This window comes from Paenarthrobacter histidinolovorans (assembly GCF_014647595.1).
In the GTDB taxonomy this organism is placed as follows: domain Bacteria; phylum Actinomycetota; class Actinomycetes; order Actinomycetales; family Micrococcaceae; genus Arthrobacter; species Arthrobacter histidinolovorans.
On the sequence record NZ_BMPM01000006.1, the window covers coordinates 1 to 57671 of the forward strand.

At 63.1% G+C, this 57671-nt stretch carries 47 protein-coding genes, 2 tRNA genes and 1 rRNA gene; 22 read left to right on the forward strand and 28 right to left on the reverse strand.

Annotation, left to right across the window (positions count from 1 at the left end; all coding sequences use genetic code 11):
- From IEY62_RS14395 to IEY62_RS14410, 4 genes are all read right to left on the reverse strand, one after another.
- A 16S ribosomal RNA gene (locus tag IEY62_RS14395) occupies nt 1-80 on the reverse strand; the annotation flags it as partial.
- 610 nt (nt 81-690) lie between these two features.
- Nucleotides 691-4344 carry a 1,4-alpha-glucan branching enzyme gene (locus IEY62_RS14400; protein WP_189019017.1) on the reverse strand — a complete coding sequence of 1218 codons (3654 nt, stop codon included), beginning with the start codon at nt 4342-4344 and terminating at the stop codon, nt 691-693.
- 1 nt (nt 4345) lies between these two features.
- Nucleotides 4346-6142: a maltose alpha-D-glucosyltransferase gene (treS, locus tag IEY62_RS14405; protein ID WP_189019019.1), complete on the reverse strand. Its 1797-nt coding sequence runs from the start codon at nt 6140-6142 to the stop codon at nt 4346-4348.
- A complete protein-coding gene (locus IEY62_RS14410; RefSeq protein ID WP_189019493.1) occupies nt 6142-8226 on the reverse strand; it encodes an alpha-1,4-glucan--maltose-1-phosphate maltosyltransferase in 2085 nt (694 codons plus the stop codon). Before IEY62_RS14410 ends, treS begins: the two co-directional genes overlap by 1 nt.
- Before the next feature lie 125 nt (nt 8227-8351).
- Here IEY62_RS14410 and glgP point away from each other — a divergent pair, with 125 nt between their 5' ends.
- On the forward strand, nt 8352-10976 hold the full coding sequence (gene glgP, locus IEY62_RS14415) for an alpha-glucan family phosphorylase (protein ID WP_189019021.1): 2625 nt from the start codon (nt 8352-8354) through the stop codon (nt 10974-10976).
- 481 nt (nt 10977-11457) lie between these two features.
- On the opposite strand, the gene IEY62_RS14420 is transcribed toward glgP, so the two are convergent.
- The 3 genes from IEY62_RS14420 to glgX are packed head-to-tail and all read right to left on the reverse strand — an operon-like array spanning nt 11458 to nt 14465.
- A complete protein-coding gene (locus IEY62_RS14420) occupies nt 11458-11817 on the reverse strand; it encodes a barstar family protein (protein ID WP_189019024.1) in 360 nt (119 codons plus the stop codon).
- A gap of 6 nt (nt 11818-11823) precedes the next feature.
- A complete protein-coding gene (locus IEY62_RS14425) occupies nt 11824-12324 on the reverse strand; it encodes a ribonuclease domain-containing protein (RefSeq protein ID WP_189019026.1) in 501 nt (166 codons plus the stop codon).
- Nucleotides 12325-12350: 26 nt separating this feature from the next.
- Nucleotides 12351-14465 carry a glycogen debranching protein GlgX gene (gene glgX / locus IEY62_RS14430; protein WP_189019028.1) on the reverse strand — a complete coding sequence of 705 codons (2115 nt, stop codon included), beginning with the start codon at nt 14463-14465 and terminating at the stop codon, nt 12351-12353.
- A 120-nt stretch (nt 14466-14585) separates the two neighbouring features.
- On the opposite strand from glgX, the gene IEY62_RS14435 reads away from it, so the two are divergent.
- Nucleotides 14586-15395, forward strand: a complete 810-nt coding sequence (locus IEY62_RS14435) for a carbon-nitrogen hydrolase family protein (RefSeq protein ID WP_189019030.1) — start codon at nt 14586-14588, stop codon at nt 15393-15395.
- 214 nt (nt 15396-15609) lie between these two features.
- Here IEY62_RS14435 and rlmB read toward each other — a convergent pair whose 3' ends face one another.
- The 6 genes from rlmB to IEY62_RS14465 form a co-directional block, all read right to left on the reverse strand.
- Nucleotides 15610-16599, reverse strand: a complete 990-nt coding sequence (gene rlmB, locus IEY62_RS14440) for a 23S rRNA (guanosine(2251)-2'-O)-methyltransferase RlmB (RefSeq protein ID WP_018777891.1) — start codon at nt 16597-16599, stop codon at nt 15610-15612.
- 80 nt (nt 16600-16679) lie between these two features.
- Nucleotides 16680-18146 carry a cysteine--tRNA ligase gene (gene cysS / locus IEY62_RS14445; RefSeq protein WP_189019032.1) on the reverse strand — a complete coding sequence of 489 codons (1467 nt, stop codon included), beginning with the start codon at nt 18144-18146 and terminating at the stop codon, nt 16680-16682.
- Between the two features lie 35 nt (nt 18147-18181).
- Nucleotides 18182-18538: a hypothetical protein gene (locus tag IEY62_RS14450; protein ID WP_189019034.1), complete on the reverse strand. Its 357-nt coding sequence runs from the start codon at nt 18536-18538 to the stop codon at nt 18182-18184.
- On the reverse strand, nt 18531-19058 hold the full coding sequence (gene ispF, locus IEY62_RS14455; protein ID WP_189019495.1) for a 2-C-methyl-D-erythritol 2,4-cyclodiphosphate synthase: 528 nt from the start codon (nt 19056-19058) through the stop codon (nt 18531-18533). The genes IEY62_RS14450 and ispF overlap by 8 nt, the downstream gene beginning before the upstream one ends.
- A 14-nt stretch (nt 19059-19072) precedes the next feature.
- The gene (ispD, locus tag IEY62_RS14460; protein WP_189019036.1) at nt 19073-19855 is read right to left on the reverse strand and encodes a 2-C-methyl-D-erythritol 4-phosphate cytidylyltransferase; all 783 of its coding nucleotides are present in this window, start codon (nt 19853-19855) and stop codon (nt 19073-19075) included.
- Between the two features lie 85 nt (nt 19856-19940).
- A complete protein-coding gene (locus IEY62_RS14465; RefSeq protein WP_011690592.1) occupies nt 19941-20423 on the reverse strand; it encodes a CarD family transcriptional regulator in 483 nt (160 codons plus the stop codon).
- Nucleotides 20424-20714: 291 nt separating this feature from the next.
- Here IEY62_RS14465 and IEY62_RS14470 point away from each other — a divergent pair, with 291 nt between their 5' ends.
- A complete protein-coding gene (locus IEY62_RS14470) occupies nt 20715-21293 on the forward strand; it encodes a hypothetical protein (RefSeq protein ID WP_189019497.1) in 579 nt (192 codons plus the stop codon).
- A gap of 97 nt (nt 21294-21390) precedes the next feature.
- On the opposite strand, the gene IEY62_RS14475 is transcribed toward IEY62_RS14470, so the two are convergent.
- Nucleotides 21391-22071 carry a response regulator transcription factor gene (locus IEY62_RS14475; RefSeq protein ID WP_020608526.1) on the reverse strand — a complete coding sequence of 227 codons (681 nt, stop codon included), beginning with the start codon at nt 22069-22071 and terminating at the stop codon, nt 21391-21393.
- Nucleotides 22068-23351 carry a sensor histidine kinase gene (locus IEY62_RS14480; protein WP_229785362.1) on the reverse strand — a complete coding sequence of 428 codons (1284 nt, stop codon included), beginning with the start codon at nt 23349-23351 and terminating at the stop codon, nt 22068-22070. The genes IEY62_RS14475 and IEY62_RS14480 overlap by 4 nt, the downstream gene beginning before the upstream one ends.
- Nucleotides 23352-23550: 199 nt before the next feature.
- Here IEY62_RS14480 and phoU point away from each other — a divergent pair, with 199 nt between their 5' ends.
- Nucleotides 23551-24204, forward strand: coding sequence for a phosphate signaling complex protein PhoU (gene phoU, locus IEY62_RS14485; protein WP_189019038.1), 654 nt, complete (start codon nt 23551-23553; stop codon nt 24202-24204).
- A 61-nt stretch (nt 24205-24265) separates the two neighbouring features.
- Here phoU and IEY62_RS14490 read toward each other — a convergent pair whose 3' ends face one another.
- Nucleotides 24266-25012 carry a phosphoglyceromutase gene (locus tag IEY62_RS14490; RefSeq protein WP_189019040.1) on the reverse strand — a complete coding sequence of 249 codons (747 nt, stop codon included), beginning with the start codon at nt 25010-25012 and terminating at the stop codon, nt 24266-24268.
- A 61-nt stretch (nt 25013-25073) separates the two neighbouring features.
- On the opposite strand from IEY62_RS14490, the gene IEY62_RS14495 reads away from it, so the two are divergent.
- Nucleotides 25074-25913 (forward strand): class I SAM-dependent methyltransferase, encoded by an 840-nt coding sequence (locus IEY62_RS14495; RefSeq protein ID WP_189019043.1) that lies wholly within the window; start codon nt 25074-25076, stop codon nt 25911-25913.
- A gap of 74 nt (nt 25914-25987) precedes the next feature.
- On the opposite strand, the gene IEY62_RS14500 is transcribed toward IEY62_RS14495, so the two are convergent.
- Together IEY62_RS14500 and IEY62_RS14505 are read right to left on the reverse strand one after the other, a co-directional pair.
- Nucleotides 25988-26329 (reverse strand): DUF2516 family protein, encoded by a 342-nt coding sequence (locus tag IEY62_RS14500; RefSeq protein ID WP_189019044.1) that lies wholly within the window; start codon nt 26327-26329, stop codon nt 25988-25990.
- Between the two features lie 10 nt (nt 26330-26339).
- Nucleotides 26340-27524, reverse strand: coding sequence for a trans-sulfuration enzyme family protein (locus IEY62_RS14505; protein ID WP_189019046.1), 1185 nt, complete (start codon nt 27522-27524; stop codon nt 26340-26342).
- An 83-nt stretch (nt 27525-27607) separates the two neighbouring features.
- On the opposite strand from IEY62_RS14505, the gene tmk reads away from it, so the two are divergent.
- The 3 genes from tmk to IEY62_RS14520 are packed head-to-tail and all read left to right on the forward strand — an operon-like array spanning nt 27608 to nt 31061.
- Nucleotides 27608-28267, forward strand: a complete 660-nt coding sequence (tmk, locus tag IEY62_RS14510; RefSeq protein ID WP_189019048.1) for a dTMP kinase — start codon at nt 27608-27610, stop codon at nt 28265-28267.
- On the forward strand, nt 28264-29415 hold the full coding sequence (locus tag IEY62_RS14515) for a DNA polymerase III subunit delta' (RefSeq protein WP_189019050.1): 1152 nt from the start codon (nt 28264-28266) through the stop codon (nt 29413-29415). Before tmk ends, IEY62_RS14515 begins: the two co-directional genes overlap by 4 nt.
- Nucleotides 29416-29423: 8 nt before the next feature.
- Nucleotides 29424-31061: an alpha/beta hydrolase gene (locus IEY62_RS14520; protein ID WP_189019052.1), complete on the forward strand. Its 1638-nt coding sequence runs from the start codon at nt 29424-29426 to the stop codon at nt 31059-31061.
- A gap of 15 nt (nt 31062-31076) precedes the next feature.
- Here the strand turns inward: IEY62_RS14520 and IEY62_RS14525 are convergent, their stop codons facing one another.
- Complete coding sequence (locus IEY62_RS14525) at nt 31077-31808, reverse strand: HAD family hydrolase (RefSeq protein WP_189019054.1); 732 nt, start codon at nt 31806-31808, stop codon at nt 31077-31079.
- 215 nt (nt 31809-32023) lie between these two features.
- Between IEY62_RS14525 and IEY62_RS14530 the strand changes: the two genes are divergently transcribed.
- The 4 genes from IEY62_RS14530 to IEY62_RS14545 all read left to right on the forward strand — a co-directional run bounded on the left by IEY62_RS14530 (nt 32024) and on the right by IEY62_RS14545 (nt 35438).
- Nucleotides 32024-32096: transfer RNA gene (locus IEY62_RS14530), tRNA-Thr, on the forward strand.
- 383 nt (nt 32097-32479) lie between these two features.
- Nucleotides 32480-33547, forward strand: coding sequence for a glutathione-independent formaldehyde dehydrogenase (locus IEY62_RS14535; protein WP_229785328.1), 1068 nt, complete (start codon nt 32480-32482; stop codon nt 33545-33547).
- 136 nt (nt 33548-33683) lie between these two features.
- The gene (locus IEY62_RS14540) at nt 33684-34832 is read left to right on the forward strand and encodes a zinc-dependent alcohol dehydrogenase (protein WP_189019055.1); all 1149 of its coding nucleotides are present in this window, start codon (nt 33684-33686) and stop codon (nt 34830-34832) included.
- A gap of 18 nt (nt 34833-34850) precedes the next feature.
- Nucleotides 34851-35438 carry a hypothetical protein gene (locus IEY62_RS14545; protein WP_189019057.1) on the forward strand — a complete coding sequence of 196 codons (588 nt, stop codon included), beginning with the start codon at nt 34851-34853 and terminating at the stop codon, nt 35436-35438.
- 22 nt (nt 35439-35460) lie between these two features.
- On the opposite strand, the gene IEY62_RS14550 is transcribed toward IEY62_RS14545, so the two are convergent.
- Nucleotides 35461-36537, reverse strand: a complete 1077-nt coding sequence (locus IEY62_RS14550; protein WP_189019060.1) for a LacI family DNA-binding transcriptional regulator — start codon at nt 36535-36537, stop codon at nt 35461-35463.
- A 345-nt stretch (nt 36538-36882) separates the two neighbouring features.
- Between IEY62_RS14550 and IEY62_RS14555 the strand changes: the two genes are divergently transcribed.
- The 6 genes from IEY62_RS14555 (at nt 36883) to IEY62_RS14580 (ending at nt 43069) form a co-directional block, all read left to right on the forward strand.
- The gene (locus IEY62_RS14555; RefSeq protein WP_189019062.1) at nt 36883-38043 is read left to right on the forward strand and encodes a substrate-binding domain-containing protein; all 1161 of its coding nucleotides are present in this window, start codon (nt 36883-36885) and stop codon (nt 38041-38043) included.
- A gap of 53 nt (nt 38044-38096) precedes the next feature.
- Complete coding sequence (locus IEY62_RS14560) at nt 38097-39605, forward strand: sugar ABC transporter ATP-binding protein (RefSeq protein WP_189019064.1); 1509 nt, start codon at nt 38097-38099, stop codon at nt 39603-39605.
- Nucleotides 39606-39608: 3 nt separating this feature from the next.
- On the forward strand, nt 39609-40595 hold the full coding sequence (locus IEY62_RS14565; RefSeq protein ID WP_189019066.1) for an ABC transporter permease: 987 nt from the start codon (nt 39609-39611) through the stop codon (nt 40593-40595).
- A gap of 72 nt (nt 40596-40667) precedes the next feature.
- On the forward strand, nt 40668-41483 hold the full coding sequence (locus IEY62_RS14570) for a sugar phosphate isomerase/epimerase family protein (protein ID WP_189019502.1): 816 nt from the start codon (nt 40668-40670) through the stop codon (nt 41481-41483).
- Nucleotides 41484-41513: 30 nt separating this feature from the next.
- On the forward strand, nt 41514-42686 hold the full coding sequence (locus IEY62_RS14575) for a levoglucosan dehydrogenase (protein WP_189019068.1): 1173 nt from the start codon (nt 41514-41516) through the stop codon (nt 42684-42686).
- Nucleotides 42687-42754: 68 nt separating this feature from the next.
- Nucleotides 42755-43069, forward strand: a complete 315-nt coding sequence (locus IEY62_RS14580) for a putative quinol monooxygenase (protein ID WP_229785332.1) — start codon at nt 42755-42757, stop codon at nt 43067-43069.
- A 115-nt stretch (nt 43070-43184) separates the two neighbouring features.
- Here IEY62_RS14580 and IEY62_RS14585 read toward each other — a convergent pair whose 3' ends face one another.
- The 7 genes from IEY62_RS14585 to IEY62_RS14615 all read right to left on the reverse strand — a co-directional run bounded on the left by IEY62_RS14585 (nt 43185) and on the right by IEY62_RS14615 (nt 49517).
- Entirely contained in the window at nt 43185-44024 is an 840-nt protein-coding gene (locus tag IEY62_RS14585; RefSeq protein ID WP_189019071.1) for an aldo/keto reductase, read from the reverse strand.
- Between the two features lie 134 nt (nt 44025-44158).
- Nucleotides 44159-44599: a hypothetical protein gene (locus IEY62_RS14590; RefSeq protein WP_189019073.1), complete on the reverse strand. Its 441-nt coding sequence runs from the start codon at nt 44597-44599 to the stop codon at nt 44159-44161.
- A gap of 8 nt (nt 44600-44607) precedes the next feature.
- The gene (locus IEY62_RS14595) at nt 44608-45258 is read right to left on the reverse strand and encodes a bacterial proteasome activator family protein (RefSeq protein ID WP_189019075.1); all 651 of its coding nucleotides are present in this window, start codon (nt 45256-45258) and stop codon (nt 44608-44610) included.
- A gap of 80 nt (nt 45259-45338) precedes the next feature.
- The gene (locus IEY62_RS14600) at nt 45339-45530 is read right to left on the reverse strand and encodes a YbdD/YjiX family protein (protein ID WP_189019077.1); all 192 of its coding nucleotides are present in this window, start codon (nt 45528-45530) and stop codon (nt 45339-45341) included.
- On the reverse strand, nt 45530-47800 hold the full coding sequence (locus tag IEY62_RS14605) for a carbon starvation CstA family protein (protein WP_189019080.1): 2271 nt from the start codon (nt 47798-47800) through the stop codon (nt 45530-45532). Before IEY62_RS14605 ends, IEY62_RS14600 begins: the two co-directional genes overlap by 1 nt.
- 146 nt (nt 47801-47946) lie before the next feature.
- On the reverse strand, nt 47947-48504 hold the full coding sequence (locus tag IEY62_RS14610) for a PadR family transcriptional regulator (RefSeq protein ID WP_189019082.1): 558 nt from the start codon (nt 48502-48504) through the stop codon (nt 47947-47949).
- 29 nt (nt 48505-48533) lie between these two features.
- Entirely contained in the window at nt 48534-49517 is a 984-nt protein-coding gene (locus IEY62_RS14615; RefSeq protein WP_189019084.1) for an NAD(P)H-quinone oxidoreductase, read from the reverse strand.
- 101 nt (nt 49518-49618) lie between these two features.
- On the opposite strand from IEY62_RS14615, the gene IEY62_RS14620 reads away from it, so the two are divergent.
- The 4 genes from IEY62_RS14620 to IEY62_RS14635 all read left to right on the forward strand — a co-directional run bounded on the left by IEY62_RS14620 (nt 49619) and on the right by IEY62_RS14635 (nt 56074).
- Nucleotides 49619-49709, forward strand: a tRNA-Ser gene (locus IEY62_RS14620).
- Nucleotides 49710-49899: 190 nt separating this feature from the next.
- Nucleotides 49900-50685 (forward strand): VOC family protein, encoded by a 786-nt coding sequence (locus IEY62_RS14625; RefSeq protein ID WP_189019086.1) that lies wholly within the window; start codon nt 49900-49902, stop codon nt 50683-50685.
- A 178-nt stretch (nt 50686-50863) separates the two neighbouring features.
- The gene (locus tag IEY62_RS14630) at nt 50864-51355 is read left to right on the forward strand and encodes a septum formation family protein (protein ID WP_189019088.1); all 492 of its coding nucleotides are present in this window, start codon (nt 50864-50866) and stop codon (nt 51353-51355) included.
- 183 nt (nt 51356-51538) lie between these two features.
- Nucleotides 51539-56074, forward strand: coding sequence for an ExeM/NucH family extracellular endonuclease (locus IEY62_RS14635; protein WP_189019091.1), 4536 nt, complete (start codon nt 51539-51541; stop codon nt 56072-56074).
- Between the two features lie 76 nt (nt 56075-56150).
- Here the strand turns inward: IEY62_RS14635 and cycA are convergent, their stop codons facing one another.
- The gene (gene cycA, locus IEY62_RS14640; RefSeq protein ID WP_189019093.1) at nt 56151-57611 is read right to left on the reverse strand and encodes a D-serine/D-alanine/glycine transporter; all 1461 of its coding nucleotides are present in this window, start codon (nt 57609-57611) and stop codon (nt 56151-56153) included.
- Nucleotides 57612-57671 lie beyond the last annotated feature (60 nt).

Genomic DNA, 57671 nt, shown 5'->3' on the forward strand with positions numbered 1-57671 from the left:
AGCTGGGATCATCGTTCGACTTGCATGTGTTAAGCACGCCGCCAGCGTTCATCCTGAGCCAGGATCAAACTCTCCGTTGAAAACAAAAAAATCAAACAGACACAACCACACCCACCGGAAATAACGGTAGAACGCGGCTGCACAAAATTCGAAACCAGCTGAAAACCAGACCACCACACACGGGGGTGCGCAATGATCCAGCCATAATTTCAACCAATCAAAAAACAATCGGTATCAACAAACTTGGCACACTATTGAGTTCTCAAACAACAGACACTAACCAGCACCACCCACACCCACAAGGGGTCCAGGATCGCTCCGGAGCAACTTTCCAAACTTACCGGCTGCTTCCCTCCGAGTCAAATCGGCAAGCTTGACTTGATTTTTCCTTGCGGTTTCTTGTCAGCTTGCGATCACAACTCGTGGAGCAGCGCGGGTATTAACTATACACACACTCTGCCGGGTTGGCAAAGCCCCCATCGCTTGGGCGCCTGCGCCCCGCGCCTGGCACCAGCAACCGGGCGGTGGCACCGCTGGGGCCGTCGGATGCCGCCGCCCGCGACCGGCGTCGAACATCTCCCAAGGAACGCAGCAACGCTCCCCCACCGCAGTGAAGGAGCGTTGCTTGGAAGCACCGCTTATGTGAGCGGGCGTCCAGGCCAACCAGACGGGACGTGAAGGAGCGTCCGACTACTCAGCCGGCGTGAACCAGGATGCTCCGAGCGGCGGAAGCGTGACAGACAACGCGGCCGGTTGACCGTCCGTGCCCGGTGTCGATGCCTTCAACGAACCGGCGTTCACCACACCTGAACCTCCGTACGACTCAGCATCGGTGTTCAGGACTTCGGTCCATTCCCCCGCCTGCGGGACGCCCAGGATGTAATCGTGGTGCGGACCGCCGGAGAAGTTCACCGCGCATACCAGTGGCTTGCCGTTATTGCCCCAACGGATGAAGGTGAGGACGTTGTGGTCCGCGTCGCCTCCGTTGATCCACTGGAAACCGCCGGCCTCGTTGTCCTTCTCGTAGAGGGCAGGCGTGGAGGCGTACACCTCGTTGAGGTCCTTGACCAGAAGCTGCAAGCCACGGTGCGCCGGAATGTCGGAGAGGAACCAGTCCAGCCCGTACTGCTCGGACCATTCCGCTTCCTGGCCGAATTCAGTGCCCATGAAGATGAGTTGCTTGCCGGGGTGCGACCACTGGTAGGCGAAGAAGGCGCGGAGGTTGGCCAGCTGCTGCCAGCGGTCGCCCGGCATCTTGCGCAGCATGGAGCCCTTCCCATGGACCACTTCGTCATGGCTGATGGGCAGCAGGAAGTTCTCCGTGAACGCATAAACCAGCGAGAAGGTGATGGTGCCGTGGTGCCACTTGCGGTTGATGGGGTCTTCGGAGATGTATTTCAGGGAGTCATGCATCCACCCCATGTTCCACTTCAGCCCAAAACCCAGGCCCCCGTGGTTGGTGGGCGCGGTAACGCCAGGGAATGCGGTGGACTCTTCAGCGATGACGATCGCGCCCGGGTGTGACTTGTAAACCGTCGCGTTGACTTCCTGCATGAAGGAGATGGCTTCCAGGTTCTCCCGGCCACCAAACTTGTTCGGGCGCCACTGGCCCTCTTCGCGCGAGTAGTCGAGGTAGATCATGGAGGCCACGGCGTCCACGCGCAGGCCGTCGATGTGGAACTCCTCCAACCAATAGAGCGCGTTGGCCACCAGGAAGTTCCGGACCTCGCTGCGGCCGAAGTCGAAAATCAGCGTGCCCCAATCGGGGTGCTCGCCCAGCGCCGGATCGGAGTGCTCGTACAGCGGCTGGCCGTCGAACTGCGCCAGCGCCCAGGAGTCCTTGGGGAAGTGGGCAGGTACCCAGTCCAGGAGGACTCCGATGCCGGCCTGGTGGAGCGAGTCCACCAGGAACCGGAACTCATCCGGGTGCCCGAAGCGCGAGGTCGGGGCAAAGTACGACGTCACCTGGTAACCCCATGAGCCACCGAAAGGGTGCTCGGCGACGGGCATGAATTCAACGTGGGTGAAGCCGAGCCACTTCACGTACTCCACAAGTTCCTTGGCGAGTTCCTTGTAGCCAAGGCCCAACCGCCACGAGCCCAGGTGGACTTCGTAGACGCTCATGGGCGAGTTGTGCGGATCCCGCCTGGCCCGGGCGGCCATCCAGTCCGCGTCCTTGAAGCGGTAACTGGCGTCCACTACCCGCGATGCCGTCAGCGGAGGAACCTCTGTCCCGAAAGCCAGGGGGTCGGCCTTTTCGATCCACTGGCCCGCCTTGGTCAGGATCTCGTATTTGTAGCACGCCCCTGCTACAACACCCGGAATGAAGATTTCCCAGACGCCCGAGGACCCCAGCGAGCGCATTCCGTGCGAGCGTCCGTCCCAACCATTGAAGTCACCCTTCACGCGGACTGCCTGCGCATTCGGCGCCCACACAGCAAAGGAAACGCCATCCACGTCGCTCAAAGCGGACCGGTAGTGCTGGACGTGCGCACCAAGGACATCCCAGAGACGTTCGTGGCGGCCCTCGCCGATCAGGTGCAGGTCAACCTCGCCCACAGTGGGCAGGTAGTGGTAGGGGTCATCGATGGTGACGGGTTCGACGTCGTACACCACTTCCAGGCGGTAGTCCGGCACATGCCCGGCCTGGAGCGGTTCCAGGACCGCTGTCCAGACTCCGTGCGACTCGTGTTCCATGGGGGTGCGGCCGGCCTCCGTCACCACGGTGACGGACTTGGCCAGGTGCTTCACTGTCCTGATGGTCACGTGGCCGTGGTCATCGAGGTGGGCACCAAGGACCGAATGCGGCGCGTGGTAAGCGCCGGCCGCCACGCGTTCCAAGGTCTCGGAGTCCACATGGAGGGGAACTCGGGGCCGTTCGGTACGTGCTGAGCCAGTCATGTCATTACCTTCCGCTGTTGCTGCCGCATGCTTGCCGCGGCTTGTGTTGTCGAGGATCCGTCGGGATGCGTTCACCGGTATCGACAACCAGTCGGGCCGGTTACGCAGCTCGTACACCACCTCGTATAAGGCCTTGTCCAGCCACAATGCCACAAAGAGCGGCGACTGGAGGTCAATGGTTCCCGGGGTGACTTCGCTGTACCCCTCAAGGAAGGCGGCAGCACAGTCATCTACCCAGGTCTCCGGCACCTGCGCCCCAGGATTCTCCCGGCTGGCAGCACCGGCGGCGTAGTCGAAAGAGCGCAGCATGCCGGTGACGTCGCGGAGGGGAAGATCAGGGGTGTTCCGTTCGTCGATCGTCCGCAGCGGCTCACCCTCGAAGTCCAGGATCGCCCAGCGGCCCGGTTGCGTCCCGGCGCCGGCAACGCGCAGGATCTGGCCCAGGTGGAGATCACCGTGGACCCGCTGCAACTGGCCCACGGCCCGGGGGTCCAAGGCCGCCAGCAGTTCGTCAAGGTTTGTGTCATAAGGCCCGACGGCGGACGCCGCCTCAGCCCACGACTGCCGGACCCGTCGGGCAACAGTGGCGATGATGTCCGGGCCCTGCTCCTGGCCGTCGTGGGTGCCGAAGGTTTCCGCCAGCCTGGCGTGAACCGTGGCGGTGGCTTTCCCGAGTCCCCGGGCCTCATCGGTGAAGTCCTTGCCGGCAGCGGCGGCATCAACAGCCAACCGCCAGGCGTCCAGGCCGCCGACCAGGAATTCGTGCGCGACCGTCAGCTCGCCGGTGGCCGCCGCCGCTTCTATCGAACCCGGAGCATTCCACGAGCCCGTGATCCATCCCAGCGTCGCGGGAACCTCGCTCGTCCCCGCAGCGGTCAATGCCGCACCCAGCTCAACCTCGGGATTCCTGCCGGCCGAAAGCACCCGGAAGATTTTTACGATCGCCGCCGAGTCGCCGTCGTCGATAATGACGGACGTATTGGACTGTTCGCCGGAAAGGACCCGCACGGACACGGGGTTTTCCGGCAGCGGGACACGGCCACGGGTGAGGTGGCCCCGGGCCGAATCAACAGCCCCTTCGCTGCGCATGAGCTGCAGCCAGGCCGTAACAAATTCGGTGTCGTAGACGGCGTCGTACACCAGCCGCAGGCCCAGCTCAGGATCCGTGTACTCGCCCAAGAGAGCCGAGGGCGCATCAACCAGCGGCTGGCTGTGGAAGCTCAACGGGACCTGGACCACGTCGGTCCGGGGACCGCCGTCGGCCGTCCGGTGCGTGACGGCCAGCAACAGGATCTCCAGCACCGCGTCACCGCTGCCGTGAAGCCTGAAACCGCCCACCTGCTCCAATGCGAAGTCGGGGCTCTTGACCGGGAACCAGCGTTTGCCGGGAAGCCAGGTCCGCAGAAGTCCTTCAATGGAGGGGTTCAAGTTTTCCTTGTTCATCTCATCCTCTGGAGGTCACCACTGGAATCGCCTGGGTAAAAGGCGACGAGGGATTCGAAAATGCCGAGCGGACCCGCAGCCAGTAGAAGCTGTGGCTGCCCAGCATCACGGTCAGGTGACCGTTGTCACCGACGGCCGGGAAAGGCTGGCCGCCAAAAATATCGCGCAGGCCGCGGCCCGCGAATTCGGGGATATCCAACGTTGCCGCGACCGGGTGCTGGGAGAGGTTGAAGACACAGAGAATGGTTTCCGCGTCTTCACCCTCCGGGTTCCCTGCCGGCAACTCCCGGACGTAGGCGAGCACCACCTCATGGTCGGCCTCAATATGCCGGAAGCCGCCCAGGCCAAACACCGGGTGGTTCTTCCGGACGCTGAGGATCTGCCGGGTCCACCGGAGCAGCGAGCCTGAGTGTGCGGCCTCGGCCTCCACGTTGGCCATGCTGTAGTTGTAAACAAGCGACTGGATCACCGGAAGATACAGCTTGCCGGGGTCCGCCGCGGAGAACCCCGCGTTGCGGTCCGGATTCCACTGCATGGGGGTGCGGACGGCGTCGCGGTCATCGAGCCAGATGTTGTCGCCCATGCCGATTTCATCCCCGTAGTACAGGAACGGGCTGCCCGGCAGGGACAGCAGCAGTGCGTTGATGAGCTCGATCTCGGAACGGGAATTGTCCAAAAGCGGCGCGAGGCGGCGGCGTATGCCAATGTTGGCGCGCATACGGGGATCCGGCGCATACCAACCGAGCATCGCCGCACGTTCCTCCGCGGGAACCATCTCCAGGGTCAGCTCATCGTGGTTCCGCAGGAAGGTCCCCCACTGGGCCCCCTTGGGAAGTTCCGGAGTGTCCCGGAACGTGTCGATGATGGGCGCGGCCTTCTGGTCACGGAGTGCGTAGTAGAGCCTGGGCATGATCGGGAAGTGGAAGGCCATGTGGCATTCGGGCGCTTCATCCGTCCCGAAATACTCCACGACCTCGTGCGGAGGTTGGTTCGCTTCCGCGATGATCACCCTGCCCGGATAGTTCGCATCAACCATCCGGCGCAGGTCCTGCAGGAACGTGTGGGTTGCAGGCAGGTTCTCGCAATTGGTGCCCTCCTCTTCGAAGAGGTAGGGGATGGCGTCGGCACGGAAACCGTCGATGCCCTGGTCCAGCCAAAACCGGATGACGTCGTAGAGAGCCTCGATGACCTTGGGGTTTTCGAAGTTCAGGTCCGGCTGGTGGCTGAAGAACCGGTGCCAAAAGAACTGCCGGCGGATCGGATCGAAGGTCCAGTTGGACTCCTCCGTGTCGACGAAGATGATGCGGGCGTCCTGGTACTTCTCGTCGGTGTCGCTCCACACATAGAAATCGCCATAGGGTCCGGTTGGATCCTTGCGGGACTCCTGGAACCAGGGGTGCTGGTCTGAGGTGTGGTTCAGCGGAAGGTCGATGATCACCCGGACTCCGCGGGCGTGGGCCTCGGCCACCAGCCGTTTGAAGTCGCTGATGGTACCGAATTCGTCCAGCACCGACGTGTAGTCCGCGATGTCGTAGCCGCCATCGCGCAACGGGGAATGGAAGAACGGCGGCAACCAAAGGCAGTCAACACCCAGCCACTGCAGGTAGTCCAGTTTGTCGATCAAGCCTTGGAAGTCGCCGGAACCATCCCCGTTGGCGTCCGCAAAAGCCCGCACCAGTACCTCGTAGAAGACTGCCTTGCGGTACCAGAGCGGATCATGCTGGAGGCCGGGGGCATTCAACTCGAAGGTGTTCTTCGGGGTGAAGTACTGGCTGGGATTCTGCGGAGAAAAACTCACTAAGGCTGCCTCCGGATGCTCAGGACGTGTGCCGGTTCCACGTGGGCATCGAGGCGGACATAATTGTGTTCGCCCCACCACCAGCTCTGGCCGCTGATGAGGTCATCAACACGGAACAGGCCATCTTCGTTGAGATCGGCCGGGTCCAGGTCCAGGGCCGCCAGGTCCAGGGAAACGGTGCTTTCGCGGGCACTGTGCGGATCCACATTGACCACCATGATCAAGGTGTCCTTGGTCCCGTCAGCCAAGGTCTTGTGCTTGGAGTACACGATCGTGGCGTCATCGGTGCTGCGGTGGATGGTCAGGTTCTGCAGGTCACCCAGCGCCAAGTGGTCCTTGCGGATCGTGTTCAGCCGTGTGATGTACGGGGCCAGGGTCCGGCCGGATTCGGCGGCGCCCTCCCAGTCCCTGGCTTTGTACTCGTACTTCTCGTTGTCGATGTACTCCTCCGCGCCGGGACGGGCCACATGCTCGTACAGCTCGTAGCCGGCGTAGACGCCCCACAGCGGACTTGCCGTGGCCGCAAGGACCGCCCGGATGCGGAAGGCTGCAGGACCGCCGTACTGCAGGTACTCAGTAAGGATGTCCGGGGTGTTGACGAAGAAGTTCGGACGGAAGTATGCCGGGCTTACGTGGCTGACTTCGTGGAAGTACTCCTCGAGCTCGGCTTTGGTGTTCCGCCAGGTGAAGTACGTGTAGGACTGCTGGAATCCGGCCCTGCCCAAGGCATGCATCATGGGCGGGCGTGTGAAGGCCTCCGCCAGGAACACGACCTCGGGGTTCTTCTTGTTGATCTTGCCGATCAGCCATTCCCAGAACCACACGGGCTTGGTGTGCGGGTTGTCCACGCGGAAAATCTTGACCCCGTGGCTGATCCACAACTGCACGATCCGCAGGATCTCCTTGGAAAGGCCCGCGGGATCGTTGTCGAAGTTCAGGGGGTAAATGTCCTGGTACTTTTTGGGCGGGTTCTCGGCATAGGCGATTGAACCGTCCACGCGGGTGGTAAACCATTCCGGGTTGGACGTGACCCAAGGGTGGTCCGGGGCTGCCTGCAATGCCAGGTCCAGGGCCACTTCAAGGCCAAGTTCATTGGCCCGGGCCACGAAAGCGTCAAAGTCCTCGAACGTACCCAGTTCAGGGTGGATGGCGTCGTGCCCGCCGTCCTTGGAACCAATGGCCCACGGCGAACCCGGATCCTGGGGCCCCGGAGTCAACGTGTTGTTGCGGCCCTTGCGGTGCTGGAAACCGATCGGGTGGATGGGCGGCAGGTAGATGACGTCGAAGCCCATGTCCGCGACGGCGTCGAGCCTCCTGGCCGCCGTGCGGAAGTTGCCGGACGTCCACACCCCGGTGGAGTGGTCCAGGACGGCGCCTTCGGAACGCGGGAAGAACTCGTACCAGGAACCACGGCCCGCCAGGTCGCGCTCCACCTGGAGCGGGAACCGCTCCGAAACGGTCACCAGCTCGCGGATGGGAAGACGCCCGACGGCGGCCAGCACCTCAGGGCTGAAACCGGCGCCAAGGCGCTCCTCGGCTGTCTTGGTGGTGTCGGAAAGCACAACGGACGCGGCACGCAAGGTGCGCTTTTCAGCGCCGGTGCGTCCGGCGTCGTCCGCTGCTCCCGCGAGGAGGGCCGCGCCTTCGGCGAGCATCAACTCGACGTCAATGCCTGCGGCGACCTTCACCTCGGCGTTGTGATGCCAGGTGCCGTAGCGGTCGTGCCATGCCTCGATGACGAAGGACCAGGCGCCGGTGCCGCTGGGGGTAATCAGGCCCTCCCAACGATCCAGGCCCTTCCACTGCTCGCCCTGGGCCGGGTGCAGTCGCACGCGCTGGCGCTCCCTGCCCCGCGGATCAAGCAGCACGGCGGACACGCCCAGCTGGTCATGCCCCTCGCGGAAGACGGTGGCGCCGACCACCAGATCCTCACCAGGCAACGCTTTCGCCGGGAAACGGCCACCCTCAACCACCGGCTGCACGGCAGTGATGGGGAACCGCCCGAAGCGAAGTCCGTTGGTGATGTCCGTGGTCGTCTTGGAATTCAGAACGGTGGTGGTTCGCGCAGTTTTCGTCACAACCACGACGTTAGCGACAAAAATCACAGAATGCTAAGCAAACGAGGTTTCTCCTTGACGCAAGATGACTTTTACCTAAAAGAAACCCAATGCAGTTCCGACTGCCATGGGAGTCCGTTAGTGTGGCGCTCGTGAAGGCTATTCGAAGGTTTACAGTCCGTACCGTCCTCCCCGAGCCCATCCGGCCACTGGCCCGATTGGCGACCAATTTGCGCTGGTCCTGGCACCGGCCAACACGGGAACTTTTCGCGAGCCTTAATCCGGCTCTCTGGGAGGCCTCGCAGCACGACCCCATCGCTCTTCTGGGTTCGATCAGCCGCGAACAGCTACAGGACCTGGCAAACAACGGCGAGGTAGTGGACCGCGTACAGCACGCCGCGGCAGATCTTGACCGCTACCTCAGCGAGCCGCGCTGGTACCAAGGCCTCGGCGAAGGCGCTCCGGCGTGCATCGCCTACTTCTCCCCCGAATTCGGCATCACCGAAGTCCTCCCGCAGTACTCCGGTGGCCTCGGCATCCTGGCAGGCGACCACCTCAAAGCCGCTTCGGACCTCGGTGTGCCGCTGATCGGCGTCGGGCTCCTGTACCAGGCCGGGTACTTCAAGCAATCACTGTCCCGCGATGCATGGCAGCAGGAAACCTACCCCGTGCTGGACCCCGACGGCCTTCCGCTGACCCTGCTCCGCCACCCCGCCAAGGATGGCGCCCAGGGCAAGCCGGTCCACATCTCCCTGCCGCTGCCCAACGGCCGCGAGCTTCACGCGCACGTGTGGCGAGCCGACGTCGGACGCGTTCCGTTGCTGCTGCTGGACTCCAATGTCCCCTCCAATGACGAAGCCGCCCGCGGCATCACCGACCGCCTCTACGGCGGCGGCGGGGACCACCGCCTCCAGCAGGAACTCCTGCTGGGCATGGGCGGGGTCAAGGCCCTGCGCGTCTACCAGGAGCTCACCGGCACACCTGCTCCCGAGGTCTTCCACACCAACGAGGGACACGCCGGTTTCCTGGGGATCGAACGCATCCAGGAGGCCATGTCCGATCCCAACGAGCCCCTCAGCTGGGACGAAGCCCTCGCCGCCGGCCGTGCGTCCACAGTTTTCACCACGCACACGCCCGTGCCGGCCGGGATCGACCGTTTTGAGTCGCTCCAGATCAAGCACTTCTTCGACGCCGGACTGGCACCTGCCGTCCCCACCGAACGGATCCTGGAACTCGGCCGCGAAAACTACGACGGCGGCAACCCTTCCGTTTTCAACATGGCCGTCATGGGCCTGCGTCTGGCGCAGCGCGCCAACGGTGTGGCGAAGCTGCACGGCGTGGTCTCCCGCGAAATGTTCTCCGGACTCTGGCCAGGATTCGACCATTCCGAAATTCCCATCACCTCCGTCACCAACGGCGTCCACGTCCCCACCTGGGTGGACCCGCGGATCTCGTCGCTGGCCCGGCACCAGTTCGGCGCCGAAGCTGAGGCGATGGGACGCTGGGACCTGGCGTACAACGTCAGCGACGAAGACGTCTGGGGCCTCCGGCGCGAATTGCGGGCACAGCTCATTGAGGACGTCCGACGCCGGCTCCGGGCTTCGTGGAAGAAGCGCGGGGCCGCCGATGCCGAGCTCGGTTGGACGGACTCTGTCCTGGACCCGGACGTGCTCACCATCGGCTTTGCACGCCGCGTCCCAACCTACAAGAGGCTCACCCTCATGCTGCGCGACCCCGCACGGTTGAAGGCCCTGCTGCTGGATCCGAAGCATCCCATCCAACTGGTCATCGCCGGCAAGTCACACCCGGCCGACGACGCCGGCAAGAAGATGATCCAGGACCTGGTCCGCTTCACCGACGACCCCGAGGTCCGCCACCGGATCGTGTTCCTGCCGAACTACGACATCGCCATGGCACGCACCCTGTTCCCCGGCTGCGACGTCTGGCTCAACAACCCGCTGCGCCCGCTGGAAGCCTGCGGCACATCCGGCATGAAGGCCGCCATCAACGGCTCCCTCAACCTTTCAGTCCTGGACGGCTGGTGGGACGAAATGTACGACGGCGAAAACGGCTGGGCGATCCCGACGGCCAATAACGGCGCATCCGCCGACGAACGGGATGACATCGAGGCCTCGGCCCTCTACGAGCTCCTGGAAACCCAGGTGGCACCGCGCTTCTACGGCACCACGGTCGCCCAGGGCGCAGGAGCAGCTGGCCCGTCCGAGTCCAGCCAGGAAAGCGTTCCGACGCACTGGGTCTCCATGATCAAGCACACGCTCGCAAATCTCGGCCCTGCCGTCTCGGCTGAACGGATGCTCCACGATTACGTCAACAACCTCTACTGCCCGGCCGCTGTTTCCGGCCGCAGGGCTGTTGCCGAATCGTTCAAGGAAGCCAAGGAACTCGCAGCCTGGACATCAAAGGTGCGCAGTGCATGGCCGCAGGTGGTGGTGGAACACGTTGACTCCGTCGGTGTGTCCGAGGAACCCCAGGTAGGCGACAGCCTCCAGGTCAACGCCTACATCGCCCTGAACAACCTGACTCCCGACGACGTCTCCGTGGAAGTCGCTTTTGGCCGCGCGGAGGAATCCGACGAACTCGAAGACATCGTGGTGGCGGAGCTGGACTCCGTGGAGGACCTCGGCAACGGCCGGCACCTCTTCAACGGCTCCTTGGTCATCAACCGCTCGGGCTCGTTCGGCTACACCGTGCGCGTATTCCCGAAGCACTCCGCGCTGGCTTCCAAGGCTGAGCTGGGGCTGATCGCGAACGCCTAAGCGCAATAACGTGGCTGACCCGCTTTTCCGTTGCTGGGTAACAACAACGGAAAAGCGGGTCAGCGACTACTCTTGCTGTTCCTCAAAGCTCCACGAATCTGATGATTAATTCCCCAGGGCTCCTCGCAGGAGTCCCGTATATACACTGCGCACAATTCCCGTCTGCCGGACTGGCATGCCCACCATGGAGTTCGCACGCCGGTGCGAATCGTTCACTGCATCTCTTTCAGCAACTTCTCAGCGGCGTCTACGTACTGCTGGCTCTTCTTCTTGAGTTCCGTAAGTACTGCCTCATCTTGCCGTCGATCGAAATATACAATCTTTCGCGTCACGATTAGCCGGCACGCGCCACTTACCTTTTTGTGGACGGTTTCAACAACGCGCGGGGCAACCGATGCCCGCTACGTCTCAGCTCGCCGCATGGTCATTCCGGGCGGTTCCCGTCCGGGCGTTGGCCCGCACGAACGGTACGTCGGCGCAGTTAGTGCTGGAACACTGCAATGACCGCCAGGTCGCGGCCGGCGTAGCGCTCTGCGTCCTGCAAGATCTCGCAGACAACGCCGAATGAGCGATCCGTGCGGTACGCCGCGGGGACCTGCCAGATCATGGTCACGGGGCTGCCATCATCCTCCGACAGGGCATCCGCGTAGTCATGCAGGGAATCGTTCAGGGCATCCAGGTTCACGCCGTAGTACTCCGGGAAGTCCAGAACCTGTCCGAAGACCTCGAGGACCGTCTGCTTGGTGGAAGCTGGGGGGACGAGCACTGTCCTGCGGCCGGCGTCGGACACCTGCTCCTGCAGTTCCTCCACGGTCCAGGTGTCTGCTGAGTAGATTTTCATGGGCTCCTACTTGCCTTCGACAATGAACTTGAACGACTCGTAATGATCCGGCGTGTAGTACTTCGCTGCGTCCTTGCCAACAATGATCCGCCGGGCGCCGCGATCCGACTCCCCCGGCGTGGGCACGGTGTATTCCTTGTAGAAACCACCGGATTTCTTGGGCAGCAGGCCCTCGAAATTGCCGAAGTTCACGCCGTCACGGTCGTAAGGATACGGACCCCCTTTGGCGATGAGGGCCAGGGTTTGGCGGGCTTCCGCCGGTAGTTGGGAGGCATTGATCGACAGCAGCCCGGACGGGTTGGCGACGCCGGTCGTCTCGGCCCTGCCGGGCCCAGCGGATGGCGACGACGGCACGGGCCCAGGCACCGGCGTCGTGGTTTGGACGTTGGAGCCGGGCGCCGAAGAGGGCGCCGTCAGCGTGCCTCCACCCACCATTGCGACCACCAGCACGACGACGGCGATCACCAGCCCCGCGAACGCCACCAGTTTGCTGCGGCTGCGGTTCATGCGAAGTTCTCCCTGTGGGTCGACGCCTACGTGCGGTAGATGTTGATGGTATTGGCTTGCAGGATATCCCGCTCACCGGAGGCCACCAACGCACCCTTCCGGCGGTCGTGCAGCACCGACGTGGTGAACCTGAGCTCGAACATGCGCTTGCCGATCCCCGTTTCGCTCAGGATCTCCGGCAGCACCATCTTCACGTCATGGTTGCTGCCGTTGACCACAATAAGGCCCCGGATTTCGCTGTCCTCGTGACCCATGAGCAGCTGGACGGCCCGAACGCCCGGATCGTTCCACCGTGCCGGTGTCATCCGCTTGCCCTTGTCATCAAACCACTGAAGGCTTGAATCGTTGGCCTGGCCCGGAAAGCTCTCGGGCTGGTGCCGAAGGAACCAGCGGCGGAGCCTGACAAGCTCCCGGGTGGTCCGGAACATGGCGTTGGCTTCCTGGGTCCGGCTCCAGTCAAGCCACGCCGTCGGGTTGTCCTGGCAGTAGGCATTGTTGTTGCCCTGCTGGGTGCGGCCCAGTTCGTCACCGGCAGTGATCATGGGCACGCCGATGGAGATCAGCAGCGTGGCCATCAGATTCCGGATGGACAGGGCGCGGGCGGCGACAATGGCTTCGTTCTCGCTGCGGCCTTCCACACCGTGGTTGTAGCTGCGATTGTCGCCGTGCCCATCACGGTTCTGCTCGCCGTTGGCCTCGTTGTGCTTGCGGTCGTAGCTGACAAGGTCCTTAAGGGTGAAGCCATCGTGGGCCGTAATGAAGTTCACCGACGCCAGCCGGGTGCGGCCCGAGGACGCAAACAGATTCGCCGAACCGGCCATCAGCTCAGCCAACGACGCCACCGAACCACCCTGGCCGCCGGCTTCGATGGCCGCGCGGTCGGAGAGCCAGAAGCTGCGGACGCCGTCGCGGAAGTGATCGTTCCAGTCCGACCATCCCTGCGGGAACCGGCCGGTCTGCCAGCCGCCGTAGCCTACGTCCCACGGCTCGGAAATAAGTTTGACTGCCGACAACACCGGATCCTCGGCGATGGCCTGCAGGAAGGGGTGCTGGGGATCGAAGGTGTTTCCGGCGTCGCGGCACAAGGTCACTGCGAGGTCGAAGCGGAATCCGTCCACATGGAATTCGTTGACCCAATAACGCAACGAGTCCAGGGCAAGGTCCACCACCACAGGATCGCTGAAATCCAGGGTGTTGCCGCAGCCGGTGGTGTCCAGGTAGCGGCCATGCGCGTCATGACGGTAGTAGCGTTGCTCCCCGAGTCCCCGGAAGCTCAGGGCCGGCCCGTCAGGACCCGCCTCCGCAGTGTGGTTGTAGACCACGTCCAGGATGACTTCGATGCCGGCGGCGTGAAGCAGCTTGATCATGCCCTTGAGTTCGTCCTGCACGGCGTGGGGACCTGCGTTGCGGGCAGCTTCAGTGGCGTAGTCGGAGTGCGGGGCGAAAAAGGCAGCAGTGTTGTAACCCCAGTAGTTGGTCATGCCGAGGTCCTGAAGATGGGATTCATCCAGGTGGAAGTGGATGGGCAGGAGCTGCACCGCGGTGATGCCAAGTTCGGTGAGGTGTTGGATCATCACCGGGTGGGCCATTCCGGCGTACGTCCCCCGGAGGTGCTCGGGAATCTCTGGGTGCAGCATCGTCTGGCCCCGGACGTGGGCCTCATAAATGACCGAAGTCCTCATGGGAGTCCGTGGCGGCTGGTCGTCGCCCCAGTCAAAGCCGGTATCGACGTGGACGCTCGTCAGGAGCTCACCGTGCTGGTCCACAGCGCGACCGTAGGGATCGAGCAGGAGCCGCTGTCCGCCGTCGTCATCCGGATCCAGCGCCGGAACCGACATGGGCAGCACGTCCTCCGAAGGCGCCGCGCGGAACCCATAGCGCGTGCCCGGAGGGAAGCCGCCAACCAGCCCGAAATGCACGTCGTCCTCGATGTTGGGAAGTATCCGGGCCCGCCACGGTTCACCCGGCGCTTGGAACACAATCTCCACCCGTTCCAGGTCCGGTGCGAAGACTGCAACGTTTACTTCCAGGTTTTGCGTTCTCTCCGCATCCGAAAGACCGGGCTGGGGCGTGCTCAGTCCGAGGGGTCGGGGCCGCGACGCGTCGACGGCAGCTGCTGTGTCAAAGATAGGCATAACCATTGAAGGCAAGTTTAGTTCCACGCCCGGTATGTGCAGTGCCCACGGCACATATGACGACGTTCAGGGCAGCGATTTTGTGTTCCTTGGCATACTGGGAGACAGAGAAGTGGAGGTTCTACTGTGCGCGTGGCACTTGCCCAAGTCATCTCAGGCCGCGACCTGGCCGAAAATCTGCGGCTCCTGGAGGAGTACGCCCACCGGGCCAAAGACGGTGGCGCCGAGCTGGTGGTCTTCCCCGAAGCGATGATGCGCGCGTTCGGCAATTCGCTGGTGGACATCGCCGAACCGTTGGACGGTCCATGGGCCAGCCGTGTACGTGCCCTCGCTGAGGAACTGCAGCTGGTCATCGTGGCGGGCATGTTCACGCCCGGTGCGGCTGCGGAGTCCGGGGCACCGCGTGTGCGCAACACCCTTCTCGCCACCGGGCCCGGCGTCGAAACCAGCTACGACAAGATCCACCTTTTTGATGCGTTCGGCTTCGCTGAATCGGACACCGTTGAGGCCGGTACAGAACCTGTCACGTTCGACGCCGGCGGACTCACCTTCGGTTTGGCCACCTGCTACGACATCCGCTTCCCCGCCCTGTTCACCGCCAACGCCCAGCGCGGTGCCGTGGTGAACATCGTTTCGGCGTCCTGGGGAGCCGGTCCGGGGAAGGCCGATCAATGGCAGCTCCTGGCCCGTGCCCGCGCCGTGGACACCACCACATTCGTCCTCGCCTGCGGACAAGGCGATCCGGCCACCCAGGGCGTTGAAGCGAAAGGTGCTGCACCCACGGGAGTCGGGTACTCCGCCGTCGTGTCCCCCTTCGGCCAGGTCCTGGAGGGCCTCGAAGGTGAGCCGGGCTTGATCTTCGCCGACCTCGACGCCGCAGTGGTGGCCGAAGCCCGGCAGAAACTCCCCGTGCTGGCCAACCGCCGCGACTTCTGACGGACGCCACTCAAATTCGCCGGCGCCACGCAAACGGATGGGCGCTACCCGAATATAGGTGGCGTCATCCGGTACACGTGGCCCCAAAGAAAACCGGCAGCGAAAGCATCCCGCCAAGCAAACGAAAGGCGGCGTGGCCGTCATCCGGAAGCGTGCGTCAAAGCGACGAAGGAGCAGCACGCGGAGGATGACGGCAACGCCGCCTCACCAGGGATTACTGGGCGGAGCGCTGCCTCGATACCTCGTAGAGCGAGATGCCGACGGCCATGGATGCGTTGAGCGACTCCATGGCAGAGTCAATCGGGATCGAGACGATCTGGTCGCAGTTTTCCCGCACAAGCCTGCTGAGGCCCTTGCCTTCGGAACCAACCACGATGCAGACCGGTTCCGTAGCCACGGTGAGGTCAGGCAAGGAAACGTCGCCGTCGCCGTCCAAGCCCAGGACGTAAATGCCCATGTTCTTGAACTGCTTGAGCGCGTTGTTGAGGTTCGACGCGCGGGCCACCGGCACGCGGACAGCGGCCCCGGCGCTGGTCTTCCATGCGGACGCGGTAACGCCCACGGAACGCCGCTCGGGTACGATCACGCCGTGCCCGCTGAACGCGGAGACGGAGCGGATAATGGCACCGAGGTTGCGGGGGTCGGTAATGCCGTCCAAAGCCACAAAGATGGGCGCATTGGAAATGTGCCCCTTCTTCCATTTGGCGAGGGTTTGCTCGGCGAGGTCGTAGGCGTCCTCGTATTCGTACGGCGGGATCTGCAGCACGAGTCCCTGGTGGACGGCGTCCTCGGTCATGCGGTCCAGCTCAGGCTTCCCGGTTTCCAGCAGCGGGATGCCGCGCTCGGCCGCGAGCTTGAGGGACTCTTTGACGCGGTCATCCATTTCGATCCGGATGGCTACGTGCAACGCCTTGGCAGGGATGCCGGCGCGCAGGGCCTCGACCACGGAGTTACGGCCGGTAACCAGTTCCTCGGTGGCGCGGCCCTTCGGGCCGGAGCGGGCGCCCGCACCGCCTGGACGTGCCGGTCCGCGCTTGGCGGCCGAGCGCTCAGCGAGCTGCTTGTTCTTGTACGCCTTGTGGTAGGTCCGGTCCTCCGCCTTGGGCGTGGGACCCTTGCCTTCCAGGGCCTTGCGGCCATGGCCACCGGTTCCGGTGGAGGGGCCCTTCTTGTTCTTGACCGACCGGCGACCATTGTTGGCCATGAGATTCCATCCTTGATTTTGTGAGTAAGTCTGGAATCAAGTCTACTGACCCGATGCAATTCGGCCGCAGCGCAGGTTTGTCAGTCGCGTTTGAGGCTCCAGGTGGCGCCGTCCGCACCATCTTCGACGACGACGCCGGCAGCGGCGAGTGTGTCGCGGATCGCGTCGGAGGCAGCCCAGTCCCTGGCGGCCCTTGCGGCAGCACGGGCTTCGAGCTGCGCGTCCACGAGGACCTTCAGCGCCGCATGCTCCCGGCCTTGCACGGCTTCGGGCTGCTTCACAGCATCGAGCCCCAGCACCTCGGTCATGGACAGCACGCTGTAGAGGGCTGCCTTGGCAGCGTCCAGATCACCGGATGCGAGGGCTGTGTTGCCCGCGCGGACGGTTTCGTGCAGCACGCCGAGGGCCTGCGGAACGTTGAGGTCGTCGTCCATGGCAGCAGTAAACGCCGCCGGCATGTTGGCCTGGGGCGCCACGTCCGCGCCGGACCTGCCGGGGACTTTGGCTGATGCTTTTGAAATGAACCCGTCAATACGTTCGACGGCGGCCGCGGCCTCCTGCAGCGACGTGGGACGGTAGTCGAGCACGGAGCGGTAGTGGGCCTGGCCGAGGTAATAGCGGACCACGCGGGGTGAGGCGAGGTCGAGCATCTCGGCGGGGCTCACGGTGTTTCCGATGGACTTGGACATTTTTTCGCCCTCGTACGTGACCATGCCGTTGTGCATCCAGAAGTTGGCGAATTCGTCGCCGGCGGCCTGCGATTGGGCCATCTCGTTCTCGTGGTGCGGGAATCGGAGGTCCAGTCCCCCGCCGTGGATGTCAAAGCGCGCGCCAAGGTATTTGGTGACCATAGCGGAGCACTCGAGGTGCCAGCCGGGACGACCTGCACCCCAGGGTGATGCCCAACTCGCGGACTCCGGTTCGCCTTCCTTGTAGCCCTTCCACAGCGCGAAGTCGCGGGGGTCGCGCTTCCTGCTGACGAACTGGGCTTCGACGTCGGGCGCACCCTGCATGTCGTCGATGTTCTGCCGTGTCAGGGAGCCGTATTTGCTCCACGAGCGCACGTCGAAGTAGACATCGCCCGAATTGTCCGGCGCGGGGTAGGCGTGGCCGCGGTCGATGAGACGCTGGATGAGGGCGTGCATTTCCGGGATGTGCCCGGTGGCACGCGGCTCGTAGGTGGGGCTCTGGACGCCAAGGGATTCGTAGGCGTTCTCAAATTCCTGCTCGTAGCGGTAGGCCAGGGCCCACCATTCTTCGTTCTGCCGCGCGGAGGGTTCGGCGTCCCAGTCGGGTCCGAACGATTGGGCGGACTTGGCCAGGATCTTGTCGTCAATGTCCGTGACGTTGCGCACCACAGTGACGCGGAGGCCGCGGAATTCGAGCCAGCGGGTCAGCTGATCGAAGGCAATCGCGGACCTCACGTGGCCCACGTGGGGCATTCCCTGAACGGTGGCCCCGCAGTAGTACACGCTGGCCTTGCCGTCTTCGAGGGGAACGAAGTCGCGGACTTCGGCGGAAGCGGTGTCATAAAAGCGCAGGGTCACCGCTCCAGATTAGCCGATGACGCGGCGTGACCTGCCTACTTGCAGTATTCGCCGATCTTATTGAACTGGACCTTGAGTTTTTCCTGCTGCTCCTGTGTGGCTGCACCCAGCGACGACGCAGCAGCCTTGTCCATGATCGCGGCCATTTCTTTGATGGGATCGCCGATTTCCGGGGCCACCTTCTCCGCGATCCCGTGATAGTGCTCCGCAAGCTGCTTCGACTGCTGTTGCTGGTTCCCGTCCGGTTTGAAGGCATCGTTGTTGAGGAAATCGCAACTGGCTTTCACGTCCATCTTCGGTGTCCCGGCACAACCGCCCAGAAGGAGGGCGGCCGCCAGGGCGGCGGGCAACACCACGGCGGAACGCACGACGCCGGCACGTGGCTTACGCATGGGGCGCACCTTTCGCTGGACCCGGGTGGGAGGAAGCTGCAACCGGGTAGACCAAGGCAGTGGCCACAGCCGAAATGCCCTCTCCACGTCCGGTGAAGCCCAATCCATCGCTGGTGGTTGCCGTGACGGTGACGGGAGCATTTGCTGCCTCGGAGAGAACGCGTTGGGACTCTTCCCGACGAGGTGCGAACTTGGGACGGTTCGCCACGAATTGAACGGCAACGTTGCCGATCTCGAAGCCTGCAGCACGGACGATCCTTGCGGCCTCACCGAGGAGTTTCACGCCTGACGCGCCGGCGTACTCAGGGCGGTCCGTACCGAAGTGGGTGCCGAGATCCCCGATACCGCACGCGGAGAAGAGCGCATCAGCGGCCGCATGGGCGACGCAATCGCCGTCGGAATGGCCGGAGAGTCCTTGTTCGCCTTCCCAGAAGAGGCCACCCAACCAAAGCGGCTGCGGGTCGTCTTCGGGCGCGAATGCATGGACGTCCATCCCGATGCCGGTCCTCGGCAGGATCATGTTTTCCAGGGCCACTATCCTTCCACCCAACGAATCCCCAGGGGACCCTCAAGGAGGCCCTCGGCGATGATGAGGTCCAGCGGCGTAGTGATCTTGAGGGATTGGCTTGCCCCGCGGACAGCGTGGACGGGAACACCGAGGAGTTCCACCAGCATGGCGTCGTCGGTCACGGCCGCAGCTTGCTTGTCATCAAAGAGCCCGGCAGCCTGGTGTGCCCGGCGCAGGGTGGCCAGCTCGAAACCCTGGGGGGTCTGGACAGCGCGGAGCTGTTCGCGGGGTGCTGTGCCGGTGACGACCTCGGGGGCTATGGAGGCGTCCGGACCATCCGTTTCTGCGACGGTCTTGATGGTGTCCACCACGGGCATTGCGGGAATGACCGCCTTGGCTCCGGATGACAACGCATCGGCAACGCGCTGGAAGACCCGTTCAGGGGTGAGCGCTCTGGCGGCGTCGTGAACGAGGACGAATTCCGTGCCGTCTTCCAAAGCAGCCAAGGCGGCGCGGACGGAATCCGCGCGGGATGACCCGCCGTCGACGACTGTGACCTCAGGGCCACCATCCACCAAGTCAACTGTGAAATCGGCGATCAATTCGCGCAGGGTGGTGTCTCCCCTGGGCACGGCTACGCAGATCTGGCGTGCGACGTCGGACGCAACAACTCCGCGCAGGGCGTGCATCAGGATGGTCTCGCCGCCCAGCGGTACCTGGGCTTTGGGCATGCCGTAGCCGAGTCGCTCACCGGAGCCGGCGGCAACCACGATCACGGCCGTGACGGCGCGCTTGGAAGGAATACTCATGGTCACCAGAGTACTGCGGGCCATCAGGAGCGATTTATGGCAAAAAGAAACCCGGCGGCGCTTTCGCACCACCGGGGCTCAATTCTTAGGAAGCCAAGACCTCGTCAAGAACGCTTGCAGCCTTCTCTTCGTCCGTCTTCTCAGCCAGGGCCAGTTCTGAAATCAGAATCTGCCGTGCCTTGGCCAGCATTCGCTTTTCGCCTGCCGAAAGGCCGCGATCGTGATCGCGGCGCCAAAGATCGCGAACGACCTCTGCCACCTTGATGACATCGCCGGAAGCAAGCTTCTCCAGGTTCGCCTTGTAACGACGTGACCAGTTGGTAGGCTCTTCAGTGAACTCGGCGCGGAGAACGTCAAAAACGTGCTCCAAGCCTTCTTTGCCCACTACGTCCCGGACCCCAACAAGGTCAACGTTCTCTGCTGGAACTTCAATGGTCAGATCACCCTGAGCCACCTTGAGCTTGAGATACATCTTCTCTTCGCCCTTGATGGTGCGCATCTTGATTTCCTCAATTTTTGCTGCACCGTGGTGAGGGTAAACTACTGTCTCGCCGACCTCAAAAACCATGTGGACTTTCCCCTTTCCCGCAGATTAGTCTATCACGATTAAGGCATACGACTGGCACCCAAAGGCCTCCTCACCCGCGCCAATACAGGGAAACAGGCCCCAAACGGGTTCATCCAACCTCTTGACGTATTCGCCAAAAGATGCATCGGGCGTCCTGCGTGAGCGGCCGGACTTCTCCCGGCGCTCCGCCACAAAGCCCTCCCGAATCCTTGTTTTGGACCGTTTGCCGATAGGCTATGGCTGAAAAAGTTTCCAATGACTCTAGGAGTAGGTGTCGTGCGCATTTCTGCGATGAACACTGTCCAGCGCGGCAAGCTGGCAATTGCGGCCGCTGCAATCGGCGTCGGCCTTCTGTCCGTCACCGGCTGCGGCTTCGTCAACGCCCAGCAGACTTCGCACCAGTATTCGGCTTCGGACGGGGTCAAGGCCGACCTCGGCAAGCTGCAGCTGCGCAACATGCTGATTGTTGCTTCCGGCGAAAACCAGCCCGGCCGCGTCATCGGTGCGGTCTTCAACCAGTCGAACTCCGACGCCACGTTGTCGATCAGCGGCGCCAACGGCTCCCAGACCGAGGTCCCGGTCAAGGCCATGTCCGAGACGTACCTCAACGACTCCGCCGACCCCGCCATCCTCAGCAGCGCTGGAGTCATTCCCGGTGGACTGACTCCCGTGACGATCCGCAGCGGTTCCGACTCCGCCACGATCAACGTCCCTGTGGTTGACGGCACGCTCCCCGAGTACGCCAAGTACCTCCCGAGCCCCAGCCCTTCGGCCAGCCCGAGCGGTTCGGCTACTCCTGGCGCCACGGGTACCGAGACCAGCCCGGCAACCCCGTCTGCTACCTCCACGAGCTCCGCAGCCGGCCACTAGGACCAGCGAGTTCCCCTGGACACATAAAGGAAGGGTCCCGCCGCGGCGGGACCCTTCCTTTCGTTGTGCGTACTTTTCGTTGTGGGTACTTTGCGCTTTACGGCTCGAACTTGTAGCCGAGGCCTCGCACGGTTACCAGGTAGCGCGGCGCTGATGGGTCAGGCTCGATCTTGCTGCGCAGGCGCTTCACGTGGACATCCAGGGTCTTGGTATCCCCCACGTAGTCCGAGCCCCACACGCGGTCGATAAGCTGTCCACGCGTCAGGACCCGGCCTGAGTTCCGCAGCAGCATTTCGAGCAGCTCAAATTCCTTCAACGGCAGGGAAACCTGTTCGCCGTTGACACTGACCACGTGGCGTTCAATGTCCATCCGGACAGGACCGGCCTGCACCGTAGACGTGATGAGTTCCTCGGGCTCCCCCTGCCGGCGGAGAACCGCGCGGACACGGGCCACCAACTCACGGGAGGAATACGGCTTGGTGACGTAGTCGTCAGCACCGAGTTCCAGCCCCACAACCTTGTCGATCTCCGAGTCCTTGGCTGTCAGCATGATCACCGGGACACTGGAGCGTTGGCGCAGCTGGCGGCACACCTCTGTTCCCGGCGTCCCAGGCAACTGCAGGTCGAGGAGGACGAGGTCGGCACCGTTCCGGTCGAACTCCACCAGGGCATCGCTGCCGTTGTCCACTACCTCGACATCGAACCCCTCTTTGCCCAAAAGATAGGACAGAGGGTCGCTGAAGGACTCTTCGTCCTCCACTATCAAAATCCGGCTCAAGCGCTGGCTCCTTGTTCTCGGGCGCCAGTGGCGCCCCCTTGGTGGTTCACGTGTTGGGGTTGCTGGGTAGCGTTTACCGGGTCGACGGCGGCCGCGGCCGTCGCGAGCCCCGGCGGGACCGCCGTCGTGGCAGCCGAAGGCGGGAGGCCGGCGTCGTCGTCCTGGCCTTCCATCTCGGGCAGGCGGATGGTGAAGGTGGAACCCTGGCCGGGCTGCGACCAGACGGTCACTTCGCCACCGTGGTTGGAGACAACGTGCTTGACGATGCTGAGGCCAAGGCCGGTGCCGCCGGTGTGCCGCGACCGTGCGGCATCAACGCGGTAGAAGCGCTCAAACACCCGTTCCTGGTCCTCGGGCGTCAGCCCTTCGCCCTGATCCGTGACGGAGACGGCAACCACGCCTTCCCTGGTCCGGACACCCACGCCCACGCGGGTGTTTTCGGGCGAGTAGCGGATGGCGTTGTCGATCAGGTTGCGCAGGGCAGTGACCAGGAGGTCGCGGTCGCCGAACACCAGGGAATCCGAGTGTCCGCCCACCATGATCTGGATGTTCTTGCTCTCAGCCGGAAGCTGGGAACGGTCCACGGCCTCGGTGATCACCGTGTTGATGTCCACCGCATGGCCCTGCTGGGCGACATTGGCGCCCTGGAGCCGTGACAGTTCGATGATGTCCTGGACCAGCGCCGCCAGCCGGCCGGACTCCTTGTGCATGCGTTTAGCGAAGCGGCGCACAGCTTCTTCGTCATCCGGCGATGCTTCCAGGGCCTCGGCCAGGAGGGAGATCGCCCCAACCGGGGTTTTGAGTTCGTGGGACACATTGGCCACGAAGTCGTTGCGGATCTCCTCGGTGCGGGTGATCTCGGTCCGGTCATCGGCCAGAAGAACGATATATTCCCAGCCGAGCATGGCTGCCCGGACCTGCACCACAATGGTGCCTTTGCCGAGGGGACCGCGCGGGAGTTCGTATTGTTCCTCCAGGATCACGCCGTCGCGGCGGACCTTCGCGGTCATATCCAGGAGCTGCTTGTGCACTACCGTGTGCCCGCGGACCAGCCCGTAGGCGTAGGCGGCGGGGCTGGCACGGACCACACCATCGATTGCGTCCACCACCACGAATGCACGCCCGACGACGGCAAGGACTTCCGCTGCTCCCTCAGGGAGGAGGGGCTCGGCGACGTCCAGGTCCACGATGCTGCGCTGCCGTTCGCTGATCCTGAAAGCGAGCATGCCAAAGACGCCCAGCGACAAGCCAACGAGGCCTGCAATGACACCTATGAGCAACGGATCCACGTGTCCAGCTTATGCTGTGGAATCAGGGCCGGGCATTGATCCGGCGCCAAACGCCGACGGTTCAACTAACGTTCATCTAAAGGTGCCAAACAGTTCACGGGGCCCTGACACAGTTACTGGTTGGACTGCCAATGTTTTTGAAGTCCTTACCCTTCGCAGGGCCGAGGATTTCCAAGGAAAGGACGCCTTAGTGCGCAAGGTTTTTCAGGAGGAGCTCACCCAGGTAGGTGACGACCTCATCGAGATCTCCAAGCTGGTTCACGAAGCTATCACGAAGGCCACGACGTCCTTCGAAGGCGCCGACGTGGATCTTGCACAGGATGTCATTGCGGCAGACGCCAGGATCGATTTCCTGCAGAACAGCCTGGACGAGCGCGCCATCGACATCCTGGCATTGCAGGGTCCCGTGGCCAGCGACCTCCGCATGATCGTGGGTTCGCTCCGTATGAGCGCTTCCCTGGAACGCATGGGCGACCTCGCCCGCCACGTGGCCCAGCTGGCGCGCCTGCGCTACCCGGCAACCGTGATTCCTGCTTCGCTGACCCAGACCTTCAAGGCCATGGCCCAGCACGACATCGACATCACCGCGAAGGTCATCGAGCTCCTGGAGACCCGCGATCTTGAGGTTGCCCGTGACATCCTCAAGATCAACATCGCCGTGGACGACCTCCACCTCAGCGTCTTCAAGGCCATCGCCTCACCCGAGTGGAGCGAAAACCCGGCCACCACCGTGGATGTTGCCCTGGCCAGCCGCTACTTCGAGCGCTTCGCCGACCACGGCGTCTCGGTTGCCCGCAAGGTCACCTACCTGGTGACGGGCGAATGGCAGCCTGAAGGCTTCTAGCCCCACAGCATTAACGACGACGGCGGCCGGTCACCTGAGGTGACCGGCCGCCGTCGTTTGCTTACTTTTTGCCCTGGTTCGCTACCGCGAGGATGGCCTCAGCAGCTGCGTCGGGATCCAGGTAGGTGCCACCGGGTTTGATGGGCTGGAAGTCCTCGTCCAGTTCGTAAACCAGCGGGATGCCCGTGGGGATGTTCAGGCCTGCGATGGCGTCGTCGCTGATGCCGTCCAGGTGCTTGACCAGGGCGCGCAGGGAATTACCGTGGGCGGTGACCAGAACGGTCTTGCCGGCTTTGAGGTCTTCCTTGATGTCCGACTCCCAGTAAGGGAGCAGACGGACCAGGACGTCCTTGAGGCACTCGGTGCGCGGCAGGGCGTCGCCCAGGTCCTTGTAACGGACATCGTGCGCCTGGGAGAACTCGCTGTCGTCGGACAGGGCCGGCGGCGGGGTGTCGTAGCTGCGGCGCCATTCCATGAACTGCTCTTCGCCGAACTCGGCAAGGGTCTGGGCCTTGTCCTTGCCCTGTAACGCGCCGTAGTGGCGTTCGTTGAGGCGCCAGTCGCGCTTGACGGGGATCCAGCCGCGGTCCGCCTTGTCCAAAGCCATGTTGGCCGTGTTGATGGCGCGCTTCAGGAGGGAGGTGTAGAGGATGTCCGGGAGGATGTTGTTCTCTACCAGGAGCTCCCCGCCGCGTACTGCTTCTTTGCGGCCTTGGTCGTTCAGGTCAACGTCCACCCAACCGGTGAACAGGTTCTTGGCGTTCCATTCGCTGTGGCCATGGCGCAGCAGAATCAGCTTGTAAGTCATGGTTTTCATCCTAGCCGAGGGCTCCGGTGCCTCGCCCCGCGTTGCAGGATAAAGTGGGGCCGTGGTGCAAAAGGCGGAACGGGTGGGCTCTCCCCGCAGTCGGGGCGGCAACCCGCTACGCAAACCGATCGGCAATATTACCCGTGGCACCACCAACCCCAACCGGATGCGGCGGCTGGACCGCTGGCTGGCCGGCCCCCAGGCCTGGAGGCTGCGCACCGCCGTCGAGCCTTTGGTAGTGGACCTTGGGTATGGCGCCTCGCCGGCCACCGCCGTTGAACTTTTCGAACGGCTGCAGGCCGTCCGCCCGGACGTACAGGTCCGCGGAATCGAGATTGAGCCGGAGCGTGTCCGCACCGCCAAGGCGTTGGAAAGGCCAGGGCTGAGCTTCTCGGTGGGCGGCTTCGAGGTACCGGTCCCGGGCAATCCCGTACTGGTCCGGGCATTCAATGTGCTCCGTCAGTATGAGGAGCAGGACGTGCCCGCAATCTGGTCCCTGGTGCAGTCCCGGCTGGCGCCGAACGGACTCTTCATTGACGGCACCTGCGACGAAATAGGCCGGCGCGTCACGTGGGTGGCCCTGGATCCGGAACGTCCGCTGAGCCTGAGTTTTTCTGTCCGGTTCGGAAGTTTCGAGCTGCCGTCCGAGGTTGCCGAGCGGCTGCCCAAGGCACTCATTCACCGCAATGTGCCGGGAGAGCCGATCCACGCGTTCCTGCAGGCAATGGACAAGGCCTGGCTGGAGGCGGCGCCGTTGGCGTCGTTCGGCAACAGGCAGCGCTGGACAGGAATGTGCCGTTCACTGCGCGACGCCGGGTGGCCGCTTCAGGATGGACCCTCGCGGTGGCGTCTTGGTGAAGTGACGGTGGCGTGGGACGCTGTAGCGCCCGGACACCGCTGATAACGCGGCGGCGGGGTCTACCAGGGTCTGTACGGTTTACCCGGGTCCTTAGCGTTTACCAGGGTCCGTACGGTTTACCAGGGTCCGTACGGGCCGACGTTGCGGTTTCCGCCGCTGCCAGCCTCGCGTACTGCCGGACGGACATCGGCGAGGTAGACGCAGGACGCTGTGACTGCAGCGATGCCGAAAAGGCCAAGGCTGCCGCCGCCGGTAAGCAGGGTCAGGCCACCAATCAGCAGTGCCACGCCGGTGAGGGCCAGCCAGAAAGTCTTGGTCCGCTTGGAAGCGGCCACAAACAGGGTGGGCCGGTGGCGCAGGCAATCAACGAAAGCCCACAGTTCCAAGGCAAGGGCCACCAGCCCCAGGATGAGATAGACCCCGGCGGTGACGTACGCGATCAAGATTTTTCCGTCCACGTCCTCCAGCCTAGCTGTCCAACGCCTTCAGTGCTTGCTCAAGGTCGGACCAGAGGTCTTCCACGTTCTCAATTCCGACGCTCAAGCGGACCAGGTTCTCCGGAACGCTGAGCGGCTCGGCCGTGTGCCGGCGTCGTCGTTCAATCAGCGACTCAACCCCGCCCAGTGATGTTGCCGGGAGCCAGAGCTGCAACGCGCGGACCAGTTCGTCCGCGGCTTCGGCGCCGCTGCGCTGGTTGTCCCCTGCAATCTGGATGCACAGGATGGAACCGAAGCCCTTCATCTGCTGCTTCGCCCGCTCGTGGCCGGGGTCCTTGGGGAGGCCAGGGAACCGGATGGCTTCCACTCGTGGGTGGGTGCTGAGCCTTTCGGCGAGCGTGGCCGCGGAGGCCTGCGAGCGCTCGATCCGCAACGCCAGGGTGCGCAGGCCGCGCAGAGCCAGCCACGCCTCGAACGGCCCGGCGATACCGCCGTGGATGATGCGGTGGTGAAGAAGCGTGGCACGCAGCTCCGGGTTGGAGGTCACCAAAGCCCCGAGGACGACGTCCGAATGCCCGGACAGGTATTTGGTCACCGAGTGAAGCACGACGTCGGAGCCCAGGCTGAGGGGCTGCTGCACCAGGGGCGTGGAGAAAGTATTGTCCGTGACCACCAGAGCGCCCACGGCGTGGGCGGCGTCCGTGAGAGTGCGGATGTCAGCGATTCCAAGCATGGGGTTGGTGGGGCTTTCCAGCCAGAGCAGGTCTGCCTTTTTGCCGTCCTCGGGGCTGATCAGGGCCTTCACGGTTTCTGTGTCCGTGATGTCCACGGTGCGGAGTTCCAGGAAGCCCTTCTCCGCCAGTTCCGTGGCCATCACGAGCGAACCTGCGTAGCTGTGGGACGGCATCACCACCACTCCCCCGGCGGGAACCAAGGAGAGGGCCGAACTGACCGCGGCCAGCCCGGAAGCGTAGAGCAGTCCGGGAAGCGTGGCCCCTTCCAGTGTGGCCAACGCTTCCTCGAAGGGGTCCCAGGTGGGGTTGGCGTAGCGCCCGTAGCCCCGGTCGCCGTCGCCCAGGCTGCCTGTGCCGAAGTATGTGGAGGACAGGACGATGGGCGGATTCACCGGTTCATCGTGGGCGCGTTCAGGACGACCGGCAGCAACCACAACGGTTTCAGGCGACAATCCGGCGGCGTGCTGATCTGAAAGGCTCATGCTTTCAGCGTAGTCGCGGGCATTGCTGTGGATGAAAGGCATTACGCGCCTTTGCTGTCAGGGAAGCTCGGTAGGCTAGACGCGTGAGTATTCAGAGCACAGGTCTTTTCATCGCGTTCGAAGGCGGGGACGGAGCGGGCAAGTCCACACAGGCTGCCCGGCTCTCCGACGCCCTCGAATCCCGGGGACTTACCGTACTGCGCACCCGTGAACCGGGTGGCACCCCCATTGGCGAGAAACTGCGCTCCCTGGTGCTGGACCACGGGCACGGCACCATCGATGCCCGCACCGAAGCCCTGATGTTCGCCGCTGCCCGTGCAGCCCACGCGCACCAAGTCATCCGCCCTGCACTGGCTCAGGGAACGGTGGTCATCACGGACCGCTACGTTGATTCCTCTGTGGCTTATCAGGGTGTTGGCCGCGGCCTGGGCGCTGAAGGCGTGCTGTCCCTTAATGAATGGGCCACCGAAGGCCTCCATCCGCATCTGACGGTGTTGCTCGACGTCGATCCTGCCCACGGCCGCCAGCGACGCACCGCTGGAGACGCGGCCGAGGATCGGTTGGAATCGGAGCCCGACGAGTTCCATTCAGCCATTCGCCACGCTTTCCTGGACCTGGCCGAGGCCGCCCCCTCGAGCTACCTCGTCCTGCCCGCGGGCGAGGAGATCGAGGCATTGGCTGCCCGGATCCTGGAGCGCGTGGAGTCACTGTTGGGTGACCGAGTTTCCGGCCCACGCCTGTGAGCGTCTGGGACGATCTCCAGGGGCAGGCCCCGGTTGTCGCGCAACTGAAACAGGCGGCGCAGGGCGAGACCGGCCTCACCCATGCGTGGCTCTTCACCGGTCCCCCGGGCTCCGGCCGTTCAAATGCGGCCAAAGCATTCGCCGCTGCACTGAACTGTGAGCAGGACGATGTCACCCAGCGTGGCTGCGGGGTCTGCGCGGCTTGCCACACCATCCTCGGCGAAACCCACTCAGATGTGACCTTCGTGCGGACGGAAAAAGTCACCATCACCATCGATGAAGCCCGCGAGCTTGTTTCCAAGGCAGGAGACCGGCCGGCCACGGGCCGTTGGCGGATCATCGTGGTGGAGGACGCGGACCGCATGGCCGAGCGCACCACCAACGTGCTGTTGAAGGCCATCGAAGAACCAACCCCGCGCACCATCTGGATGCTGTGCGCCCCTTCGCCTGCGGACGTCCTGGTCACCATCCGTTCGCGCTGCCGCCCGGTGAGCCTGCGGCTTCCGCCGGCTGCCGACGTCGCTGACCTTTTGGTGAGGCGCGACGGCGTCGATCGCCAGCTTGCGGAGCGGGCGGCTCGTGCAGCCCAGAGCCACATCGGCATTGCCCGGCGTCTGGCCCGCGATGCGGATGCCCGGGAGCGTCGGCTGGAGACCGTGCGGATCCCCTTGGGCCTGCGGGGTGTGACGGCCGCTGTGATGATGGCCGAAAAGCTGGTCAAAATAGCCACGGAGGAAGCCAACAGTTCCAACGACGAACGGGACGCCGCTGAGAAGATCGCGCTGCTTGCCAGTCTTGGCGCCCCCGAGTCGGGGACTCTGCCTCCCTCCATGCGCAGCCAAGTCAAGCAGCTTGAGGATGACCAGAAGCGCCGCGCCAAACGCTCCATCACGGACTCCCTGGACCGCACCCTGACTGATCTGTTGTCCTTTTACCGGGACGTGCTGATCATCCAGTTGGGGAACGCCGTTGAACTGGTCAACGTTGAGCTGAAGGGCGAGCTGGAAGAATACGCCGGCAGGTCAACGCCCGAAACCATCCTCGCCCGGATGGATGCCATCAACAAAGCCCGGGTCCGTATCACCACCACCAACGTGGCGCCGCTGTTGGCGGTCGAGTCCATGGCAACCAGCCTCATCCAGCAATAGGAGAACGCATGACGTCCGCACCACGCCGGCCCGCCGGTAACCCTTCACGGGACCGGTCTGCCCAGCTTCCTGCGGGTGGTGCTGTCCGTCGGGGGGCTGCACGGCGTGGAATCCGCAGCCGCGGGTTCGCAGCAATGTGCGTAGCTTTGGCGTCGTTGCTGGTCCTGAGCGCCTGCACCGTGCCTTTCCTGCCGGCGCCCACGGCGAAGCCCTCCACCAGCACGGTGGATCCGTCCATCGCGGCCTCGGCTCCCAAGGGCCTGGAGAAGTTTTACTCGCAGTCCGTGGAATGGAGCTCCTGCGGGGACGGTCTTCAATGCGGCAAGGTCCGGGTCCCCATGGACTACGCGCAGCCGGGTTCGGAGGAAATCACCCTCGCCGCGATCAAGCTGCCCAGCACCGGAGACAAAAAGGGATCCATCCTGGTCAACCCCGGGGGTCCTGGAGGCTCGGGCGTGGACTTCATCAAGGATGCGGGCACCACGCACTTCACGGAGAAACTTCGGGCGAACTACGACGTCGTAGGCTTCGACCCCCGTGGCGTGAAAGACTCCGCGCCGGTCAAATGCATGACGGACGCCGAGCGTGATGCCGCCAGGGAAAAGGTATTCCGCAAGAACACCGATGAAGGCCTGGCAGCCGCCATAGCGTTCAACAAGTCCTTTGCCGAACAGTGCGCCCAGCAGACAGGCCCCGTCCTGGGACACATTGACACCGTCAGTGCGGCCAAGGACCTGGACATCCTGCGCGCAGTGGTGAACGACGCCAAGCTCAACTACCTGGGCTTTTCCTACGGTACGTTCCTTGGCTCAACCTATGCCTCCCTCTTCCCGGACAACGTGGGCCACCTGGTTCTCGACGGAGCCGTGGACCCATCCATCAGCAACGAGGAGCTGACCGCAGGCCAGGCCAAGGCCTTCGAAAAGGCAATCCACACCTACGTGGCCAGCTGCCAGAAGCAGAACCAGTGTCCGATGAGCGGGTCAGTGGAAAACGGTGTGCAGGAAATCAGGGACCTCATCAGCGCTGTGGACGAGAATCCGCAAACCGCCAAGGACGGCCGATTGGTCACCGGCAACGACTTCGTCAACGGCCTCATCCTGCCGCTCTACAACGACCAGAGCTGGCCTGCACTGACCCAGGCCCTGGACAGCGCCTTCTCCGGCGACGTTTCGCAGATGATGCGCCTCGCCGATCTTGGCGCGGACCGCGAACCAAACGGTACCTACAGCTCCAACTCCGCTTTCGCTTTCCAGGCGATCAACTGCCTGGACTACCCCATGGTCATGGACACCGCAGGCATGCGCGCGGAGGAGGCCCGGCTCATCCAGGACTCCCCCACGTTCGGCGCATTCTTTGCCTACGGCGGGGTGAACTGCAAGGACTGGCCTTACCCCAACACCCGGACACCGGCGCCCGTCAAATACAGCGGTGAAGCCCCCATCGTGGTGGTTGGCACTACCGGAGACCCCGCCACTCCCTTGGAATGGTCGCAGTCGCTGCGTAAACAGCTCGAGAACGCTTCCCTGGTGACGTGGCAAGGCGAGGGGCACACCGCCTACGGCCGCTCGAACTCGTGCGTCAGCTCCGCCGTCGACGACTACTTTGTTGACGGAAAGCTGCCGCAGGACGGCCTCACCTGCTAAATGTGCCAGCGCCTGCTAAAGGCGCCCGGCTTCGCGCTTCTCCACCAGGAGCGGGAGCTCCTTGATGGACTCGACGACGACGGTGGCGCCGGCCGCACGCAGGGTCGCCTCTGAGTGTGAGCCGGTCAGCACGCCTGCGACGAGTGACGCGCCCGAACGGACACCCGAGAGCATGTCGGAGCTGGTGTCGCCCACCACGGCGACTTCACGCACGTCATCAAGGTCCAGTGCGAGCACTGCGGTAAGGATCATGTCCGGGTAGGGTCGTCCGCGTCCGGCATCCGCCGGGCACAGACTGAGATCGGCCAGGCCCATCCACCCCAACGATTCGAGCACCATGTTCTGGGTGTGGCGTCCGAACCCGGTGGCCAGGCAGACCTGCATCCCGGACTCGCGCATCCAAAGAATGGCATCCTCAGCCCCGGGAATGGCGTGGACACCGCCGTCGGCAATCATGTCGTCGTAGGCCTGCTCAAAAACCTTGTTCGCGCTTGCGGCCACGGCAGGGTCCTCGAAGAGATGGCCGAAAACGGTCATCTTTGAAAAGCCCATGGTGTCCCGGGCATAGCCGAGCATGCTTTCGAACCGGCCGCTGCCTGGCTCGATCCCATGTTCCAGAAGAGCCCGGGACATGGCCCGTTCGGTCCGGCCATCATCGGTGATGGTGGTTCCCACCATGTCCACGACTGCCAGCCGCAGCCGGTTGGGTGTGTGGTTGGCGTCCCTGGTCAGTGCGTCCCCGGTCATTGAGCGGCTCCTTAGGCAGTATCTCGCGGTGGGTGGGCCCGCCGCAGTTGATTCCCCAGCTTCCGGGGACCGGGAAACGGTCGCCTGAACCCGGCCCAACGCCCGGGTGAACATCCCCGCAACGGCCGCCCCTCCGCTCGTTTTGACCCGGGTGCGGTGCCTCTATTACAGTTATGTCTTGCGTGATCGCCCGGGAAACCGGGGATGAACGCGGTGCTTCCTTAGCTCAGTCGGTAGAGCGTTTCACTCGTAATGAAAAGGTCATCAGTTCGATTCTGATAGGAAGCTCGGTAAAGAACCCCCGGAAATCATTGATTTCCGGGGGTTCCTTTTTTGATGGGCGCATTCGGTCGGAATCTATTTCGGATTACCCCTCGACACCGATGATAAGCGTGCTTAGTATTGGGGCTGCAACCAGATTCACGTCGGCGGACGGACCGGCTGCGCAGTCCCCGGACAGCCTCCCGGCTGGAAGCCTTGGGCCCTCAAACCTTCGGGTGGACACAAGGGCCACAATCCATAATTCCCCATTTCCTCGCTGATTCACCACGCGTATTGCGTGACCACTTGCGCCACCACTCCGGCCCCGGCCCCGCGGTCTACTGCGCCTGTGCCCCCGGAAGCCACCACGACTTGGTCGAATCGGCATGGGCAGAAGAAAAGAGCGGAAAATGAAGGCTGTAGTTTACAAAGGACCAAACGACGTCAGTGTCGAGGACGTACCGGATGCCAAAATCGAGCATCCAGCCGATGTTCTGGTACGGATCACGTCCACCAATATTTGCGGCTCGGACCTCCACATGTACGAGGGCCGCACAAGCTTCGAACCCGGGCGCACCTTCGGGCATGAGAATCTCGGCGAGGTCATTGAGGTGGGCCCCGCCGTGAGCAAAGTCAAGGTGGGCGAACGAGTCGTGCTGCCGTTCAACATCGCCTGCGGATTCTGTAAAAACTGTGAACGTGGCTTCACCAACTACTGCCTGACCATGCAGCCGGAACCAAAGCTCGCCGGGGCAGCCTACGGCTTTGCAGACATGGGTCCCTACCAAGGCGGCCAGGCCGAATACCTGCGTGTGCCCTATGGCGATTTCAACTGCCTGCGCCTGGGCGAGGACGCCGAGGAGAAGGAGCTCGACTACGTAATGGTCGCCGATATCTTCCCCACGGGATGGCATGCCACGGAACTGGCCGGCGTGTACCCCGGGGACTCCGTGGTCATCTACGGCGCAGGACCGGTGGGACTCATGGCGGCCTACTCGGCCATCATCAAGGGCGCCGGCAAAGTCATGGTCGTGGACCGCCACAGCGACCGCCTGAAACTGGCCGAACAGATCGGCGCCATCCCGGTAGACGATTCCAAAGTGGACCCCGTCGAGTTCGTCAAAGACCAGACCATGGGATTCGGGGCGGACAGGGGCTGCGAATGCGTCGGATACCAGGCGCACGATACGGACGGCAATGAGCACGCCAACATGACTTTGAACCGGCTCGTGGACTCCGTCCGGTTCGTCGGAGGCCTGGGCGTGGTGGGCGTGTTCCTGCCCCAGGACCCCGGAGCCCCGGAGCCCCGGACGAACTTGCCAAGGAGGGCCAAGTGGCCTTCGACTACGGAAACTACTGGTTCAAGGGACAGACCATGGGCTCTGGACAATGCCCGGTCAAGAAATACAACAGGGCACTCCGCGACCTCATTGCCGGTGGAAAGGCCACCCCCTCCTTCCTGGTCAGCCACGAACTGACGCTGGACCAGGCACCGGACGGCTACAGGAATTTCGACAGCCGCGAAGACGGCTGGACCAAGGTAGTCCTCCACCCCGCCGGTGTCTGAGAGGGCCCTGATATGTCCGAACCAATAAGTTTCCGGAGGCGGTACTGATGCGGTCAATGGTGTATCGCGGGCCCTACAAGATCCGCGTTGAAGAAAAGGACATCCCTCCCATCGAGCATCCCAATGATGCGATCGTGCGGGTGACGTCGGCAGCCATCTGCGGATCCGACCTGCACCTCTACCACGGCATGATGCCGGACACCAGGGTGGGCATGACGTTCGGGCACGAGTTCGTGGGCGTGGTGGAGCAGGTCGGTCCGTCGGTTCAGCGGCTCAAGCCCGGAGACCGGGTGATGGTTCCCTTCAACGTGTACTGCGGATCGTGCTACTTCTGCTCCCGTGGCCTGTACTCGAACTGCCACAACGTCAATCCGAACGCGACGGCCGTAGGCGGCATCTACGGCTACTCGCACACGTGCGGCGGGTACGACGGCGGCCAGGCCGAGTTTGTGCGCGTACCTTTCGCCGACGTCGGGCCGGGTTTGATTCCGGACTGGCTGGACGAGGAGGACGCGGTGCTGCTCACCGACGCACTGCCTACCGGCTACTTCGGCGCCCAGCTGGGCGACATCGCTGAAGGCGACACTGTTGTGGTGTTCGGTGCCGGTCCCGTGGGCCTGTTCGCCGCCAAGTCGGCTTGGCTGATGGGCGCCGGACGGGTGATCGTGATCGACCACCTGGAGTACCGGCTTGCCAAGGCCCGTACGTTCGCACACGCCGAAACCTGCAACTTTGTTGAGTACGAGGACATCGTGGTGCACCTGAAGAAGGAAACCGACTATCTGGGGGCCGACGTCGTAATTGACGCCGTGGGCGCCGAAGCGGATGGCAACTTCCTCCAGCACGTATCTTCCGCAAAACTGAAGCTGCAAGGCGGTTCCCCGGTCGCCCTGAACTGGGCCATCGACTCCGTCCGCAAAGGGGGCACGGTTTCGGTGGTGGGCGCGTATGGGCCCATCTTCAGTGCAGTGAAATTTGGCGATGCCATGAACAAGGGCCTCACACTGCGGATGAACCAGTGCCCGGTCAAGAGGCAGTGGCCCCGGCTGCTCGAACACATCCGGAACGGCTACCTGAAACCCAGCGACATCGTCACCCACCGCATCCCGCTTGAGCACATCGCGGAGGGTTATCACATCTTCTCCGCCAAGCTCGATGACTGCATCAAGCCCCTCGTTGTTCCACACCCGGCGTGACCGGAAAGGAAGACCATCATGGCTGAGCTACCCACACCGTATACTGCCGGCAAGCCTGCCCTGAAGGAGTCCACAGAGACTTTGCGGGCCCGCATCCCTGGATGGGGCGCGGACCTCGACCCGAAGGACAGGCCTGCCCACCCCCGCGAGCAACCCGGCATCGAGACCGGCGCGCATTGGGACTTTCCTGAACGCCAGGAAGAAAAGTGGCCGCGGGAGCGGTCCGTCGAGCACGCGTTCGTAACGCCCGTTTTTGGGACCTCCACCCCGCTGAAAGGCGCCTCAGGGATTATCCGGAGATACGCCTACAAGTACAGCGAAGGCCGTGCCGCCCATTGGCTGTTGCTCGTCGCCGCAGACCGGGTGGACGCTTGGGAACACCACCTCCGCTCCTTTGCGACTCTCCGCCCGGACAACCCGATTACCGAGACAGGGGTGCTCAGTGAGTTCTCCCGCCATGGCATGGGCTCACGATTCGGAAAAAAGCGCGCCGACCTTGGCCATCAGTGGATCGATCCCGTCGTCGTCGGAGCCCCGTGGGCCCTGGCGGCCGGCGGCCTCGCCGTCGTGGTGCTCAGGTCCATACGGAAGGAGCACGCACGCTGACGCTGTTTCCGCAGACCACACGCTAGGTGTCTTTTTGTGAAGGGCTTGTTGCACGGATAGAACTTTCGCGCACTACAAGGGTTGGCGCGATCGGGGTGCGGTCAACCTCCCGCCCCTCCATAGCGCCCAGGAGGACTTCCATACTCATGAGCGCCAGGGCTGTGAAGTCCTGGCGCACAGTGGTCAGGGGAGGCAGGAAATAGTCTGAACCTTCAATGTCGTCGAAGCCCACCACGCTCACATCCTCCGGGACGCGGATACCATTTTCGGTGAACGCGCGTATGAGTCCGAGGGCAGTGTGGTCGCTCGCTGCGAAGACCGCCTGGGGCACCTTCCCCTCCCGGACAAGCCGGAGGCCGGTTTCATAGGCCCAGCGAGGACTCCAATCCCCCTCCACGCAGAGACCTGGCGGAAGTCCGGCGTCACCCAGCGCGGCCTCCCAGCCGCGCTTGCGCACACGCCCGTCAAACCAATCCATGGAGCCTGCGAAGTGCGCGATATCGGTGTGGCCCAGGTCGATGAGGTGCTGGGTGGCGAGCCGGGCTCCGAGTTCCTGGTTCTCCGAGTAAGTGAAGACTTTCGGAGTTGATGATGCTCCTGCCGCGATCATCTCGACAGGCACCCGGCATGAGGCATTCCATACGGCCGATGCCATGTCGACCAACGGTGCGACGACGATGATTCCCCCAACGCCAGTGTCGTCCAGGGTGTCCAAGGCCGCCTGCACGGACTGGTCATAGGGTTTCTCAACACTGATGACTGTGGTGGCGTAGCCCTTCTTCCGCGCTACGTTTTCCAGGGCCATGAGTGTGCCCACCGGGCCGAATCGCGGGGACCCGTCAGAGAGCAGGCCGATGGACGTGGAGCGGTTGGTGACCAGGGCGGTGGCTGCCCGGTTCCTGCGATAGCCAATGTCCTTGATGGCTTGCAGCACGCGTTCGCGAGTGGCCGCACTGACATCGGGGGCGTTGTTCAGGACCCGGGAGACGGTGCCGAAGGACACGCCGGCGACCTCCGCCACGTCGTTGATCGTCGGCTTTCGCCGCAACGTGGGACCCGTATGTCCGTTCGCTCCACGTGGAACCGTTATGCCTGACACGCTCTCTCCTGTCCCCACAGCGGCCAACCGGGCCGATGCGTACCAATACTACGTCCGCACGCCCTGTCCGGTGTCCTGAAACCGGACATGGCGTGATGTTTGACACTTTCTACCGTAAACGTTTACGATCGGTTCCGTAAACGTTCACGGACTTCCTCGTAAGCGATTACGGCCCAGATTCACCAAGGATGAAGCGGGCCTCTCCCCAGGCTCTTCGGCGTCCACCATCGACGGTTCAGCCGAGGAAGACCTGTCCTTTCACCGGTTCCAGGCGGGCTGGTCCCCACCGACCGCCCCACGACACCCGAACCACCCATACATCCACTCAAAAAGCACTGGAGAACAATGATGATCCGCAGGCTTCCCCTCGTGGCTTTGGCCGCTGCCCTGTCACTATCCGTAGCCTCGTGCAGCAGTTCGGCAGCGGGCACATCGAATGCGCCGGATGCCGGCGTGTCCGAAAAGGCCCAGCTGGCTCTTGACAAGATCAAAGGCCAGGTCCTGAGCAAGGGACCCAACGGAGAGACCCCCTCACCGGCATCCGTGGCAGATCTGACGCCGGAGGAGATCGACAAGGTCAAGGCACTCAACGCCAAGGCTGCAATCGTGATGCACTACGGTGGCAACGACTGGGCAACGGCGCAGGTCAACGGGCTCAAGAGTGAATTTGAAAAGCTCGGCATCAAGGTCATCGCCACAACGGACGCGAACTTTAAGCCGGACAAGCAGGTTTCGGACATCGAGACCGTCATGACGCAGGACCCGGATGTGATTGTCTCCATCCCCACAGACCCTGTAGCCACGGCCTCCGCATACAAGAAGGCCGCAGCTTCCGGCACAAAACTCGTCTTCATGGACAACGTCCCCCAGGGGCTTACTCCGGGCACGGACTACGTTTCGGTTGTTTCAGCTGACAATTACGGCAACGGTGTGGTTTCCGCCCACCAAATGGCCAAAGCCCTCGGCGGCAAGGGCAAGGTTGGCCTTGTGTTCCACCAGGCCGACTTCTTCGTGACCAAACAGCGCCATGAGGGATTCAAGGACACCATCACCAAGGAATACCCGGAAATCCAGATCGTGGAGGAAAAGGGCATCGCAGGCCCGGACTTCGCTGGCGACGCGCAGGCTGCAGCCAACGCCATGATCAGCAAGTACCCCGACCTGTCCGGTATCTGGGCCGTGTGGGACGTTCCTGCCGAAGGCGTCATGGCGGCCGCCCGCGCCGCCGGCCGGCAGGATTTGAAAATCGCTACGGAGGACCTGGGGAAGAACGTGGCCATCGCCCTGGCCAAGGACGAACTCGTCGTCGGTCTTGGTGCCCAGGTTCCGTTCGACCAGGGCGTCACCGAAGCCCGGCTCGCTGCCGGGGCACTTATCGGCAAGCAGGCACCTCCATACGTGGCCCTGAGCGCCCTTCCTGTTGACCACTCAAACGTCCTTGATGCCTGGAAGCAGGTTTACCACGAGGACGCTCCCAAGGACATTCAGGACTCCTACAAGAAGTAGCCATCCGACGGTGCGGGGGAATGCACCCCCGCACCGCGCCGAAAGGGCGGGAAATGAACACCGCAGACAATGTCGTCGAAATGCGCTCGATATCCAAGGCCTTCAACGGCGTACCCGTTCTGAAGGATGTCGGTTTCGATGTCCGGAAAGGCGAGGTCCACGCACTGGCCGGCGGCAACGGGGCCGGCAAGTCCACGCTCATGAAGATCCTCCAGGGCGTCTACCAGGCAGACACCGGCGAAATCCTGATCGGTGGCAACCCGGCCGCCATCAACTCAATCCAGGACGCGAAGTCCGCCGGAATCGGGATGGTCTTCCAGGAATTCAGCCTCGTACCCAGCCTGACCGTTGCGCAGAACATCTTCCTCGGCGCTGAGCCGCTCGGCCGGGGCGGACTGATCGATGACCGCGCCGCGGTGCGGCGGGCCAAGGAAGTTTTTGCCGAGATGGAGGTGGACGTCGACGCCGGTGCCGAAGTCTCGCGGTTGGGCACCGCCTATTGGCAGCTGACCGAGATCGCCAAGGCCCTGGCGCAGAACGCCCAAGTGCTGATCATGGATGAGCCCACGGCAAGTTTGGCCCGGCACGAGTCCGAAGCGCTCTTCGAACTGATAGACCGTCTCAAGCAGCGCGGAATCTCGATCATCTACATCTCCCACCGCATGGACGAGGTATACAGGCTCGCAGACCGGATCACCATCCTCCGCGATGGAAAGCACCTCCTCACCGAACCGCTGACCGACGTCACTCCCGAACAAATTGTCGAAGGAATCGTTGGCAAGAAGGTCGAGGGCCAACTTTCCTATCGCGCGCGCAATGACATCGCCCACGACAGCGAGCCGTTGCTGGAAGTTCGCGGACTCAACGCGGGACACCGGGTCCGGGACGTGTCGTTTGCACTCCGGCCCGGCGAGATTCTCGGTTTGGCCGGACTCATGGGCAGCGGGCGGACAGAACTCGCGCGGGCACTTTTCGGCATCGACAAACTGGACAGCGGGCAAGTACTTATCCGGGGCAGGAAAGTCACCCTTGCATCTCCGCAGCAGGCAATCAACGCCGGCATCGCCCTTGTCCCGGAGGATCGCAGAGCCCAAGGCCTCGTCCTGGAGCACTCCGTCCAGGACAACCTGCTCCTCCCGCTCCTGCAGCACATCCAGCGTGGCCCCCTTCTGGATGGCGCCAAAGGCAACGAGTTGTCCGCCTCGCTGATCAAGAGATTCGCAGTCAAGGTCGCCCACCCGCACCGCCCCGTGCGGCTGCTCTCGGGCGGCAACCAACAAAAAGTGGTCATCGCCAAGTGGCTGGGCACCGATCCGGACATCCTGATCCTCGATGAGCCGACGGCCGGCGTCGACATCGGTACCAAGAGCGAAATCCTGGACATGATCCGCGAGCTGGCGGGCGATGGCAAAGCCATCATCGTCATCTCCTCCGAGTATCCCGAACTACTCGCGGTCAGCGACCGCGTCCTCGTCCTCAAGGACGGCTCCATCATCCGCGACATCCCCCGCAGCGACATTGCTGACGAGGAATATCTACAACTTGCAGTCCAGGGAGTCTGAACAGTGAGCAAGACAAACACCATCGCGCCACGGGACACCGGGGCACCCCGCAACGTCGGCACCATCCTGAAGGACCTCGACTGGCGACGCTACGTCATTTACATTGGCTTCGTCGTCGTCTTCCTCATCTTCGCGGTCCTGCTTCGTGACCAGGGATTCCTGTCGCCGAACAACCTGCTGAACATCTTCCGGCAGACGGCCACCATCACCGTCATAGCAGTGGGCATGACCTACGTCATCGCCTGCGCGGAGATCGACCTGAGCGTGGGATCCGTGGCCGGCCTCTCCAGCGTCTGCACAGCAATGGCCCTTTCCCAATGGGGCCTGGTCCCGGGCATCCTTGCCGGACTGGCTGTGGGCCTCGTGGTCGGATCGGTCAACGGCGCACTGGTCAGCCTCCTTGGCATCCCCTCCTTCCTCGTAACACTCGGCATGCTCGGCATTGCCGTGGGCGTTGCGCAATGGATCACAGCCTCCGCGCCGCAGCCCATCCTGAACGACACGTTCAACACAGTGTTCGGATCCGGCAACTTCGGCCCCATTCCCGGCCTTGTGGTCTGGAGCGGCATCTTTGTTGCCATTGGCGCCGTCGTGCTGAACCGGACCAAATTCGGGCGGCAGGTCCTGGCAACAGGAGGCAACCGCAACGCCTCGGAGTTCACTGGCATCAACACCAAACGCATCAAGTTCCAGGTGCTGCTGATCTCCGGCATGGTTGCCAGTGTTGCCGGGATGCTCTACGCCGGCCGCCTCCAGTCGGGACGGTTCCAGTGGGGTGCCGGCGATGAACTCTCGGCCATCGCTGCAGTCATCCTGGGCGGGACAAGCCTCTTCGGCGGTTTCGGCTCCATCATCGGAACTCTTTTCGGCGCCCTTCTGATCGGTCTGATCAACAACGGACTGATCCTGGCGGGGCTCGACAGCAGCCAGCAGCAAGTAGTGCGCGGAGCGATCATCATCCTGGCAGTCGCCCTCGCCCGGAAGAAGTGACGGTCCATGACCGCCACACCACATGCCGGGATCATCGGCACAGAATTCATGGGCACTGAAAGGCAAATTCACATGAAACTCGGTTACTGTTCCATCACCTGGGGCGGCGTGGTCGGCCACGCCCAAGGCGTGACAAGCGTCAAGGACCTTTTCTACATGACCCACGGATCCATGCGGGACGCCGTGGGCGACATCGCCGCCGTCGGCTATCAGGGCGTGGAGATGTTCGACGGCAACCTGGCCGAATATGCCGACAAGCCCGAAGAGCTCAAAGAAATCCTCAGCAGCAACGGCATCGCGCTGACCAGCGTGTACACGGGCGCCAACTTTATCTACGCAGACATCCTTCCCGACGAAATGCACCGAATCCACAGGGCGGCAGAACTGGCGGCAAATTACGGAGCTGAACGGCTCGTGGTCGGAGGTGGTGCACGGCGGGCTGCAGGAACCACCGACCAGGACTACCACCTCCTCGGCCACGCTCTGGACCGCGTGGCGGACATCGCGGAGAGCTTCGGCCTGTCTGCGAGCTACCACCCGCACCTCAGCACCATCGTGGAGAGTCCGGACGAGCTGGACAGGCTCATGCCGCTTACCCGGATCGGCTTTTGTCCTGACACCGCCCACCTCGCAGCAGGTGGAGCCGACCCGGCCGCGGTCATCCGGAAGTACCCCGACAGAATCCAGCACGTCCATCTCAAAGACTTCCAAGCGGACCCGTTCAACTTCCTCCCCTTGGGCCAAGGCGAACTCGATTTCCCGGACATCATCGCTGCCATCCGGGAAAGCGGCTACGACAGTTGGCTCATGGTAGAGCTCGACAACTATGACGGCGACCCCCGCGAAGCAGCAAAAATCAGCAAAAAGTACCTCGAGACACTCCTCTAAGCCCATCTTCACGGAAGGACCATGATTTACATGCAGAACCTTAATGTCGGCCTCATCGGTGGAGGCTTCATGGGCAAGGCCCACTCGCTGGCCTACGCCGCCATGCCCATGTTCTTCTGGCCTGCTCCGGCACTGCCGGTCCGCAAGGTCATCGCAGAGGCGAACCCCGAATTGGCCGCAGAAGCCGCCCGGCGCTTCGGCTTCGAAAACTCCACGTCGGACTGGCGGACAATCATTGATGATCCGGACATCCACGTCGTCGATATCGCGACGCCCAACCATCTCCACGCTGAAATCGCCATCGCCGCAGCCGAAGCGGGCAAGCACATCATTTGTGAGAAGCCCCTCGCACGTACCGGCGAAGAGTCCAAGGCCATGTACGACGCCGTCAAGGACAAGGACATCGTCCACATGGTCGCCTTCAACTACCGGCGCACCCCCGCGGTTGCCCTGGCAAAGAAGTACATCGAAGAAGGTGCAATCGGCCAGATTCTCAATTTCCGTGGAACCTACCTCCAGGACTGGAGCGCCGACCCGAACTCACCACTGTCATGGCGGTTCCAGAAGTCCATCGCAGGCTCCGGCGCCCTCGGCGACATCGCAACCCATGTTATGGACATGGCCCGATACCTCGTGGGAGAGTTCAGCGCTGTCAATGCAGTCCTGTCAACATGGATCCCGGAGCGGCCGGTCCAAACAGCGGGAGCCGATGCACTCGGCACCATACGGGGTGGAGAAGGCCCGCGGGGCAAGGTTGACGTCGATGACGAAGTGATGACCATGATCCGCTTCGCGAACGGAGCCGTCGGATCCGTCGAAGCAACACGCAACGCGCACGGCAGGAACAACTACATCACCTTCGAAATCCACGGAACCGAAGGCAGCATCGTCTTCAACTACGAGCGACGCGACGAGCTGCAGGTCTGTTTCGCTTCCGACCAGGCAGATCGTCGCGGTTTCCGGACCGTTTACACAGGCCCGGCCCACCCCTACGGTGAGGGGCTGTGGCCCATTCCGGCCCTGGGCATTGGCTACGGAGAGACCAAGATCATCGAGGCCCACGACTTCTTCAAGGCAATCTCCGAAGGCGGAAGCGTTAACCCGAACTTCGCCGACGGCTATCAAGTCGCCCTCATCGACGACGCGATCATCGAATCCGCGGCCAAAGAGACCTGGGTTGAGGTTCCACAAGTAACCGACTGATCCCATGAGGGAGGGACGGGGAGGATCCGTCCCTCCCCGTCCCTCCCGGCCGTAACCAAGGAAGTTAGATGCCTACCAACGAAAAGACCGCCGAAGTATGGCTCATGCCGGTATTCACCGCCAAAGCAGGGCGCGAAAGCGAGCTGCAAAGAGTCCTCAGCGCCCTGCAATCAGACAGCCGAAAGGACCCCGGATGCCTGGAGTACACCGTTTTCGCCGATGTGCAGCGGCCAGGCACCTTCGTCATGTTTGAAAACTGGGCCAGTCACGAAGATCTGGAAACACACAACCGGCAACGGCATGTGAAGGACTTCGTGGAGGCAGTGAAGCCTTTGCTGGAAGTGCCCTTCTCCGTGACCACCCTCGCACCCCTCACCCCATAAGACACACGCCACGATTAGCTGTCGCTGCCCTCCCAAGCCGGGTTCCGGCGTCGGGCGTTAACGGCAGGTGCCCCGCACCCTGGACGGGAGCGGGGCACCTGGTAAGGCGTGGACCTTAGGCGAAGTCGGAGACTGCCGGGTCCGGACCGATGCGGCCTTCGGCACCGCGGTCCAGGCTGTTGATGGCCTCGACGTCGGTGGCGTCCAGCGTGACGTCCAAGGCGGCGAAGTTCTCCTGGATGCGGGACTCCGTGACCGACTTGGGGATCACTACGTTGCCGATGGCCAAGTGCCATGCGATGACAACCTGCGCCGGCGTGGCACCGTGCTTGGCTGCGATCTCAGCAATTGTGGCGCTCTCCAGGAGCTCACCACCCTGGCCCAGCGGGGACCAAGCCTGGGTCAGGATGCCCTTGGAGGCATTGAACTCACGCAGCTCGGCCTGGTTGAAGAAGGGGTGCAGCTCAACCTGGTTGATGGCCGGGACAACGCCGGTTTCATCGATGATGTGCTGCAGGCCTTCCTTGGTGAAGTTGGAGACACCAATGGACTTGACCCGGCCGCGCTTCTTGAGCTCGATGAGGGCCTTCCAGGTGTCGACGTACTTCTCCTGCTTGGGCTGCTGCCAGTGGATGAGGTAAAGGTCCAGGGTTTCGAGGCCAAGGCGGTCGAGCGACTTCTCAAAAGCCTCCAGCGTGGATTCGTATCCCTGGTCCGCGTTCCACAGCTTGGTGGTGATGAAGATTTCATCGGCGGAAAGACCCGAGGAGGCGATGGCACGGCCAACGCCGGCCTCATTGCCGTAGATCTTGGCGGTATCGATGTGGCGGAACCCGGCGTCGAAAGCCTGGCGTACTACCTTTTCGGCTACATCGTCTTCAACCTGCCACACCCCGTAGCCGAGCTGGGGAATGGTGTTGCCGTCGTTAAAAGTAAGTTCTGGTGACGAAGTCATGTTTGTCATCCTGCCAGCTACGGCCCGGTTCATGGGCGGATTATGACGAAGATCAGCTATCCGCTTAACTTCTTGCATACAGGGAATAAGGGCGCACGCGTGTAGTTGCCAACGCCTTACTTATTCGTGAATCGTCACGGATTGAGTTGGCGCTCCGCGTCGGCCACCTGCTCGAAGACGGACTCCGCCCGGCGTCGCACGGACAGTGCACCAACCGGGACAGGACCCACAGCCAAACGCAGCATCGCCGCAGCCTCCGCCGTGGTGGCGAGCGAGTTTCCGGCTTTCGACAACGCCCGGTGCACACCCGCAAGCGCCCCCGGCACGTCCAGCCCATCGCTGGGCGAGCGTTTCTGCGCCTCTACGCAGATGCTCCGCACGCGCGGGGACAACTCCGCCAGTTCATTGGCGATCTGTACAAGCTCGTTGTAAAGCTGCTCGTCGTCGACGCCTTCAAGGACCTGGTGGTAACGGTCCAGCCCGCGATGGAAGCGGTCATGGGCACGGCGCCACAAGCCCTTGCCGAGCTCAAGATCGTCCTTCCGCCCCTGCCGGACGGCCCCAAAGAAACCCACCCGCGAGCTCAGAGGTACTGGCCCGGGCCATGGTCGGGATCTTCCGGGCGGCCGTTGGCGGCAGCACCCGGAGCATTGGGCGCAGTGGCCCGTTGCGGTTGCCCGTTCTCACCGATCACGATGCCCGGAGCGATGACCGTTCCCGGAGGAAGCTGCCGGAGCTGCATCTGCGCTGCGGCGTGTTCCTTGGCAGCCTGCTGGGCGGCCATTGCCGCCTGGATGCCGTGGAACAGCCCTTCCAGCCATCCAACCAGCTGGGCTTGTGCGATGCGAAGCTCGGCATCCGAAGGTGCCTTCTCCTCAGGGAAGGGCAGGCTGATGCGTTCCAGCTCTTCGATGAGCTCGGGTGCCAGTCCGTCTTCGAGTTCCTTGATGGACCGCTCATGGATTTCAGCAAGGCGTCCGCGGGCGGCGTCATCAAGGGGGGCGCTCTTAACTTCCTCCAGAAGCTGCCGGATCATCGTGCCAATCCGCATTACTTTGGCCGGTTCGTCCACCAGTTCATGAAGGCTGGGCTTGGGTTTGACGTCGGTCGCAGGCTCGTCCTGGGGGGATTGCCGGTTATCGGGCGTAGCCGCATCCCCGTCGAGTGTGGTTCCCTCCACGGGAGTGTCGTCCGAAGCCTCATCCGTGGGCTGAATGTTGTTCAGATCGCTCATTCGTTCATACTCTCATGTGGTTCCCATGAACCTCCGGCCACAGCCCGGATTTTGGACTTCGTTCGTAGCGAAACCAAGTCTCAGCAGCAGCGGCCCTGGGGATTGCTGTCCTGCCGGTCCATCCGGTCCCGCCAGAACTCGCGTTCAGTCATGGCAGGACCGGCGTGGCCGGTGGTGGTGAAGTGCTCAAGGTATTTCGTGTACGCGTCAGCACCCATGAGTGAGCTCATGTAGGCCGCCAACCCCCGAAAGCCCTTGGTGACCGCGTTCATCAGTGATGCCCCGCCTTATGGGTGCGCTTGTCCGCCGGCAACGCGTTCCATTCGGCGAGCAGCGCCTTCTCGGCCGGGGTGGGGAACAGGCCTGCAGGAGCGAATACCCTGGACGGTGCGGCGGGATCTTCATGGTCCTGTCCCCCGCCGGCCCGGATGGCCTTGATGGTGGCTATCAGTGCCGTGAGGATCACGATGATGCTCAAGACCACGAAGATTACCGACAACCATCCCTGGACGGCGGTATTGCGGACCACAGCTTCCATGGCCGCCACCGTCTTGGCCGTACCGAACTCCGTCTTGCCGTCAGCCAATGCCTTGGAGAACGCCCGGTTGTTGGCGAAATAGCCCACGGCCGGGACGGGCGAGAAGATCTTGTGGAAGCTGGCCGTGATGGTGACGACGGCGGTGAAAGCCAGCGGGACGGCCACGATCCACAGCCACTTGAAGGTGCCACGCTTGGCAACGATGGCCAGGCACACGGCCAACGCAATGGCCGCCAGGAGTTGGTTGGCGATGCCGAACAGCGGGAAGAGCGTGTTGATGCCGCCCAGCGGATCTGTCACACCCATCAACAACACAGCACCCCAGGCTGCGACCATGATGGCCGTGCACAGCCAGGCACCGGGGCGCCACGAAGCTTCCTTGAACTTGGGAACGAAGTTGCCAATGGAATCCTGCAGCATGAACCGGGCCACGCGGGTTCCGGCGTCCACGGCGGTGAGGATGAAGAGGGCTTCAAACATGATGGCGAAGTGGTACCAGAACGCCATCATGGCGGGACCGCCGATGAACTGCTGCATGATGTGCGCCAAGCCAACTGCCAGCGTCGGCGCACCACCGGACCGGGAGATGATGCTTTCCTCGCCCACGTCCTTGGCCGTCTGGGCCAGCACGTCCGGGGTGATGTTCACATTCGCAAGGCCCAGGCTGTTCACCCAGGTGGCGGCTGACTCCACCGTGCCACCGGTCAGGGCCAGGGGCGCGTTCATGGCGAAGTAGATGCCGCGGTCAATCGAGATTGCCGCCACGAGCGCCATGATGGCCACGAAGGACTCCATGAGCATGCCGCCGTAGCCAATGAACCGGGTCTGGCGTTCCTTCTCAATCAGTTTGGGAGTGGTTCCAGAGGAAATGAGGGCGTGGAACCCGGACAGGGCCCCACAGGCAATCGTGACGAACAGGAACGGGAACAATGCACCGGAGAAGACCGGGCCGTTCTCGCGGCCGGCGAACTCGCTGAACGCGGGGACAGTGATTTCCGGCCGCACCACAATGATGGCGAGGGCAAGCATCACGATCACGCCGATCTTCATGAACGTGGAGAGGTAGTCGCGCGGCGCGAGCAGCAGCCACACGGGCAGGATCGCGGCAATGAAACCGTAAATGATCAGGCCCCACGCGATGGTCACCTTGTCCAGGTGGAAGAATGCCGCACCCCATTCGGTACCTGCCACCGCACCGCCGCCGATGATGGCCGCCATGAGCAGCACGAAACCAATGATGGAAACCTCCATCACCTTGCCGGGCCGGATGAACCGCAAGTACACGCCCATGAACAGCGCAATCGGGATGGTCATTCCGACGGAGAACACACCCCACGGGCTCTCGCCCAGGGCGTTGACCACTACCAGTGCAAGGATGGCCACAATGATGATCATGATCAGCAACGTTGCGATCAAAGCTGCTGTACCACCGATGACTCCCAGTTCCTCGCGGGCCATCTGGCCCAAGGACCGGCCGCCGCGGCGCATCGAGAAGAACATCACCAGATAGTCCTGCACGGCACCGGCAAGAACGACGCCGATGATGATCCAGATAGTGCCTGGAAGATAGCCCATCTGGGCCGCGATGACCGGCCCCACCAGGGGGCCCGCACCGGCGATTGCCGCGAAGTGGTGCCCGAACAAGACGTTCCGGTCCGTCCGGACATAGTCCTTGCCATCGGCTTTGTACTCGGCGGGCGTAGCCCTGCGGTCATCCGGCTTCAGCAGGTAGCGTTCAATGACCTTGGAATAGAAGCGGTAGCCGATCAGGTATGTACATACAGCGGCGAAGACAAACCAGATGGCATTCACCGTCTCGCCGCGAACAAGGGCGAGCATGAACCACGCCACCGCACCGAGCAGCGAAATCGCCACCCAAACACCTATCTTCGCCGGAGTCCAGGTGCTTTGCTCGGCGTCGCGGACCGAATCATCCACCGCAGGTGCAGGAAGCGTGGGATCAAGTCCTTCCATGAGTCCGGTCTGGTCAGGATTCTTGCCCATATCTCCTCCTTGAGAACTGCTGCGCTGCCTTGGCTCGGACGTGCGTCACGGGCAAGTTAGCAAGGAGGTTCCCCGCGCAATGGCAGGACTCACGCCCAGAACCATTGGCTGCGTCAAGCGGTATCCTGCATGCGGCAAACGGTCGTCTAGCCGGGACCAGCGCTGTTGGACCCACCCTTGCCCAGTGTCTGCACCATGCGGGCCTCGCACAGGTCAAGCCACCGGACTTCCGCCTCTGCCTGGAACACCAGCGAATCGAGCACCAGCAGGAACGCGGTATCAGCCGAGCGCTGGTTGGCCGAGACCGCTTTCCGCGCCTGCGTATGCTCCTGCAGGGCCTTGACGGAGACCTCACGCTGGGACTGGATCACTGCCGCGGCATCCACCCCGGGCATGGTCACGGCGAGCGCGAGCTTGATGGCGATCTCGTTCCGCGGCGGATTTCCCCGGTCCACGGCCCCGGAGAACCACGCCGCGACTTCCTCAACCCCTGCGTCAGTGATGCTGTAGACCACGTGGCCGCCGCCGTCGTCGCCGTCCTTGCTGACCAGGCCGTCGCGCTCCAGCCGGTCCAGGGTGGTGTAAACCTGGCCGATGTTCAGGGGCCAGGCGGCACCCGTCCGGTCCTCGAATTCGACGCGCAACTCATAGCCGTACCTGGGCTGGTCCTGGAGCAGGGCCAGAAGGCTGTGCCGGATCGACATGAAGCTCCTTGCTGCGGGTTGGCTGGATTTCAGAGGAGCAAGAGGACCTTACCCACGTGGTCCCCCGAGTCGAAGTACTCATGTGCTTGGCGGACCTGATCCAGAGGGAAGGTCTTCGCGACGAGCGGCGTGATGCGCCCGTCGGTGACCATTGGCCACACCGACTCGCGCACCGCCGTCATGATGATGCCCTTTTCGGCGACCGAACGCGGCCGGAGGGCCGTGCCGATCACCGCTGCACGTTTGCTGAGGAGCTGGCCCAGGTTGATTTCCGCCTTGGCGCCGCCCTGCAGACCGATGATGATGAGCCTGCCGTATTCGGCAAGCGCATCGACGTTCTGCTGGAGGTACTTGGCACCCACGACGTCGAGGATGACGTCCGCGCCTTCGCCGCCGTTTTGTGCCTTGAGGCTTTCAACGAAATCTTCTTCGTTGTAGTTGATGGCTATGTCGGCGCCGAGGAATGCCTTGGCCGTGCCGACCTTCTCGTCCGTCCCTGCCGTTGTGGCCACCGTGGCACCGTAGGCTTTCGCAAGCTGGATGGCCATGGTGCCGATGCCGCCGGTGGCACCGTGGATGAGAACCGTCTCACCTGGTTGCAGCTGTGCCGTCATGACGAGGTTGGAATATACGGTCGCGGCAACCTCGGGCAGGGCAGCTGCGGTGATCAGGTCCACTCCCTCAGGAACACGGAGTACTTGTTCAGCAGGAACAGCCACCTGCTGGGCGTAGCCGCCGCCGGACAGGAGCGCCACCACCTTGTCGCCCACGGAGAAAGCCTTGGTCACGCCGGGGCCGAAGGCGGAGATACGGCCGGAAACCTCAAGCCCGGGAATTTCGGAAGCCCCGGGCGGCGGCGGGTAGAAGCCGCGCCGCTGCTGGACGTCCGCACGGTTCAGGCCCGCAGCGACGACGTCGATCAGTACCTCGCCATCGCCCGGCACCGGGGAGGGGACCTCGCGGACCTCGAGGACTTCGGGCCCGCCCGGCTCTGAAATGTAGACGGCTTTCATGACGAACTCCCGGTTTCTTGCTTGTCCGCCGGCCCCGGGACGGGGACTGGAAGACGTGATGTTTTGGAACAGCCAACTCCCTATGAAACACTACTAGGCGAGGAAGGTTGTCCGAGCGGCCTAAGGAGCTGGTCTTGAAAACCAGTGTGCGGTAACCCCGTACCAAGGGTTCAAATCCCTTACCTTCCGCCAGCGAATGCCCCGGGTTCTTCAACCCGGGGCATTTTTGTTGCTGCCGCTGCCTGCGCCACCCCGCTCCGGGAAGTGACCCGCCGAAGATCATTGAAAGTGTCAGACCCCCGGCATAGTGTTCTGACTGTCTTCACACCAACGGCCACCGGCCGTGGTTTTCACCGCGGAAACAACTACAGGAGCTTCATCCATGCCTACCCCTGACATCACTCCGGGAGCACCTTGCTGGATCGATTTGATGACGTCCGATACAGAGAAGGCCAAGGCGTTCTACGGCGCACTTTTCGGCTGGACCTACCAGACCGGTGACCAGGAGAAGTACGGCGGCTACATCACAGCGTCCAAGGACGGCCGGATGGTTGCAGGGATCATGCAGAAGCAGGAGGACATGGGTGCCATGCCGGATGTGTGGTCCACTTACCTGCGCACCGATGACATCCAGGCCACTACGGCGGCTGCAGCTGCCAACGGCGGCCAGGTGTACCTGGAACCGATGGAGGTCCCCGAGCAAGGCAGCATGGCCATGTACGGTGACTCTTCGGGTGCCTCGATCGGCGCCTGGCAATTCGGGGAGATGAAGGGCTATGAGATCGCTGCCGAGGCAGGCGCCCCAGCTTGGCATGAGCTCCTCTCCAAGGATTACGACTCCGCGGTCGCCTTTTACCAAAAGGTGTTCGGCTGGGAAACGGACGTCATGAGCGACACCCCGGAATTCCGGTACACCACCCTCGGCTCCGGGGACAACGCCAAGGCCGGCATCATGGATGCCTCCGGCTTCCTCCCCCCGCAGGTCCCTTCCATGTGGAGTGTTTACTTCGCGGTAGCGGACACCGATGCCACCGTTGAGCAGGCCGCGGCCTTGGGCGCCACCGTCATGGAACCTGCCGAAGAGACACCCTTCGGCCGGCTGGCAACTTTGTCCGATCCCACAGGTGCCGTCTTCAAGGTGATCCAGGACCAGGGCCAAACGGCCTAGACTAGGAAAAATCGGGTCCGTCCGGTCTGCCTCCTACCCAGGGGCAGGCCGGTTGGAGCCTCTCATCGTCGGCCTTGGGGGATCGACCGGCGTGGGAATACCTTGTTGGGTCCCTCATCGTTGACCACAGGGCCTTTCCGATCAGGAATCCTGTGCTCCTTCTGGAATGAGGACCAGAATGCTCCACCTTTCAAAGACCCTCAGGGCTGCTGCCGTGCTGACCATGGCATCGCTGGCACTGGCGGGATGTTCGCTCATCAGCAGCGGGGACGCCAAGCGGGATGAATCCGGCAAGCCAACGGAGTCGTCCAAGGCTGACGCCTTCAAAGTGAAACTGGGCGACTGCATCGCCAACCCTGATACCCAGGAAGTTGTGGACGTCACCATCATTCCGTGCGACCAGAGCCACGACCTCGAGGCCTACGCTGTCACCAAGATGGACACTTCCTCATTCCCCGGTGACACCGAAGTGGGCACCAAGGCAGAGGAGTTCTGCGGTGCCGAGTTCGCAACTTTCGTAGGAGTGCCTTTCGAAGAGTCCGCCCTGGATGTCACGTTCCTCCACCCCACCAGCGATTCCTGGAAGAGCGGCGATCGCGAGATTGTCTGCCTGATCGGCGCTGCTGCGGGAGCCGCAACCACCGGAACCCTTAAGGGCGCCGCCAAGTAGGAGCGTCGGTGGCCGGGAGAACCTTCCGGCCACCGATGCGCCACCTCCCATTCATCCGTTCGTGTTCAGCTATGCCCGAGGCAGCTTTACCCCGGAGTAACTTCCGGGCATATCGCCCACTTCACAAGACAGCGGGCGTCGTCCACAGGGCCCTACAGGGCTCCCTAATGAAAGTTAGAGCGGATGCAACATCAATATTGGAAATCAGCTGCGGGGACGGTTCTCTCCGTCGGCTTGCTCGCAGCCCCGCTGACGGCGGCACCCGCCTTCGCGGCGGACGATCCGGCAGCACCCAGCGGCACTTCGCCGGTGGTGATCAACGAGGCGTACCTCAGCGGCGGCAGCACAGGCGCCGCGTTCAAGAACAAGTTCGTTGAGCTCTACAACTCCTCGGACACACCCGTCAGCCTGGCTGGATGGTCCCTGCAGTACAGATCAGCCACCGCCACCACGGCGCCTACGGGTATCACTCCCCTGACCGGCAGCATCCCGGCCAAGGGCTACTACCTGGTTCAGGGTGCCACGAACAACGGCAGTTCCACGGCCCCGAACCTCCCCACACCCGATGTTCAGGCCACGGGCACCCTGAACCCCAGCGGCACCACGGGAACCCTGGTCCTGGCCAGGCAGGCCACCGCGGTCTCACCGCTCCCTGCCGGCTCGGTCACCGCAAACCCTGCCATTGCCGACCTCCTTGGCTACGGCACCTCCAACACCTTTGAGACTGCCGCTGCCGGCGCTCCCAGCGGTAACGCCGATGTGAAAAGCCTCAACCGGACGAACGGCGTGGACACAGACTCCAACTCCGCCGATTTCAGCCTCAGCGCCAGCATCACACCCACAGGTTCCAATGGCGGAGGAACCCCGCCCACCGACCCCGGGCCGCAACCCGGCGTCAAGACCATTGCCGAGGTCCAAGGCAACGGCGCAACCAGCCCGTTGGTGGGCAGTACCGTAACTACTCGTGGCAAGGTCAACGCCGTCTACGCAACCGGCGGATTCAACGGCTACTACGTCCAGACCCCCGGAACCGGGGGCGACACCGGCGGGGCGGCCAGGACGGCGTCGGACGCTTTGTTCGTCTATTCGCCCACGACGGCGGGAACGGTCCAGCCGGGTGACTATCTGGAACTCACCGGAGCGGTGAGCGAATTCGCCAACCAGACCCAGATCACGGTCGAAACCGCAGGCTTGAAGAAGCTCAGCGAGGCAGCACCCGAGGTCAAGTCCACCCCGTTCTCCCTGCCGGCCAATGAAGCCGCCCGTGAGAGCCTGGAGGGCATGCTCGTCGCCCCGCAGGGCGACTTCACCGTCACGGACAACTACTCCCTCAACCAGTACGGCGAGATCGGCCTGGCGGCTGGCACATCACCACTGGTACAGCCGACGGCGGTAGCCACCTACGGTTCGCCCGAGTACGCCGCTGTGGTTGCGGACAACGCCCTGCGTGCCATCAAGCTCGACGACGGCGCCTCCACGAACTTCCTCAAGGACTCCACCACCAAGGCACAACAACTGCCGTACCTGACCACCTCTGATCCCGTACGCGTCGGATCGCCCGCGAAGTTCCGGACGGACGTGATCCTGGGCTACGGCAACAACTCCTGGAAATTCCAGCCGCTGGCCGCATTGACCCCGGCCAACGCGGAGTCAGTCCAGCCTGCCTCCTTCACGGCTACCAGGCCCGATGGTCCGGCCAACGTTGGGGGAAGCCTCAAACTGGCGTCCTTCAACGTGCTCAACTACTTCCCCACCACCGGGGACCAGCTGAGCGGCTGCGTCTTCTACACCGACCGTGAGGGAAACCCGATCACGGTCAAGGAAGGCTGCAACGCCCGCGGCGCCGCCAACGCGGAGAACTTCGAGCGCCAACAGGCCAAGATCGTGGCGGCCATCACCAAGTCCGGCGCGGACGTCGTATCCCTTGAAGAGATCGAGAACTCGGCACAGTTCGGCAAGAACCGCGACGATGCCCTGTCCAAGCTGGTTGATGCACTCAACGTGAAGACACCGGGTGTTTGGGACTACGTCCGTACTCCTGCCAACGCTCCCCCGCTGAGCGATGAGGACATGATCCGCACCGCGTTCATTTTCAAGAAGGCCGCTGCCGAGCCCGTGGGCGAGTCCATCATCCACAACGACACCGTGGCTTTCGCAAGTGCCCGCAAGCCGCTGGCACAGGTGTTCAAGCCGGTGGGCGCAACCGATGACAAGAAGTTCATTGCTATCGTGAACCACTTCAAGTCCAAGGGCTCCGCGGCTACCCCGGACGACACCGACAAAGGCCAGGGCGCCTCCAACATTGCCCGCACCAAGCAGGCCGAATCCTTGCTCGCATTCTCCAAGGACCTGCAGGCTTCCAAGGGCACGGACAAGGTTTTCCTGATCGGGGACTTCAACGCCTACGCCAAGGAAGATCCCATTAACGTCCTCACAGGCGCCGGCTACTCCGACCTTGAAGTTGGTACCGGAAAGCACTCGTATCTTTTCGGCGGCATGGTGGGTTCCCTGGACCACATCCTCGCATCCCCTGCGGCGGCTGAAAAAGTTACCGGAACCGACATCTGGAACATCAACTCCGTAGAGTCCGTCGCCCTGGAGTACAGCCGGTATAACAACAATGTGACCAACTACTATGCCGCGGACGAGTTCCGGGCCAGCGACCACGACCCCGTGGTGGTGGGGTTGAACCTGACTCCCGACGCACCGGCAACGGTTGACCTGCAGTTCCTGGGCATCAACGACTTCCACGGGCGTATCGACACCAACACCGTGCTTTTCGCCGGAACGGTGGAGAAACTCCGGGCCGCTGCCGCACCTGGCGCAACGGCCTTCATCTCAGCCGGTGACAACATCGGCGCATCCTTGTTCGCGTCTTCCGTGGCGAAGGACCAGCCCACCATTGACGTCCTCAACGCGCTGGAGCTGCAGGCTTCCGCTGTGGGCAACCACGAGTTCGACGGCGGTTGGCAGGACCTGCGCGAACGCGTCATCGCCGGAGGTACCAACGCCAAGTTCGCCTACCTGGCCGCGAACGTCTACCAGAAGGGCACCACCACCCCGGTCCTGCCGGAGTACAAAGTGCTGGACATGAACGGGATGCGCGTGGCCGTGATCGGCACCGTCACCCAGGAAGTTCCGTCCCTGGTGACCCCGGCAGGAATCACTGATCTTGAATTCGGCGATCCCGTGGAAGCCATCAACCGGGTGGCGGCGAAGATCAAGGCAGGGAACCTGGCGGACCTGATTATTGTGGAGGATCACGACGGCGCCGCTTCCGGCACGCCCGAGGGCGCCACTTTGGAACAGGAAGTCGCAGCAGGTGGTCCGTTCGCCAAACTGGTCAATGAAACCACTCCTGACGTCGCTGCCATCTTCACCGGTCACACGCACAAGGAGTACGCCTGGGACGCTCCGGTCCTGGACGCCAACGGCCAGCCCACGGGCAAGACCCGGCCCATCGTGCAGACCGGAAATTACGGCGAAAACGTGGGCAGCGTGACGCTCACGGTAGACACCGTCAGCAAGTCCGTCACTGCCTACAAAGCCGCCGTGGTGGACCGGACCACCGAGACCGCTGAGAGCCTCGTGGCCAGCTACCCGCGGGTTGCGGCCGTGAAGGCGATCGTGGACAAAGCCCTTGCCCAGGCTGCCGAGATCGGCAACCAGCCGGTGGGTGCAGTGACCGCTGATATCACCACCGCCTTCACTCCGGATCCTGCCGGTGGAGCGCCGAAGCGCGACGACCGCGCGAGCGAGTCCACGCTGGGAAACCTGGTGGCGGACTCCTTGGTGGACACGCTCAAGGCACCCGAACTGGGCTCTGCGGAGATCGGCGTCGTGAACCCGGGCGGCCTGCGCAACGAGCTCTACTACGCGCCGGACGGGACCATCACCTACGCCGAGGCCAACGCGGTGTTGCCGTTCGTGAACAACCTCTGGACTACGTCCCTGACAGGCACGCAGTTCAAGACGCTCCTTGAACAGCAGTGGCAGACAAACCCGGACGGCACTGTTCCCAGCCGCCCTTACCAGCAGCTGGGACTGTCCAAGAACGTCAACTACACCTACGACGCCGCCCGCCCCGCAGGTGACCGCATCACCGGCATCTGGGTGAACGGCGCCGTGATCGATCCCGCCAAGCAGTACAGGATCGGTACCTTCAGCTTCCTGGCGACCGGCGGTGACAACTTCCGGATCTTCAAGGAAGGCAGCAACACGAAGGACACGGGGCTGGTGGACCGTGATGCCTGGATCAAGTACCTGCGCGAGCACAACCCGGTGTCTCCGGACTTCGCACGCCGTTCCGTTGCCGTGGCCAACTCGACCGCGGCGCAGGTGAAGACCGGAGAGCCCATCACGCTGGCCATCTCCAAGCTGAACCTGACGTCGATCGGCAGCCCGGCCAACAGCTCGCTGAATGCCGTCTTCGTGGACAGCAAGGGCGCCGCCGTGGCGCTCGGTTCCGTCCCGGTGACGGCCGGTGCGGCGGCAGTGAACCTCAAGGTTCCGGCGGCGGCAGCTGCAGGCACCGGCACCCTGGTGCTGACCGCCGTCGAGAGTGGAACGGTGGTGAAGGCAACCGTCACGGTGGCGGACGGCGGACCACAACCGCCGCAGTGCACCGCACCCACCAAGCCGTCCAAGTGGTACGACATCGTGGGCTGGCTGCGGTACGCGTTCGCCTGGTTGGAGTACCAGAAGTGCCTGAGGGGCTGATACCTCACAGGTGAGCCACAAAGCAGGGCCCTTCACGCAGCCGGAGTGAAGGGCCCTGCTTTTGCGTTCCGGAAGGCTACTTGTTGGCCGGTTCCGGCTCGGCCACCCTCTCGGCATCCCGCTGCAATTCGGCCTGGAACGCCGCGTAGCGTGCCAGGTGCGCGGGCCGGCGGCGGAGGATGATCCACGCGACCCCAAGGATCACAAACCACACCGGGGTGGCGAGCAACGCCACCAGGGTGTCCGGCTGGGTGGTGAGGGCCCACAAAACGAAGGCGAAGAACGCGAACACCACCCACACCATCACCACGCCACCGGGCATCTTGAACGCTGACGATTCGTGCAGGTGCGGCCGGCGCTTCCTGAAGGCCAGGTAGCTGGCCAGGATGATCGACCAAACGAACACGAAGCACACTGCGGACACGGTAGTGACCATGTCGAAGGCCTTGCCGACGTCCTGGCCTGCGTACATGAGCACGACGCCGGACAGCAGCAGGATGCAGGAAAGGAACAGGGCGTTGCGGGGTACTTTGCGTCCGGAGAGGGCGCCGAACACCTTGGGTGCGTCGCCCTCCTGTGCCAGTCCGAACACCATGCGGGATGTTGAATAGATCCCGGAGTTGGCCGAGGACATGGCGGATGTCAGCACCACGAGGTTGACGATGGTGGCCGCTGCGCCGAGGCCTGCCAGGGAGAACATCGCGATGAATGGGCTGTGGCCGGCGGCGAACTGTGTCCACGGAGTGACTGACATGAGGATGATCAGCGCACCCACGTAGAAGAGGAGCACGCGGATGGGAATGGAGTTGATCGCCTTGGGGAGGTTCTTCTCCGGGTCCTTGGCTTCCGCGGCGGTGGTGCCCACCAGTTCGATGCCCACGAACGCGAACACTGCGATCTGGAAGCCGGCTACGAAGCCCATGAACTCGTTCGGGAAGAAGCCGCCATGGCTCCACAAGTTGGAGAAACCGGCAGGACCGGCGTCTGACTGGAAGCCGCTGAAGATCATGAACAGGCCAACAATGATGAGCGCGGCGATGGCCACGATCTTGATAAGTGCGAACCAGAATTCCGTCTCACCAAAGGCTTTCACGGTGGCGAGGTTCAGGAGCAGGAGAATGCCGATGGTGATCAGCCCCGGAACCCACAGGGGCAGGGAAGGCCACAGCTCCTGGGAATACCCGGCGATGGCGATCACGTCGGCAATTCCTGTGATGACCCAGCAGAACCAGTAGGTCCAGCCCGTGAAGAATCCGGCCCAGGGGCCCAGGAGGTCGGCGGCGAAATCGCTGAAGGACTTGTAATTCAGGTTGCTCAGGAGCAGTTCGCCCATGGCCCGCATGACGAAGAACAGCATGAAGCCGATGATCATGTACACGAAAATGACGGACGGGCCGGCGGCGGATATGGTCTTGCCCGAGCCCATGAAAAGGCCGGTGCCGATCGCGCCGCCGATGGCAATGAGCTGGATGTGGCGGTTGCTGAGCTGGCGTTCGAGATGGGGTGAATCGGCGCCAGCGGAAGGATGAATCGTCAAAGGAACTCCGTCGTTCAGGCGGCACAGGGTGCCACATTGATTCGGGTTCCTCCCCGCTCT

Coding starts and splice junctions, on each gene's coding strand:
- IEY62_RS14605 (WP_189019080.1), bottom strand. CDS start 47,800: ATGGGCAAGAATCCTGACCAGACCGGACTCATGGAAGGACTTGATCCC.
- IEY62_RS14525 (WP_189019054.1), bottom strand. CDS start 31,808: ATGACCGGGGACGCACTGACCAGGGACGCCAACCACACACCCAACCGG.
- IEY62_RS14635 (WP_189019091.1), top strand. CDS start 51,539: ATGCAACATCAATATTGGAAATCAGCTGCGGGGACGGTTCTCTCCGTC.
- IEY62_RS14450 (WP_189019034.1), bottom strand. CDS start 18,538: ATGCGTAAGCCACGTGCCGGCGTCGTGCGTTCCGCCGTGGTGTTGCCC.
- IEY62_RS14600 (WP_189019077.1), bottom strand. CDS start 45,530: ATGAACGCGGTCACCAAGGGCTTTCGGGGGTTGGCGGCCTACATGAGC.
- IEY62_RS14420 (WP_189019024.1), bottom strand. CDS start 11,817: ATGAAAATCTACTCAGCAGACACCTGGACCGTGGAGGAACTGCAGGAG.
- IEY62_RS14470 (WP_189019497.1), top strand. CDS start 20,715: ATGAACACTGTCCAGCGCGGCAAGCTGGCAATTGCGGCCGCTGCAATC.
- IEY62_RS14465 (WP_011690592.1), bottom strand. CDS start 20,423: ATGGTTTTTGAGGTCGGCGAGACAGTAGTTTACCCTCACCACGGTGCA.
- rlmB (WP_018777891.1), bottom strand. CDS start 16,599: ATGGCCAACAATGGTCGCCGGTCGGTCAAGAACAAGAAGGGCCCCTCC.
- IEY62_RS14505 (WP_189019046.1), bottom strand. CDS start 27,524: ATGAGCCTTTCAGATCAGCACGCCGCCGGATTGTCGCCTGAAACCGTT.
- IEY62_RS14490 (WP_189019040.1), bottom strand. CDS start 25,012: ATGACTTACAAGCTGATTCTGCTGCGCCATGGCCACAGCGAATGGAAC.
- glgX (WP_189019028.1), bottom strand. CDS start 14,465: ATGGTTATGCCTATCTTTGACACAGCAGCTGCCGTCGACGCGTCGCGG.
- IEY62_RS14540 (WP_189019055.1), top strand. CDS start 33,684: ATGCGGTCAATGGTGTATCGCGGGCCCTACAAGATCCGCGTTGAAGAA.
- IEY62_RS14520 (WP_189019052.1), top strand. CDS start 29,424: ATGACGTCCGCACCACGCCGGCCCGCCGGTAACCCTTCACGGGACCGG.
- ispF (WP_189019495.1), bottom strand. CDS start 19,058: ATGATCCTGCCGAGGACCGGCATCGGGATGGACGTCCATGCATTCGCG.
- IEY62_RS14570 (WP_189019502.1), top strand. CDS start 40,668: ATGAAACTCGGTTACTGTTCCATCACCTGGGGCGGCGTGGTCGGCCAC.
- IEY62_RS14630 (WP_189019088.1), top strand. CDS start 50,864: ATGCTCCACCTTTCAAAGACCCTCAGGGCTGCTGCCGTGCTGACCATG.
- ispD (WP_189019036.1), bottom strand. CDS start 19,855: ATGAGTATTCCTTCCAAGCGCGCCGTCACGGCCGTGATCGTGGTTGCC.
- IEY62_RS14400 (WP_189019017.1), bottom strand. CDS start 4,344: ATGAACAAGGAAAACTTGAACCCCTCCATTGAAGGACTTCTGCGGACC.
- IEY62_RS14615 (WP_189019084.1), bottom strand. CDS start 49,517: ATGAAAGCCGTCTACATTTCAGAGCCGGGCGGGCCCGAAGTCCTCGAG.
- IEY62_RS14610 (WP_189019082.1), bottom strand. CDS start 48,504: ATGTCGATCCGGCACAGCCTTCTGGCCCTGCTCCAGGACCAGCCCAGG.
- IEY62_RS14595 (WP_189019075.1), bottom strand. CDS start 45,258: ATGAGCGATCTGAACAACATTCAGCCCACGGATGAGGCTTCGGACGAC.
- IEY62_RS14560 (WP_189019064.1), top strand. CDS start 38,097: ATGAACACCGCAGACAATGTCGTCGAAATGCGCTCGATATCCAAGGCC.
- IEY62_RS14575 (WP_189019068.1), top strand. CDS start 41,514: ATGCAGAACCTTAATGTCGGCCTCATCGGTGGAGGCTTCATGGGCAAG.
- IEY62_RS14580 (WP_229785332.1), top strand. CDS start 42,755: ATGCCTACCAACGAAAAGACCGCCGAAGTATGGCTCATGCCGGTATTC.
- IEY62_RS14625 (WP_189019086.1), top strand. CDS start 49,900: ATGCCTACCCCTGACATCACTCCGGGAGCACCTTGCTGGATCGATTTG.
- IEY62_RS14425 (WP_189019026.1), bottom strand. CDS start 12,324: ATGAACCGCAGCCGCAGCAAACTGGTGGCGTTCGCGGGGCTGGTGATC.
- IEY62_RS14535 (WP_229785328.1), top strand. CDS start 32,480: ATGAAGGCTGTAGTTTACAAAGGACCAAACGACGTCAGTGTCGAGGAC.
- IEY62_RS14545 (WP_189019057.1), top strand. CDS start 34,851: ATGGCTGAGCTACCCACACCGTATACTGCCGGCAAGCCTGCCCTGAAG.
- IEY62_RS14555 (WP_189019062.1), top strand. CDS start 36,883: ATGATGATCCGCAGGCTTCCCCTCGTGGCTTTGGCCGCTGCCCTGTCA.
- IEY62_RS14585 (WP_189019071.1), bottom strand. CDS start 44,024: ATGACTTCGTCACCAGAACTTACTTTTAACGACGGCAACACCATTCCC.